Annotated in this window: 47 protein-coding genes (2 of these 47 running past the window's edge); 24 read left to right on the top strand and 23 right to left on the bottom strand. The window is 71.3% G+C overall.

Annotated elements, in window-relative coordinates:
* From AB0H43_RS28055 to AB0H43_RS28025, 7 genes are all read left to right on the top strand, one after another.
* On the top strand, positions 1 to 577 hold the 3' portion of the coding sequence (locus AB0H43_RS28055; protein WP_360004090.1) for a LysR family transcriptional regulator. It extends 338 nt beyond the left edge of the window; only the last 577 of its 915 coding nucleotides appear in the window; the start codon falls outside the window, past its left edge; the stop codon is at positions 575 to 577.
* 95 nt (positions 578 to 672) lie between these two features.
* A complete protein-coding gene (locus tag AB0H43_RS28050) occupies positions 673 to 1,113 on the top strand; it encodes a CBS domain-containing protein (RefSeq protein ID WP_360004088.1) in 441 nt (146 codons plus the stop codon).
* Positions 1,110 to 2,396, top strand: coding sequence for an ArsB/NhaD family transporter (locus tag AB0H43_RS28045; RefSeq protein WP_360004087.1), 1,287 nt, complete (start codon positions 1,110 to 1,112; stop codon positions 2,394 to 2,396). The genes AB0H43_RS28050 and AB0H43_RS28045 overlap by 4 nt, the downstream gene beginning before the upstream one ends.
* 81 nt (positions 2,397 to 2,477) lie before the next feature.
* Positions 2,478 to 3,452 carry a calcium/sodium antiporter gene (locus AB0H43_RS28040; protein WP_360004085.1) on the top strand — a complete coding sequence of 325 codons (975 nt, stop codon included), beginning with the start codon at positions 2,478 to 2,480 and terminating at the stop codon, positions 3,450 to 3,452.
* Positions 3,453 to 3,557: 105 nt separating this feature from the next.
* Positions 3,558 to 4,496 (top strand): ABC transporter ATP-binding protein, encoded by a 939-nt coding sequence (locus tag AB0H43_RS28035; protein ID WP_360004083.1) that lies wholly within the window; start codon positions 3,558 to 3,560, stop codon positions 4,494 to 4,496.
* Positions 4,474 to 5,262, top strand: coding sequence for an ABC transporter permease subunit (locus AB0H43_RS28030; protein WP_360004081.1), 789 nt, complete (start codon positions 4,474 to 4,476; stop codon positions 5,260 to 5,262). The genes AB0H43_RS28035 and AB0H43_RS28030 overlap by 23 nt, the downstream gene beginning before the upstream one ends.
* Complete coding sequence (locus AB0H43_RS28025) at positions 5,249 to 6,304, top strand: helix-turn-helix domain-containing protein (protein ID WP_360004079.1); 1,056 nt, start codon at positions 5,249 to 5,251, stop codon at positions 6,302 to 6,304. Before AB0H43_RS28030 ends, AB0H43_RS28025 begins: the two co-directional genes overlap by 14 nt.
* Before the next feature lie 19 nt (positions 6,305 to 6,323).
* Here AB0H43_RS28025 and narI read toward each other — a convergent pair whose 3' ends face one another.
* From narI to AB0H43_RS27990, 7 genes are all read right to left on the bottom strand, one after another.
* Positions 6,324 to 7,073, bottom strand: a complete 750-nt coding sequence (gene narI, locus AB0H43_RS28020; RefSeq protein ID WP_360004078.1) for a respiratory nitrate reductase subunit gamma — start codon at positions 7,071 to 7,073, stop codon at positions 6,324 to 6,326.
* Entirely contained in the window at positions 7,070 to 7,684 is a 615-nt protein-coding gene (narJ, locus tag AB0H43_RS28015; RefSeq protein ID WP_360004076.1) for a nitrate reductase molybdenum cofactor assembly chaperone, read from the bottom strand. Before narJ ends, narI begins: the two co-directional genes overlap by 4 nt.
* Entirely contained in the window at positions 7,681 to 9,387 is a 1,707-nt protein-coding gene (gene narH, locus AB0H43_RS28010) for a nitrate reductase subunit beta (protein WP_360004074.1), read from the bottom strand. The genes narJ and narH overlap by 4 nt, the downstream gene beginning before the upstream one ends.
* Positions 9,387 to 13,073 (bottom strand): nitrate reductase subunit alpha, encoded by a 3,687-nt coding sequence (locus tag AB0H43_RS28005; RefSeq protein ID WP_360004073.1) that lies wholly within the window; start codon positions 13,071 to 13,073, stop codon positions 9,387 to 9,389. The genes narH and AB0H43_RS28005 overlap by 1 nt, the downstream gene beginning before the upstream one ends.
* 90 nt (positions 13,074 to 13,163) lie before the next feature.
* Entirely contained in the window at positions 13,164 to 14,462 is a 1,299-nt protein-coding gene (locus AB0H43_RS28000) for an MFS transporter (protein WP_360004071.1), read from the bottom strand.
* A 117-nt stretch (positions 14,463 to 14,579) separates the two neighbouring features.
* On the bottom strand, positions 14,580 to 15,173 hold the full coding sequence (locus AB0H43_RS27995; protein ID WP_360004070.1) for a hypothetical protein: 594 nt from the start codon (positions 15,171 to 15,173) through the stop codon (positions 14,580 to 14,582).
* Between the two features lie 155 nt (positions 15,174 to 15,328).
* Positions 15,329 to 15,634, bottom strand: coding sequence for a hypothetical protein (locus AB0H43_RS27990; protein ID WP_360004068.1), 306 nt, complete (start codon positions 15,632 to 15,634; stop codon positions 15,329 to 15,331).
* Between the two features lie 327 nt (positions 15,635 to 15,961).
* Between AB0H43_RS27990 and mraY the strand changes: the two genes are divergently transcribed.
* Positions 15,962 to 17,059, top strand: coding sequence for a phospho-N-acetylmuramoyl-pentapeptide-transferase (mraY, locus tag AB0H43_RS27985; protein WP_360004066.1), 1,098 nt, complete (start codon positions 15,962 to 15,964; stop codon positions 17,057 to 17,059).
* Positions 17,060 to 17,106: 47 nt separating this feature from the next.
* Entirely contained in the window at positions 17,107 to 17,283 is a 177-nt protein-coding gene (locus AB0H43_RS27980; protein WP_360004064.1) for a hypothetical protein, read from the top strand.
* 28 nt (positions 17,284 to 17,311) lie between these two features.
* Here the strand turns inward: AB0H43_RS27980 and AB0H43_RS27975 are convergent, their stop codons facing one another.
* A complete protein-coding gene (locus AB0H43_RS27975) occupies positions 17,312 to 17,578 on the bottom strand; it encodes a helix-turn-helix transcriptional regulator (protein WP_360004062.1) in 267 nt (88 codons plus the stop codon).
* A gap of 86 nt (positions 17,579 to 17,664) precedes the next feature.
* Here AB0H43_RS27975 and map point away from each other — a divergent pair, with 86 nt between their 5' ends.
* Both map and AB0H43_RS27965 read left to right on the top strand, forming a co-directional pair.
* Positions 17,665 to 18,462, top strand: coding sequence for a type I methionyl aminopeptidase (gene map, locus AB0H43_RS27970; RefSeq protein ID WP_360004060.1), 798 nt, complete (start codon positions 17,665 to 17,667; stop codon positions 18,460 to 18,462).
* 68 nt (positions 18,463 to 18,530) lie between these two features.
* A complete protein-coding gene (locus AB0H43_RS27965; RefSeq protein ID WP_360004058.1) occupies positions 18,531 to 19,340 on the top strand; it encodes a CPBP family intramembrane glutamic endopeptidase in 810 nt (269 codons plus the stop codon).
* A gap of 57 nt (positions 19,341 to 19,397) precedes the next feature.
* Here AB0H43_RS27965 and AB0H43_RS27960 read toward each other — a convergent pair whose 3' ends face one another.
* Together AB0H43_RS27960 and AB0H43_RS27955 are read right to left on the bottom strand one after the other, a co-directional pair.
* Positions 19,398 to 20,738: a sigma-70 family RNA polymerase sigma factor gene (locus tag AB0H43_RS27960; RefSeq protein WP_360004056.1), complete on the bottom strand. Its 1,341-nt coding sequence runs from the start codon at positions 20,736 to 20,738 to the stop codon at positions 19,398 to 19,400.
* Positions 20,739 to 20,767: 29 nt separating this feature from the next.
* A complete protein-coding gene (locus tag AB0H43_RS27955) occupies positions 20,768 to 20,893 on the bottom strand; it encodes a hypothetical protein (RefSeq protein ID WP_360004054.1) in 126 nt (41 codons plus the stop codon).
* Positions 20,894 to 21,021: 128 nt separating this feature from the next.
* Here AB0H43_RS27955 and AB0H43_RS27950 point away from each other — a divergent pair, with 128 nt between their 5' ends.
* Positions 21,022 to 21,285 carry a helix-turn-helix transcriptional regulator gene (locus AB0H43_RS27950; RefSeq protein WP_360004053.1) on the top strand — a complete coding sequence of 88 codons (264 nt, stop codon included), beginning with the start codon at positions 21,022 to 21,024 and terminating at the stop codon, positions 21,283 to 21,285.
* Between the two features lie 165 nt (positions 21,286 to 21,450).
* Entirely contained in the window at positions 21,451 to 23,916 is a 2,466-nt protein-coding gene (locus AB0H43_RS27945) for a glycoside hydrolase family 3 N-terminal domain-containing protein (RefSeq protein ID WP_360004051.1), read from the top strand.
* 53 nt (positions 23,917 to 23,969) lie between these two features.
* On the opposite strand, the gene AB0H43_RS27940 is transcribed toward AB0H43_RS27945, so the two are convergent.
* Positions 23,970 to 27,029, bottom strand: coding sequence for a glycoside hydrolase family 38 C-terminal domain-containing protein (locus tag AB0H43_RS27940; RefSeq protein WP_360004049.1), 3,060 nt, complete (start codon positions 27,027 to 27,029; stop codon positions 23,970 to 23,972).
* 148 nt (positions 27,030 to 27,177) lie between these two features.
* Here AB0H43_RS27940 and AB0H43_RS27935 point away from each other — a divergent pair, with 148 nt between their 5' ends.
* Positions 27,178 to 27,870: a ThuA domain-containing protein gene (locus AB0H43_RS27935; protein ID WP_360004047.1), complete on the top strand. Its 693-nt coding sequence runs from the start codon at positions 27,178 to 27,180 to the stop codon at positions 27,868 to 27,870.
* Positions 27,871 to 28,124: 254 nt separating this feature from the next.
* Here AB0H43_RS27935 and AB0H43_RS27930 read toward each other — a convergent pair whose 3' ends face one another.
* From AB0H43_RS27930 to eccCa, 5 genes are all read right to left on the bottom strand, one after another.
* Positions 28,125 to 29,201, bottom strand: a complete 1,077-nt coding sequence (locus tag AB0H43_RS27930) for a hypothetical protein (protein ID WP_360004045.1) — start codon at positions 29,199 to 29,201, stop codon at positions 28,125 to 28,127.
* Between the two features lie 10 nt (positions 29,202 to 29,211).
* Entirely contained in the window at positions 29,212 to 29,685 is a 474-nt protein-coding gene (locus AB0H43_RS27925; RefSeq protein WP_360004043.1) for a hypothetical protein, read from the bottom strand.
* Positions 29,685 to 31,034: a hypothetical protein gene (locus AB0H43_RS27920; RefSeq protein WP_360004041.1), complete on the bottom strand. Its 1,350-nt coding sequence runs from the start codon at positions 31,032 to 31,034 to the stop codon at positions 29,685 to 29,687. Before AB0H43_RS27920 ends, AB0H43_RS27925 begins: the two co-directional genes overlap by 1 nt.
* The gene (locus AB0H43_RS27915; protein ID WP_360004039.1) at positions 31,031 to 31,414 is read right to left on the bottom strand and encodes a hypothetical protein; all 384 of its coding nucleotides are present in this window, start codon (positions 31,412 to 31,414) and stop codon (positions 31,031 to 31,033) included. The genes AB0H43_RS27920 and AB0H43_RS27915 overlap by 4 nt, the downstream gene beginning before the upstream one ends.
* A gap of 80 nt (positions 31,415 to 31,494) precedes the next feature.
* On the bottom strand, positions 31,495 to 35,451 hold the full coding sequence (gene eccCa / locus AB0H43_RS27910; protein WP_360004037.1) for a type VII secretion protein EccCa: 3,957 nt from the start codon (positions 35,449 to 35,451) through the stop codon (positions 31,495 to 31,497).
* 125 nt (positions 35,452 to 35,576) lie between these two features.
* Here eccCa and AB0H43_RS27905 point away from each other — a divergent pair, with 125 nt between their 5' ends.
* Positions 35,577 to 35,918: a hypothetical protein gene (locus tag AB0H43_RS27905; protein ID WP_360004036.1), complete on the top strand. Its 342-nt coding sequence runs from the start codon at positions 35,577 to 35,579 to the stop codon at positions 35,916 to 35,918.
* A gap of 13 nt (positions 35,919 to 35,931) precedes the next feature.
* Positions 35,932 to 36,228: a hypothetical protein gene (locus AB0H43_RS27900; RefSeq protein WP_360004034.1), complete on the top strand. Its 297-nt coding sequence runs from the start codon at positions 35,932 to 35,934 to the stop codon at positions 36,226 to 36,228.
* A 66-nt stretch (positions 36,229 to 36,294) separates the two neighbouring features.
* Here the strand turns inward: AB0H43_RS27900 and mycP are convergent, their stop codons facing one another.
* The gene (gene mycP / locus AB0H43_RS27895) at positions 36,295 to 37,530 is read right to left on the bottom strand and encodes a type VII secretion-associated serine protease mycosin (RefSeq protein WP_360004032.1); all 1,236 of its coding nucleotides are present in this window, start codon (positions 37,528 to 37,530) and stop codon (positions 36,295 to 36,297) included.
* Positions 37,531 to 37,598: 68 nt separating this feature from the next.
* On the opposite strand from mycP, the gene AB0H43_RS27890 reads away from it, so the two are divergent.
* The 4 genes from AB0H43_RS27890 to AB0H43_RS27875 are packed head-to-tail and all read left to right on the top strand — an operon-like array spanning position 37,599 to position 45,617.
* A complete protein-coding gene (locus tag AB0H43_RS27890; RefSeq protein WP_360004030.1) occupies positions 37,599 to 38,042 on the top strand; it encodes a YbaB/EbfC family nucleoid-associated protein in 444 nt (147 codons plus the stop codon).
* Entirely contained in the window at positions 38,039 to 38,365 is a 327-nt protein-coding gene (locus AB0H43_RS27885; RefSeq protein WP_360004028.1) for a hypothetical protein, read from the top strand. The genes AB0H43_RS27890 and AB0H43_RS27885 overlap by 4 nt, the downstream gene beginning before the upstream one ends.
* 2 nt (positions 38,366 to 38,367) lie before the next feature.
* Positions 38,368 to 45,180 (top strand): hypothetical protein, encoded by a 6,813-nt coding sequence (locus AB0H43_RS27880; protein WP_360004026.1) that lies wholly within the window; start codon positions 38,368 to 38,370, stop codon positions 45,178 to 45,180.
* Positions 45,177 to 45,617: a hypothetical protein gene (locus AB0H43_RS27875; RefSeq protein ID WP_360004024.1), complete on the top strand. Its 441-nt coding sequence runs from the start codon at positions 45,177 to 45,179 to the stop codon at positions 45,615 to 45,617. The genes AB0H43_RS27880 and AB0H43_RS27875 overlap by 4 nt, the downstream gene beginning before the upstream one ends.
* Here AB0H43_RS27875 and AB0H43_RS27870 read toward each other — a convergent pair.
* On the bottom strand, positions 45,604 to 46,854 hold the full coding sequence (locus AB0H43_RS27870; RefSeq protein ID WP_360004022.1) for a HAMP domain-containing sensor histidine kinase: 1,251 nt from the start codon (positions 46,852 to 46,854) through the stop codon (positions 45,604 to 45,606). The genes AB0H43_RS27875 and AB0H43_RS27870 overlap by 14 nt on opposite strands.
* A complete protein-coding gene (locus AB0H43_RS27865) occupies positions 46,851 to 47,510 on the bottom strand; it encodes a response regulator transcription factor (protein ID WP_360004020.1) in 660 nt (219 codons plus the stop codon). Before AB0H43_RS27865 ends, AB0H43_RS27870 begins: the two co-directional genes overlap by 4 nt.
* 76 nt (positions 47,511 to 47,586) lie before the next feature.
* Between AB0H43_RS27865 and AB0H43_RS27860 the strand changes: the two genes are divergently transcribed.
* Genes AB0H43_RS27860 through AB0H43_RS27850 form a run of 3 tightly spaced genes read left to right on the top strand, consistent with a single transcriptional unit; the run spans position 47,587 to position 50,485 of the window.
* Positions 47,587 to 48,192, top strand: coding sequence for a helix-turn-helix transcriptional regulator (locus tag AB0H43_RS27860; RefSeq protein ID WP_360004018.1), 606 nt, complete (start codon positions 47,587 to 47,589; stop codon positions 48,190 to 48,192).
* A complete protein-coding gene (locus tag AB0H43_RS27855; protein ID WP_360004016.1) occupies positions 48,192 to 49,820 on the top strand; it encodes a right-handed parallel beta-helix repeat-containing protein in 1,629 nt (542 codons plus the stop codon). Before AB0H43_RS27860 ends, AB0H43_RS27855 begins: the two co-directional genes overlap by 1 nt.
* Before the next feature lie 5 nt (positions 49,821 to 49,825).
* Entirely contained in the window at positions 49,826 to 50,485 is a 660-nt protein-coding gene (locus AB0H43_RS27850) for a response regulator transcription factor (RefSeq protein WP_360004014.1), read from the top strand.
* 8 nt (positions 50,486 to 50,493) lie between these two features.
* Here AB0H43_RS27850 and eccB read toward each other — a convergent pair whose 3' ends face one another.
* On the bottom strand, positions 50,494 to 51,915 hold the full coding sequence (eccB, locus tag AB0H43_RS27845) for a type VII secretion protein EccB (protein WP_360004012.1): 1,422 nt from the start codon (positions 51,913 to 51,915) through the stop codon (positions 50,494 to 50,496).
* A complete protein-coding gene (gene eccD, locus AB0H43_RS27840) occupies positions 51,915 to 53,285 on the bottom strand; it encodes a type VII secretion integral membrane protein EccD (protein WP_360004010.1) in 1,371 nt (456 codons plus the stop codon). Before eccD ends, eccB begins: the two co-directional genes overlap by 1 nt.
* A 97-nt stretch (positions 53,286 to 53,382) precedes the next feature.
* Here eccD and AB0H43_RS27835 point away from each other — a divergent pair, with 97 nt between their 5' ends.
* Positions 53,383 to 54,801 carry a serine/threonine-protein kinase gene (locus tag AB0H43_RS27835; protein ID WP_360004008.1) on the top strand — a complete coding sequence of 473 codons (1,419 nt, stop codon included), beginning with the start codon at positions 53,383 to 53,385 and terminating at the stop codon, positions 54,799 to 54,801.
* A gap of 12 nt (positions 54,802 to 54,813) precedes the next feature.
* On the opposite strand, the gene AB0H43_RS27830 is transcribed toward AB0H43_RS27835, so the two are convergent.
* Both AB0H43_RS27830 and AB0H43_RS27825 read right to left on the bottom strand, forming a co-directional pair.
* Positions 54,814 to 56,868 carry a transglutaminaseTgpA domain-containing protein gene (locus AB0H43_RS27830; protein WP_360004006.1) on the bottom strand — a complete coding sequence of 685 codons (2,055 nt, stop codon included), beginning with the start codon at positions 56,866 to 56,868 and terminating at the stop codon, positions 54,814 to 54,816.
* A protein-coding gene (locus AB0H43_RS27825; RefSeq protein ID WP_360004005.1) for a DUF58 domain-containing protein crosses the window boundary here: on the bottom strand, positions 56,865 to 57,671 show its 3' portion. 273 nt of this gene lie beyond the right edge of the window; the window shows 807 of its 1,080 coding nt (coding positions 274-1,080); its start codon lies off the right edge, out of view — the gene reads right to left on this strand; the stop codon is at positions 56,865 to 56,867. Before AB0H43_RS27825 ends, AB0H43_RS27830 begins: the two co-directional genes overlap by 4 nt.

The following is a 57,671-nucleotide window of genomic DNA, read 5'->3' as shown; positions in this document are numbered from 1 at the left end:
GCCGGCCTGGCTGCTCAGCCTGCGGCGTACGCATCCGGGGCTCGACATCTCGGCCGCCGTGGCCAACAGCAACGGCGTGATCGAGGCGGTCCGCTCCGGCTCGGTCGACCTCGGGTTCGTGGAGTCACCGGACGTCCCGGCGGATCTGAGTTCCCGGGTCGTCGGCGACGACCGGCTCTCCCTCGTCGTCGCGGCCGGATATCCGCTGGCCGCCCACGCGTGGCGCGCCCTGCGCCCGACCGATCTCGCAGACCAGCCGTTGCTGTTGCGCGAGCCGGGTTCCGGCACCCGCGACACGTTCCTGCGGGCGCTGGAACACGCCCTCGGCTTCGCCCCGAGGCTGCCGCACGTGATCAGCCTCGGCTCGACGACCACCATCCTCGCCACCGTCCGCGCGGGCGGCGGCATCGGCGTGATCAGTTCCCGGGCGGCCGCGGCGGCAGTCGCCTCCGGCGAACTCGTCGAGCTGACCGTGGAGGGGATGCCGCTCGTCCGGCCGCTGAACGCGCTGTGGCTCGGGCGTACGCCGACCCCGCTGGCCGCCGAACTCCTGGCGATCGCCGCCGCCACCGGGTGACCGCCACCCGCCGCGGTGACGGGAACCGTTAGGATGATCGTGGAGCGCCGGGAAGTCTGGTCGGCACAGTGTTCGCCGACCCGTGGAGGCATCCGATGCGCGCCGCCGACCTTGTTGAGCCCTATGCGACGGTCACCCTCGCCACCCCTGCCATCGAGGCGGCCCGGATCCTGGCCGACGCCGATCTGCCGGGCCTGATCGTCGTCGACGACCGGGGCAGACCGTTCGCCGTCCTGCCCGGTACGCAGGTGCTGCGGCTGGCCGTGCCGACCTACTGCCAGGACGATCCCGCCCTGACCCACCTGATCGACGAGGCCGCCGCCGACGTGTTCATCCGCGAACTCGGCGACCGCACCGTACGCGAACTGCTGCCGCCCCAACCCCACGAACTTCCCGTCGTGCCACCCGAGGCGACCGCGCTGGAAATAGCGGCCTTGATGGCGCGTACGCGCAGCCCGTTGGTGGCCGTCGTCGACGGTGGCCTGCTCGGCGCGGTCACGCTGCACGCGCTGCTGGACCGGGTACTGCCCGCATGAGCGTTCAGGCCTGGCTGGCGGTGGCCGTCTTCGCCGCGGCGTACGTCCTGATCGCCACCGAATGGGTCCACCGGGTCGCCGCCGCGCTCGGCGGGGCGATCGCGATGCTGCTCATCGGGGCGACCGACGCCCACGAGGCGTTCTTCTCCCCGGACTCGGGCATCGACTGGAACGTCATCTTCCTGCTGATCGGCATGATGCTGATCGTGGCGGTGCTACGCCGCACCGGCCTGTTCGAGTATCTGGCGATCTGGGCCGTCAAACGCGCCCGTGGCCGTCCGTACCCGGTGATGGTGATCCTCGTGCTGATCACCGGCGTCGCGTCGGCCGGGCTGGACAACGTCACGACCGTGCTGCTGGTCGCGCCGGTGACGCTGTTCGTCTGCGACCGGCTCGGCCTGCCCGCGGCGCCGTTCCTGATCGCCGAGGTCATGGCGTCCAACATCGGCGGCACCGCCACGCTGATCGGCGACCCGCCGAACATCATCATCGCCAGCCGGTCCGGGCTGACCTTCACGGAGTTCCTGTCGGTGCTGGCCCCGATCGTGGTGGTCCTGCTCGTGGTGTTCCTGGCCTTGTGCCGGTGGCTGTTCCGGGACGCCTTCCGAGCCGACAGCAGCCGGGTCGCCTCGGTCATGGCGATGCGGGAACGCGAGGCGATCCGCGACCCCCGCCTGCTGACGGTCAGCCTCGCCGTCCTCGCCGTCGTGCTCGCCGCCTTCCTGCTGCACTCCGTGCTGCATCTCGAACCGTCCGTCGTCGCGATCGTCGGCGGGCTGATCCTGCTGGCCGCGTCCCGCCTGGACCCCGACGAGGTCGCCCGCGACGTCGAATGGCACACGCTGATCTTCTTCGCCGGACTGTTCGTCATGGTCGGCGCGCTGGTGAACACCGGCGTCATCGACACCGTCTCCCAGGCGGCCACCGACGCGGTCGAAGGCCGTCTGTGGGGCGCGACGATGCTCCTGCTGTGGGCATCGGCCGCGCTGTCGGCGGTCATCGACAACATCCCCTATGTGGCGACGATGAGCCCGATCGTCGCCGACCTCGTGCACGCCGACGGCACGCCCCGCGGCAACGTCCTGTGGTGGGCGCTCGCCCTGGGCGCGGACCTCGGCGGCAACGCCACCGCGATCGGCGCCTCCGCCAACGTCGTCATGCTCGGCATCGCCGAACGCTCCGGCAAGCCGATCTCGTTCTGGCAGTTCACCAAGTACGGGCTGATCGTCACCGTGATCACGGTGGCGGTGTGCGTGCCCTACCTGTACCTGCGCTTCTTCTGAGACTCACCTGCGCTTTCTGCTGAGACCACCAGGCCGGGCCGCCCCTCGACGGCGGTCCGGCTCCCCTCCTGGAGGCCCGAGATGCTTCTGCAGATTCTGCTCGCCCTGGCCGGCCTCGGCCTGCTGACCGTAGCCGCCGACCACCTCGTGCTCGGCTCGTCCCGCCTGGCCGAACGGCTGCACGTCAGTCCGGTCGTGGTCGGCGTCGTCGTCATCGGGTTGGGGACCAGCGCACCGGAGTTCCTGGTCTCGGCGCTGGCCGCCGGTCGCGGTGACACCGGCATCGCCGTCGGGAACATCGTCGGGTCGAACATCCTCAACCTGACGCTCATCCTCGGCATCGCCGCCCTGGTCACCCCGTTCGCGGTCGACTCAGCCGTCACCCGGCGGGAGGTTCCCCTCGCCGTCGGAGCAGTCGTGGCGTTCGGTGTCCTGGCGTACCTGGGAGTGACCCCGGCGACCGGCCTGGTTCTGGCGGCGGCGATGGCTGCCGCGCTGTACCTGCTGCTGCGCTGGTCTCGCGCGGCCGACAACGAGCAACTGGTGACCGAGGTGCAGGACTTCACCGCCGAGGGCGGCGCCGTCGTCACCCCGGCCGCCCGGCGGACCAGACCGTGGGTGGAGCCGATCCGAACCGTGCTCGGCCTGGCCGGCGTCCTGGGTGGTGCGCAGTTGCTGGTCGCGAACGCGTCCACGATCGCCGAGGACCTCGGCGTCCCCCAGGTCGTCATCGGCTTCACCCTGGTGGCACTGGGCACTTCGTTGCCGGAACTGGTGACGACGGTCCAGGCTCAGCGGCGCGGCGAGACCGACCTGGTCGTCGGCAATCTGTTCGGCAGCAACCTGTTCAACAGTCTCGCCGGCGGCGCTCTGGTCGGGTTCGCGACCGGCAGCGCGCATCCTGCCCAGGCGACGGCCGGTCTGCTGGCCGTCATGGTCGGCACGACCCTCCTGGCCTGGGCGCTGCTGGCTCGAAGGCTCCGGCTGACCAGGGTCGAGGGCGCTGTGCTCCTGGCCGCGTACGCCCTGACCCTGCCGCTTCTGCTCACCGCGTGACACCGGCGGATCGACGGTGTTGCCGACGTCCGGCAACGAACGGGACGGCAGATCGGCCGGAGACGTACCTGGAGCCCGGATCGGAGGACCAGCACGATGTGGAGCATGACAAGCGACATCGCCGTCGTCACTGAGAAGCTCACCAAGTTCTACGGTGACCGCCGCGGCATCGAGAACCTCGACCTCGAGGTACGCGCCGGGGAGGTGCTGGGCTTTCTCGGGCCGAACGGCGCCGGGAAGACCACGACCATCCGGTTGCTGCTCGATTTCCTGCGGCCCACCCGCGGACGCGCCACCGTCCTCGGCCTCGATCCGCGTACGGACAAGGCCGCCCTGCACCGGCAGATCGGTTATCTACCGGGCGAACTGGCGTTCCCCGGCCGAGACCGAGCATCCGATCTACTGCGCTTCTTCGCCGCCGCCCGTGGGGGCGTGGCCTGGTCGAGGGTCACCGAGCTGGCCGACCGGCTGGAGCTGGACCTGACGCGGCCGATCCGCGCCATGTCGAAGGGCAACAAGCAGAAGGTCGGCCTGGTGCAGGCGTTCATGCACGACCCGGCGCTGCTGATCCTCGACGAGCCGACGAGCGGCCTCGACCCGCTCATGCAACAGGAGTTCCTGGCCATGGTCCGGGACGCCCGCACCGCCGGGCAGACGGTGTTCATGTCCTCGCATGTCCTGGCCGAGGTGCAACAGACCGCCGACCGGGTCGCGATCGTCCGCGAGGGCCGCCTGGCGGCGGTCGAACGGGTGGAGTCACTGGGCAAACGGGCGGTCCGCACCGTGGAGATCCACTTCGGCGATCCGGTCTCCGTGGAGGAGTTCCGCGCGCTGCCCGGTGTGACCGACCTCGTGGTCTCCGGCCCGGTGCTGCGATGCACGGTCGACGGCCGGTTGGATCCACTCGTCAAGGCCGCCGCCCGGCATGAGGTGATCGACCTGCTCTCGGCCGAACCGGATCTCGAAGAGACCTTCCTGTCCTTCTACTACCACTCCGAGTCCCACGAAGAAGGAGCCGACGATGCTGCCCGCCCTCGTGCGTAAGACCTGGCGCGACGACCGGCGGGCGCTGATCGGCTGGTCCGTCGGCGTCGCCGCGTTCACCTCGATCTACACGTCGTTCTACAGCCAGTTCCAGGACGCCGCCAAGCTCAAGCAGGACGCGCTGCCCGAAGGCATGCTCGACTTCCTGGGGATCGCCGACATGCTCTCGCCCGCCGGGTACCTGCAGGCGACCGTGTTCAGCCTGATCGGGCCACTTCTGATCCTCATGTGCGCCGTCACCCTGACCGCGCGGACGATCGCCCGGCCCGAAGAGGACGGCGGCATGGAGCTCCTGCTGGTCAATCCATTGTCCCGCAACGCGTTCGCCCTCCAGCGGCTCACTGCCACCGGGGCGGCCGTCACCCTCGTGGCCGCGATTCCGTGGATACTGCTGAGCCTCATCGTCCCCAGCATCGGAATGGACATCTCGCTGTCCAACGTCGCCGCCGCGTGCGTCGGCCTGATCGCGCTCGTGTGGTGCTTCACGGGGATCGCCTTCCTCGTCGGAGCGGCCAGCGGACGGCGTACGACGGTCCTGGCGGTGACCGGCGCCATCGCCGTCGCCACCTACATGGCCAACGCGATCGGCGGCATGTTCGCCGGCGTCAGCTGGTTGACCTGGCTGTCGCCGTTCCACTACTTCATCGGCACCGACCCGTTGCACACCGGCTGGCACCCCGTCGAACTGCTCGTCCTCCTCGTCACCGGAGTCGCCACCGCCGCGGCCGGAGTCATCCTGTTCGATCAGCGCGATGTCGGCGTCTGAGCAGGACCGGCTCGCCGAGGAGTGCGCCAGAATTCTGCGTACGGAGCCCGGCGGCGCGCGATCACGCGCTGCCGGGCAGCTCGGCGCCCATGCCGCTGACTCCGGAGTCGCCCTGCGCGATCTGGCCGGAGCCATGCTGACCGCCTGCTCGATGGTCTGGACGGAAGCCGAGCCGACCGCCGGCACCGCCGCCGCGACGTACGCACGCGCCGCCGAGCTGTTGACCGTTCTGCGGACGGCGCTGGACGCCGCGATCGCCGGACACGACCGCAGCGCTCACGCGGAACTGGTCCGGAACGACGCCGACCGGGCCGCTTTCGTCAACGATTTGCTCACCGGACGCGCCGACCCCGGAGTTCTGGCCCAGCGGGCGAATCGGTACGGCATCCGGCTGGCAGCCTCGCACACCGTTCTCGTCGTCCGCTCGGCCGGTCTCACCGCCGACGTCGCCCATCGGGTGGACGGCGCGCTGGCGGCCAGGTACGGCGACGGCAACACCCTGACGACGTTGCGCCACCCGGACCTCGTGTGCATCAGCGCCGGTGGACTTCGTGGCGTGCCGGCGGAGCTGGCTCATCTGCTGGTCCGGCTGCTGGGGGCCGGCGGTTGGCAGATCGGCGTCGGGCGTACGCACACCGGCGTCCAGGGCCTGGCCACCTCGCTCGACGAGGCCCGCAACGCCCTCGACCTGGCCGCCAAGCTCGGCTTCACCGCACCGGTGCTGAACGCCGCGGACCTGTTGGTGTTCCCGGTCCTGCTCCGTGACCGCGAGGCGATCACCGACCTTGTCACCACGGTCCTCGGTCCCCTGCTGGATGCACGGGGCGGCCCCCAACCGTATGTGGACACTCTGGCGGTGCTCTTCGACAACCAGGGCAATTACACCGCCACCGCCCGGCACCTCCATCTGTCCGTTCGAGCCGTGACCTATCGCCTCGACCGCCTTCAGGCCTTGACCGGATATCACCCGGGCGAACCCACCCAGCGCTTCACGCTCCAGGCTGCCGTCCTCGGCGCTCGTCTGCTCGGCTGGCCCGGCTGACCGGTGACTCCCGGGCGGATCACCGGCGTTTGCCGGGCGCCTGCGGCGGGCCTTCCCAGCCCGGCCGGGCCGCCCGCAGCCCGCGTGATCCCTGGGCGAGGTCACGACTGCGATAGACGACGTAGGGCCTGGTCAGGTATCCGACGGGGGCGCTGAAGGCGTGCACGAGCCGGGTGAAGGGCCAGAACGCGAACAGCGCGAACGCGGCGATCACGTGGGTCTGGAAGGTGGCCGGGACGTTCGTCATCAGCGCCGGATCCGGCTGCAGCACGAACAGCGATCGGAACCAGGGCGAGACGGTCTCGCGGTAGTCGTAGCCGCCCCCCGCGAGGTTCGCCTTCACGGTGGCCCACAGCCCGAGCACGATCACCGAGGCGAGCACCAGATACATCGCCTTGTCGTTCTTGGTGGTGGCGGCGAAGACCGGCCCGGTCAGGCGGCGGCGCAGGATCAGGATGGCCATGCCGATGAGCGTGCAGAAGCCGGCCACCGTGCCGAGGAAGACCGCGGCCAGGTGGTACATGTGCTCGCTGATGCCGGCCGCCTCGGTCCACGACTTGGGGATCAACAGGCCGCCGATGTGTCCCAGCAGGACGAGCAGGATGCCGAAGTGGAACAGCGGGCTGCCCCATCGCAGCACGGTGGTCTCGTAGAGCTGGGACGACCGGGTGGTCCAGCCGAATTTGTCGTAGCGATAGCGCCAGACGAGCCCGCCGACGAGGATCGCGACGGCGACGTACGGGTAGACCACCCACAGCAGTGTGTTCACCGGCGTCCTCCGGTCGTGTCGACGAGTCCGAACGGTTCCAGGCCGACCTGTTCGGCGGGCGGGCCGGAGCGGGCGAGCGTGGCGGCTGCCACGAGGTCGGCGGGCCGGGCGGGCGGCAACATCGCCCGGACGGCCTCGACCGCGCCCTGGTACGCCGAGCCCGCCAACGCCTTGCTCAGCAGATCCAGGCCGACCCGATGGTCGTGCAGCAGCCGCCAGCCGCCGGGATCGATCGCGGAGAGGTCGAGGACCGCGGGCAGGTAGTCGGGCAGTTCCCCGTCGACGACTTCCAGCCCGGCCTCCTTGAACCGAGCGGCGAAGCCGACGAGCGCCTCGCCGCGGCGGCGGGTGTCCCCGGCGGTGTAGTACGTCAGGTGCAGGCAGCACCGGCGGCGGAAGTCGAAGAGTTCCACGTACTCCGCGGCGAGGGTCACCGGGTCGGAGCCGAGCCGGTGCTCGACGACCGGTCGCAGCGAATCGCCCACCGCGATCGGCAGTCCGGCCAGGGCGGAATGGATCAGCGGGGTGGCGGCGACCACTTCCGCGTCGGGGTAGCGCAGCAGCAGCGAGGCCGCGCGGGCGGCGACCGGCCGCCAGTCCGATGTGGTCACTTCTCCTGCTCCTCGTCGTCGGAGGCGGTGGGACGGGGCGGGAACAATCCCTGTGGACGGCCTTTGCCGTCCCAGTTGAGCAGGTTGACCCGCGATCCCTTGTCCTCCGGTGCGGCGACAGTGTCGGTGGTCTGCCGTTCCCGCAGCATGTGGAAGGTCTCGACGGTCACCGGGTCGGGGCCGCCGGAGGACTCGCCGAACGGGCCCTGCCGCCCGGCTGCCCCGGTGGGGACCACGACGCCCATTCCCGGCCCCCCGAGGCCTTCGAGGCTGCACTCGGTGCCGAGAGCCTCGAGCCGGTGGGCGTCTTCGGCGTGCGCGGCGGGAATCACGTACCGGTCCTCGTACTTGGCGATCGCCAGCAGCCGATACATCGCGTCGATCTGCTCACCGGTCATGCCGACGGCCTCGGCGATCGACTCGTCCCGTTCCTCGCCGAGGTTGATCCGCCGCTGGTACGCACGCATCGCCGCCAGCCGCCGCAGCACGGCGTCGACCGGGGCCGGATCGCCCGCGGTGAACAGCCCGGCCAGATAGTCGACGGGTATGCGCAGCGCGTCGACGGCGCCGAACAGGTTTCCGGCGTCCTCACCGTCGTGGCCGGTCTCGCGCAGCACGTCCACGACCGGCGACAGGGGCGGGATGTACCAGACCATGGGCATCGTCCGGTACTCCGGATGCAAGGGCAGTGCCACCCGGTAGGTCATGATGAGGTCCCAGATCGGCGACCGGCGGGCCGCGTCGATCCAGTCGTCGGGGATCCCCGCCTGGGCGGCGGCTGCGGCGACCTGCGGGTCGTTCGGGTCGAGGAAGACCGACCGCTGCGCCTCGTAGAGGTCTTTCTCGTCCTCGACCGCGGCGGCCTTCGCGACGGCGTCCGCGTCGTACAGCATGAGGCCGAGATAGCGCAGCCGCCCGACACAGGTCTCCGAGCAGATGGTCGGCTGACCGATCTCGATGCGCGGGAAGCAGAACGTGCACTTCTCGGCCTTGCCGGTCCGATGGTTGAAGTACACCTTCTTGTACGGGCAGCCGGTGACGCACATCCGCCAGCCCCGGCAGCGGTCCTGGTCCACGAGGACGATGCCGTCCTCGGCCCGCTTGTAGATCGCCCCGGACGGGCAGGAGGCGGCGCACGACGGGTTCAGGCAGTGCTCGCAGATGCGGGGCAGGAAGAACAGGAACGCCTTCTCATACTCCTGGCGTACCCGGTCGGAGACCTGGGCCAGAACCGGGTCGCCGGCGGCGATCGCGTTGCCGCCCGCGAGCGAGTCGTCCCAGTTCGCCGACCAGGTGACCTTCGTGTCCTGCCCGGTGAGCAGCGACTTCGGCCGGGCGACCGGGGTGTCGTCGCCGGCCGGGGCGGTCAGCAGGTGCTGATAGTCGTAGGTCCACGGCTCGTAGTAGTCGCCGATCGCGGGCAGCTTCGGGTTGGCGAAGATGCTGAGCAGCTTCTTGATCCGGCCGCCCGCGCGCGGCTTGAGCCGGCCGGACCGCGTACGGGTCCAGCCGCCCTGCCACCGCTGCTGGTCCTCGTAGGTTCGCGGATAGCCCTGGCCGGGGCGCGACTCGACGTTGTTGAACCACACGTACTCGACGCCGGACCGGTTGGTCCAGGCCTGCTTGCAGGTGACCGAACAGGTGTGACAGCCGATGCACTTGTCGAGGTTCATCACCATCGCCATCTGTGCCATGACACGCACTAGTACTGCACCTCCTGCGAGCGGCGGCGGATGATCGTGACCTCGTCCCGCTGGTTGCCGGTGGGACCGAGATAGTTGAAGGCGAACGACAGCTGCGCGTACCCGCCGACGATGTGACTGGGTTTGACCAGCAGGCGGGTCAGCGAGTTGTGGATGCCGCCGCGTCGGCCCGAGGTCTCGGCCTTCGGCACGTCGATCACGCGTTCCTGGGCGTGATACATGTAGACCGTGCCTTCGGGCATCTTGTGGGTGACGACCGCCCGGCAGACCACCACGCCGTTGCGGTTGACCGCCTCGATCCAGTCGTTGTCCGCGACGCCGATCTTGGCCGCGTCGGCCTCGCTCATCCACAGGGTCGGCCCGCCGCGCGACAGCGTCAGCATGATCAGGTTGTCCTGATACTCGGAGTGGATCGACCACTTCGAGTGCGGCGTCAGGTAGCGAACCGTCAGCTCCAGCTCACCGGTGCGGCCCAGCCGCGGCTCGCCGAACAACTTGTGCATGTCCAGCGGCGGCCGGAAGATCGGCAACTGTTCGCCGAGTTCGGCGATCCAGTCGTGGTCGAGGAAGAAGTGCTGCCGTCCGGTCAGGGTGTGCCACGGCTTGAGCCGCTCCACATTGATCGTGAAGGGCGAGTAGCGCCGGCCGCCGTGTTCGCTGCCCGACCACTCCGGGCTGGTGATCACGGGCACCGGCCGCGCCTGCGTGTCGGCGAACCGAATCTGCTTGCCTTCGTGCTCGGCGGCCAGGTCCGCGAGCCGCTGCCCGGTCCGCCGTTCCAGGAAACGGAATCCCTCGGTCGCCACGCGGCCGTTCGTGGTGCCCGACAGCATGAGGATCGCCTCACAGGCCCGGATGTCCGTGTCCAGGCGCGGCCGTCCGTCGGCGACGCCTCCGCGCACCTCGCCGTTGATCTTCTTCAGGTACGCGATCTCGGGGCTGACGTCGACGGTGACGGCCTTCGTGGTGGTCCCGAGCCGGTCGAGCAACGGGCCGACGGAGGCCATCTTCTCGGCGATCGCGCCGTAGTCGCGTTCCACCACGACGAACTTCGGCATGGTCTTGCCGGGGATGGCCGCCACCTCGCCGGTCTTCCAGTCGCGTACGACGCCGTGCGGGGTGGCCAGCGCGTCCGGGGTGTCGTGCAGCAGCGGCGCCGCCACCAGGTCCTGGCGTACGCCCAGATGCTCCGCGGCCAGGTCGGAGAACGCCCGCGCGATGCCGTGGAAGGCCGCGAAGTCCGTACGCGTCTGCCACGGTGGACTGATCGCGGGTGTGAACGCGTGCACGTAGGGATGCATGTCGGTGCTGTTGAGGTCGTGCTTCTCGTACCAGGTCGCGGCGGGGAGCACGATGTCGGAGAACAACGTCGTCGACGTCATCCGGAAGTCCAGGCTCAGCAGCAGGTCGAGCTTGCCCTCCGGAGCCTCGTCCCGCCAGCGCACCTCCTGCGGCCGCCGGTCCGGCGGTGTTTCCTCGGCTCGCAACGAGGCGTCCGTACCGAGCAGGTGCCGCAGGAAGTACTCGTTGCCCTTGGCCGACGAGCCGAGCAGATTGGCCCGCCAGACGGTCAGGACGCGCGGCCAGTTCTGCGGCGCATCCGGGTCGGCGCCGGCGAACCCGAGCCGGCCGCCGGTCAGCGCCTCGGCCACGTACGCGCCCGGGTTGTCCGGGTCGGCGGCCAGCGCCTCGTCGGCCACGTCCAGCGGATTACGGTCGAACGTCGGCATCGACGGCATCCAGCCGAGCCGGGCGGACTGAGCCAGCAGGTCGGCGGTGTGCTTGCCGGCGAACCGGCCGCTGCCCAGGGGCGAGGCGAGCACGCCCGCGTCGTACTGGTCGTAGCGCCACTGATCGGTGTGCAGATACCAGAACGCCGTCCCGATCATCTGGCGCGGCGGACGAGACCAGTCCAGCCCGAACGCCAGATGCGACCAGCCCGTCACCGGGCGGCACTTCTCCTGGCCGACGTAGTGCGCCCAGCCGCCGCCGTTCACCCCTTGGCAGCCGGTCAGCGTGGTGAGGGCGAGCATCGCCCGGTACGTGGTGTCGGAGTGGAACCAGTGGTTGGTGCCGGCTCCCATGAGGATCATCGAGCGGCCGCCGGAACGTTCGGCGTTGTCGGCGAACTCCCGGGCGATCCGCGCCACCGCCTTGCCCGGTACGCCGGTGATCGGCTCCTGCCACGCGGGAGTGTAGGGCTCGGCGGCGTCGTCGTACCCCGTCGGCCAGCGACCGGGCAGCCCCGGGCGGGCCACCCCGTACTGGGCGAGCATCAGGTCGAACACGGTGGTCACCAGCTGCCCGCCCACCGTCGCGGTCGGTACGCCTCGCCGCAGCACCTCTGGCAGATCGTTGTCGAACCGGGGCAGCAGAACCTCGACGGCGTCGCCGCCGGCGCAGCTCAACCGGGGGACGATCGAGCCCAGGTCGAGATTCCAGCGACCGGCCCCGGCTTCGGCGTACCGGTCGCCGAGCGACCCGTTCGGCACGGCCACGGCGTCGGCGGTCTCGTCCCACACCACCGGCCGGAAGGCCGCCTCGCCGCCCGCCTCCCCGGCGGCGGTGAGATCGGTGGCGAGGTCGGCGGCGGTGAGGAACTTGCCCGGCCGATACCCTCCGCCTTCGACGGGATCCAAGGTGATCAGGTACGGCAGGTCGGTGAAGCGGCGTACATAGTCGACGAACGGTTCCACCGTCCGGTCGACGAAGAACTCCTTCAAGACCACGTGGCCCATCGCCATGGCCAGCGCGCCGTCGGTGCCGGGCTGGGCGGGCAGCCAGTCGTCGGCGAACTTCACGTTGTCGGCGTAGTCCGGCGACACCACGACGACCTTCTGCCCCCGGTAGCGGGCCTCGGCCATCCAATGGGCGTCCGGCGTACGCGTCACCGGGACGTTCGAACCCCACATGATCAGGTAGGACGCGTCCCACCAGTCGCCGGACTCGGGAACGTCGGTCTGGTCGCCGAACACCTGCGGCGAGGCCACCGGCAGGTCGGCGTACCAGTCGTAGAACGACAACATGGACCCGCCGATGAGCGACAGGAACCGCGCGCCGACCGCGTGGGAGACCATCGACATGGCCGGGATGGGCGAGAAACCGGCGACCCGGTCCGGACCGTACTGCTTGATGGCGTGCACGTGCGCGGCCGCGACGATCTCCTGGGCCTCGTCCCAGGTGATCCGGACGAGGCCGCCCTTGCCGCGGGCCCGCTGGTAGCGGCGGCGGCGCTCCGGGTCGTCCTGAATGTCGGCCCAGGCCGCGACCGGATCACCGAGCCGGCCCTTGGCCTCCCGGTACATCTCGATCAGCACGCCCCGGGCGTAGGGAAACCGGACTCGCGTGGGCGAGTAGGTGTACCAGGAGAACGCCGCACCACGCGGACACCCGCGCGGCTCGTACTCCGGCCGGTCGGGGCCGGCCGTCGGATAGTCGGTCTGCTGCTGCTCCCAGGTGATGATGCCGTCCTTGACGTACACCTTCCACGAGCACGAGCCGGTGCAGTTGACCCCATGCGTCGACCGGACGACCTTGTCGTAGGACCAGCGGTCCCGATAGAAGGCGTCTGCCTCGCGGCCGCCGATCTGGTACAGCGCCCGGCCGTCGGGAGAAACCTCCGCGCGCCGGACGAGTCCGCCTACCGCAAGCAATGCCCGGTTTGCGTTCTCGGCTGCGTTCGCCATCCGACTATCCGTCCTACTCGTCTGCTTTTGATCCACACTGACCTGATCGTGATCGGCTCGCAAGCGGCACACCGCGAGCCGCTGCTCATTTCAGCGGGGATCCTCGGTGAGGTCACGGGCCAAAGGTCCCGTCCCGTGGGGCTGACCGGCATGCGGACGGAGCGTTGCCTGGGTGCGGCTCGTCGCCGGGTCGTCCTCGCGGCGCGCACGGGCCACGACGGTGACGGTGAGCAGCAAGGTGGCGAGGGCGACGACGGCCAGGGCGGCCAGGCCGAGCGCATACGACTGGTAGTGCCCGTAGACGGCCCCCATGACCAGCGGCGGAACGAATCCGCCGAGCCCGCCGGCGGCACCGACCACGCCCGTGACCGAGCCGACCATCGCGGCCGGGGCTCGCTGCGCGACCAGCGCGAACGTCGCGCCGCTACCGGCGCCGAGCGCGGCCGCCATGGACAGGAACGCGATCGTCCCCAGCGGGACGAGGCCCGGCGTGAACGCCTGCACGGCGGCGCCGAGAGCCACCACAGTGAGGGCGACGGCCAGGACGCGGCTCGGTGCGACTCGGTCCGACAGCCAGCCGCCGACCGGCCGCATGACCACCGCCAGGAGGACGAACCCCGCCATCCGGTTGGCCGCGTCGGCCTGCGTGAGTCCGTACGCGGTCTTGAGGTACGCGGGCAGGTAGACCGAGAACGCGACGTACCCGCCGAAGACCACGGCGTACAGCACGGCAGCCTGCCAGGTGACGGGCAGCCGAACGGTGGCGGCCAGCCGCTGCGTCAGGCGCTGGCTTGGCGGGACCCGCCCGGGAGCGTCGCGCAGCACCAGCGCGGCGGCGATCGCGTACGCGATCAGGACGACGGCGGTGACGACGAAGGGGGTGGCCGCAGTACCGGCGTCCACAAGCTGCACTGTGGTCAGCGCACTGATCGCAGTGCCGCCCATGCCCGCGCCGAAGACTCCGATCGCCAGACCACGCCGTTGGGGCGGGAACCAGGCGTTGACGAACGGGACCCCGACCGCGAAGGCGGTACCCCCGACGCCGAGGAAGAACCCGCCGACCAGCAACCCGGCCAGCGAGGTCTGGCCCGCCAGGCCCAGGTACGCCACGGGGACGACGGTGGCCAGGGAGACCAGCGGGAACATGATCCGTCCACCGAACCGATCGGTCAGGGCCCCGACCGGGATCCGGCCCACCGAGCCGACCACGACCGGGACCGCGACGAGCAACGCCTGCTGGAACGCGCTCAGCCCCAGCGCCTCCTTGAACTTCGGGGCCAACGGACTCAGCAGCGCCCACGCCCAGAAGTTCACCGCGAACCCGACGGTGGCCAGGGTCAGCATGAGGACCCGTTGCCGCCCGGAGGTCGTAGTAGTCGTGCCGCTCATGTCGTCTCCCTAGCGCTTCTCGGTCGCGGCCCCGGCGCCGGCCGGGTGGTCGTGTGGCAGCGTGAAGGCTGGGCGGGCCCTTCGGTCGAGCCTGCCCAGCCTGTCGGCATAGCGGATTCAGATGAGCCAGCGGTGGCGCTGCACGAACGGCAGCCGGGCCCACCAGCGACCCAGGCCCCAGGTCTGGCCCGCGTAGGTCAGCGCCAACACCACGGTGGTGATCCCGTAGATGACGTGGTAGTCGGTGATCGGGTTGGTCGACCCGCTGGGCGTGCCGTCGGCGGCGGTGCGGTCGAGCGGGAACTCGGCCAGCCACATCATCGACATCATCGCCACGGCCGCGCCGGCCGCGATGCGCATGCCGATGCCGAGGATCAGGGCCGTGCCGACGCCGGCCAGGCCGGCCATGAACAGCCAGTCCGCCCACCAGGTGCCCGCGATGTTGTGGAAGAACGTCTGCAGGAAGGACGGTCCGAGGTCGACGTTGGCGAGGAAGCCCTTGGTCGGCGATCCGCCGTTGATCCAGGCCCGGGCGTCCGGGGTGGCGTAGCCGAGGCCGAACGTCTTGTCCAGGAACGCCCACAGGAAGACGGTGCCGGTGGCGATCCGCAAGACAGCGAGCGCCCGCGCGGCGGTGTGAGTGAGCATCGATCCAGGTGCCTCCGCGCGTTCGCGGTGCAGAACCGGAGCCTTGTGCGGTGTGGCGGTCATGACGTCTCTCCCGTCAGCCTTGCCCTTTCGTTGTCGACCTCACTTTCCCGCGTTCCGGTGTGGTGCACCTGAGGCGAACCGCCCGACCTGGCCGGGACCAAAGACTCCTCACCTGAGGGCCCTCTGCCGATCCGCCGCGAACGATTGCCGTGCTCTCAAGGACCCAGACAGGCTTTCGCCTCTTTCACCCCGGTCATCGTCGGCCCGAACGACGTGTCGACGGTGGACGCGTTCGGCCAGGTGGTGGCCCGCAGCGCGGCCTCGTCCAGCGACATGAGCAGTTCGCGGTCCGCCGACAGGGAATCGGATACCCACACCCCCGTCTCAGGGCCGAGGTTTTCCGCCCGGAACCGGATCGCGATGAAGTAGACCTTGTCCGTGCCCGGCGACTTCCAGGCGGAGGCCTCTTCCGGCCGCAGCGTGCCCCAACCCGGCAGACCACCCGCCATGATCGCGCGCACGAGATCTGCCGCCGGTTCAACACAGTCGAGTGCGGTCTTCGATGGTGACGGCGCGACCGCATCAGCCACAGGGCCGACCGGCGCATCCGGAGGATCTGCACTGGTGCAGGCCGTCAGGCCCAGGAGTGGTACGCCGCTCGCCGCGAGGATCGCCCGTCGAATTCTCACTCGCGCACGGTAGACGGCGGCCGAGCCGGCCGCTGCCCCGTCGCCCCGTCGCCGGGAAGGCTGTGGTCGCGGCAACCCTGGCCGCACGTCCGTGCGTCTACCCGTATGCTGGCCGCTCACGATCTTGTCGCCGACGCCCCCACCAGGAGGTACGCACCGGTGGTCTCCTCCGTCGCCGCAGCCGCCGTGGCATTCGTCTTCGCGCTGGTATGCACACCCCTGGCGGCCCGCATGCTGGCCCGGCTCCGGGCCGGACAGCCGATCCGGGATATCAATCCGGCCGCCCACCAGGTCAAACGGGGTACGCCGACGATGGGCGGGCTGGTCTTCGTCGTCGGCACCGTGCTCGCGTACATGGTCGGGCATCTGGTCATGAACGTGCTGCCGGAGGCGCAGATCGTCCCGCCGGGCCCCACCATGACCGGGTTCGTCCTGCTGGGCCTGATGGTGTTCTGCGGCGGCATCGGATTCGTCGACGACTTCCTGAAGGTCACGAAGAAGAACACCGCCGGGTTGAGTGGGCGCTGGAAGCTCGTCCTGCAGCTCGCGGTGGGCACCGGGTTCGGCATCGTCGCGCTCGGTTTTCCCAGCACCGCGGGGTTGTCGGTCGGGAGCACCCGGCTGTCGTTCGTCCGCGAGATCAGCTGGCTGGACGTCGGCAAGGTGGGCGCCGTCGTCGCCTTCATCGCGATCGTCATGGCGGCGACCAATGCCGTGAACCTCACCGACGGCCTGGACGGCTTGGCGACCGGCACGTCGATCGTCGTGCTGAGCGCGTACGGCTTGATCTCGTTCTGGCAGTATCAGCACTGGTGCGCGGACCCGGACGCGCGCGCGGCCTTCTGCTACCAGGCCCGCGACCCGCTGGAGACCGCGCTCGTCGCGGGCGCAGCGGCGGGCGCCCTGCTCGGCTTCCTGTGGTGGAACACCTCACCAGCGCGGATCATCATGGGCGACACCGGCTCCATGGCGCTGGGCGGGCTCATCGCGGGCGAGGCCGTCGCGACGCGGACCGTTCTCCTGCTGCCGATCCTGGCCGCCCTGTTCGTCGTCGTCACGATGTCCCGGATCATCCAGTACGTCTCCTACAAGACGACCAAGCGGCGGGTCTTCCGGATGTCCCCGCTGCATCACCATTTCGAGATGGTCGGCTGGCACGAGGTCACGATCGTGACCCGGTTCTGGATCATCGCGGGCGCTGGCGTGGTGGCCGGTCTCGGTCTGTTCTACGGAGACTTCCTCAGCCGGCTGCCGTAGCCCGTCGTCGGGCATCGCCGCAGCTCGGTGCCGGTAGAGTGCGCCACATGGACGATCTCGCGCTGGACCGGCTCATCGCGGACACCTTGGTCGAGGACTACGACTGGGACGAGGAACAGGCCGAGGAGGCGGTGGCCGCCTGGCGGGACAGCGGTGGCGAAGGCGGCTGGGACGCCGCCGCCATCGCGGAGACCATCCATCGGGCCACGGAGGAGGACGACTGACGGCGGCGTCCCCTGAGGACGGCTGCGGTCAGACGGCTTCCAACGACAGTTCGACGCCGCGCCAGCAGGCCGCCAGCTCCTCCACCGGCAGGCCGAGCGCCTCACCGAGGCAGATGATCGTGCCGAACCCGGGGGACGGCAGCCGCCCGGTCTCGATCTTGCGCAGCGTCTCCGGCGAGATGCCCGCCGCCTGCGCGACTTCGGTCAGGTCGCGCGCGCCTCGGGCCAGGCGCAGCCGGGCGCCGAGTCGCCGACCGGCTTCGATCTGCTCGGGCGTGAGCGGCTGACGGACCATGGTGCCAGGATAGGCTGGTATTACTATACCGACAAGTGCTAGCCTGCCGGTATAACTATACCGACTCCTGTGACGCGAGGGTTTTCGTGATTGAACTGAAGTCGCCGGCGGAGATCCAGCGCATGCACGTGACCGGCCGCTTCGTGGCCGAAGTGCTCGCCGAGGTCGGCCGGCTCGCCGACGTCGGCGTCAACCTGCTGGACCTCGAGCACCACGTCCGCGGCATGATCAAACGGCGCGGCGCGGAATCGTGCTACTGGGACTACGCGCCGTCCTTCGGCAAGGGCCCGTTCCGCAACGTCATCTGCCTCTCCGTCAATGACGCCGTCCTGCACGGCCTGCCGCACGACTACACGCTGCGCGACGGCGACATTCTCAGCGCGGACCTCGCGGTCAGCATCGACGGCTGGGTGGCCGACTCGGCGCGTACGGTGATCGTCGGGACACCGGCCGAAGAGGATCTGCGGATCATCCGCGCCACCGAGGAGGCGTTGGCGGCCGCGATCGAGAAGGCCCGGCCGGGGAACCGCCTCGGTGATCTGTCCGCGGCCATCGGAGCGGTCGCCCAGGACTACGGCTACCCGGTCAACACCGAGTTCGGCGGCCACGGCGTCGGCCGCACCATGCACGAGGAGCCGCACGTCTCGAACCAGGGCCGGGCCGGGCGCGGCCTCGTCCTGCGGCCCGGGCTGACCCTCGCCCTCGAACCCTGGTTCGCCCGCACGACCGATCGCATCGTCTACGACCCGGACGGCTGGACGATCCGGTCGGCCGACGGCTCCCGAACGGCCCACTCCGAGCACACGGTCGCCGTCACCGACGACGCCCCGCTGGTCCTCACCCGACTCCCGGACGGCCACGCCCAGCCGGTCGCGACGAGCTGACGCGTACGCGCCGGCGGTGTCAGCGGCGTAACAGGGCCACGACAGCACGTCCGTCGATTCTTTCCGGCATGGAGAACACGCTGACCCCCACGGCCGCGACGACAGCGGCCCGGCCGAACAAACTCGTCGAGCTGCTGCTGGCCGACCGCCACTCCGTGCCGTTGTCGATCGCGCTGCATCTGGTGCCGGGCGCCTTGATCGTCGCCGCGTACTTGTTCATCGCCGAACCGTTCGTGCAGGCGATCGGCTATCCGATCTTCCTGGCCTGGGCGGTCGCCCTGGTCATCGTGCTGGCGCCGGTGCTGTTCGGCCTGCTGTGGCTCGGCCGCCGTCGCAACGGCCGGTACTCGTTGCGTGGCGTGGTCGGCTACCGGGACAAGCCGATCCCCCGGGGAAAGGTCACCGCGATGATCGCCGGGCTGATCGTGTGGATGACGGTGGTGTCGCTCGCCCTCGTCCCGCTGGACAACTTCGTCTACGACACCTTCTTCACGTGGGTTCCCTTCGAGGGCGCGGGTGGCAGCGCCACCACCTACCTCGACGGATACTCGCACTCGCTCCTGGTGGTCACGATGCTGGTGTGCCTGCCGCTGACCGGGTTCACCCTCCCGCTGATCGAGGAGTTCTACTTCCGCGGCTTCCTGCTGCCCCGCATCGCCCACCTGCGCTGGGGAGCGCCCGTGCTCAACACGGTCCTGTTCTCGGTGTACCACTTCTGGGCGCCGTGGACCGTGCTGTCGAAGCTCGTCTTCCTGTTCCCGGGGATCTGGCTGGTCTGGCGCAAGCACGACATCCGGCTCTCGATCGGGATGCACCCCGGTTCGGCCCTGCTCATGGCGACGGTGGGCACCATCGCCATCGTCTTCAACCTCATCTGACCCGTCCGCCGAACGGGCGTCGTCCACGATGGACGGCGCCCGTCTCCTCTTCCCGGCTCAGGCGCGCGAGCCGAACAGCTGCGTCCAGTAGTACCGGTACGGCCCGCCTTTGGCCATGCCGATGCCCACGGCTTTGTGTGAACAGTTCAGGATGTTCGCCTTGTGCCCGGGCGAGTTCATGAACTGGTTCATCGTCGCCTTGGCGGTCGCGTTACCGGCGGCGATGTTCTCGGCGGAGGCGTACTGGTAACCGGCTGCGCGGGCCCGGTCCCACGGCGTACGCCCGTCGAGCGAGGTGTGCGAGAAGTACGCCTGGGCGGCCATGTCGGCGCTGTGCCCCTCGGCCGCCTTGGCGAGCTTGTCGTTGAACACGACCGCGCCGCAGCCCGCCTTGGCCCGCTCGGCGTTGATGAGGGCCAGCATCTGCTTCTCCGGGGACAGCTTCGCCGGGCTGCTCTTCGGTGACGCCGTCCGGCCGGCCGGGGCGGACGGCGAGGGCACCGCCGCCGGGGTTGCCGAGATCGAAGGCTGGGCCACCGCCGACGCGGTGGGCGTACCGGTCGGATCGGGCCGGCCGTCGGCCGCGTACGCGATGGTGCCGCCCGCGACGCTGGCCAGCACTACGGCGACGGCCGCCTTGACGGCCAGCCACCGCAGCGGGCTGCCCGCCACCTTCGCGGTCGGTTTGCCGAGCAGCACCGCCAGCGTTCCCGCGTACGCCGGAACGGCCACGCCGACGCGCTGACACTGCGGGCATCGGCGCACGTGGTGGTCGACGCTGGCCCGCTGCTTCGACGACAACGGCGGCTGCGCACCCCCGAGCAGGCGGCTCAGCGGCTGGCAGCGGTCGCTCTGGCGGACCACCATGGTCGTCTTGATGGCGTTGCCCAGCGCGGACCGCGCCCGATGGACGAGCACGGCGGCGTGCGCACCACGGACGCCGACCACCTCGCCGATCTCCTTGCTGGACAGGTCCCAGCGCAGGGCGAGTTCCAGGACCGCACGCTGGCGCGGTTCGAGTCCCATGGCCGCGTCCCAGACGAGCTGGCGCGTCTCGCGGCGTTCCGCCGCCGCCTCCGGGCTGGCCAGCGGATCCGAGTCGGCGACGTCGACGTCTTCGCCGAGCGGCAGGAACGCGCGGCGGCGGGCCGAGCGCAGAGCATGCCGGTACGCGATCGAGAACAGCCAGGTCCGCACGGCGGCCGGGTCACGCAGCGCGGGCAGGTCGCGCCAGGCGATGAGGAAGCATTCCTGGACGATGTCCTCGGCCTGGTGATGGTCGCCGACCTGCCGGACGACCAGGCCGAGCAGACCAGGCCAGTACCGGCGGTAGAGCTGTTCGAACGCGTCGCGGTCCCCGGCCGCGGCGGCCTGCGCCAAGGGGGCGTCGGACGTCATGTTCACTCCCGGGGGTCGAGGGCTTGACCCTAGTAGGTGCCTGCGGACCACGGCACCATTACGGTCAGCGCGGAGATTTCCGCGACGAGCCCGTGGATGCGATGCTGCTGGGTGGTCAGCGAGACGGCGGACTGGCGGCCGGATGAGCCGGGCACAAGCGTCAATATGCCTGACATTCGAGCGGTAGAGGATATCGTCACCTCATGACCGATTTGCCCAGCCAGACCGGTCCACGGGGTAGCTCACATCGAGATCAACGCCGCTGCGGAGGGGACGAGAAGACATGCCGTACGGGCAGGAACCGACCGACCACGCGGAGCGCAGTCAGCTGGCCGCCAAACTGCGGCAGAAGCGGGAAGACGCGCAGCTGACCGCCGAGGAGCTCGCCGGCCGGATCGGCATCACGGCCGACGACGTCGAGGCGATCGAGCGAGGCGACAAACCGGCGTCCCGGCAGGTCGTCTACGGCTGGCTGAACGCCTGCGGAATGCTCGGCCCCGAGCGTCGCGCCATCATGGACCTCGCGGACAAACCCGCCGCCCGCTGACGCCCGCCGCCCGGATCCCCGCCGACCGCCGACGAACCGCGGCGCGGGACAACTACCGGGCGCGGACAACCACCATCGGGATGGCCCAAGCCGGATATGGAAGCGCTCCCATATCCGGTTTATCCTCAGTTCACGTTCTCCTCATCGCCCTTCAAGGAGAGATCCGTGAACAACCGTCCCCCAGCACGCCTCCGCGCCCTCGTGTCCGCGCTGGCGATCGCCGCGGTCTGCGCCGTCTCCACCGGCGCCGCGTCCGGCATCGCCCGCGCGGCCGCGTACCCCTATCAGGACCCGTCGCTGCCGACCTCGGCTCGGGTCGCCGATCTGCTCGGCCGGATGAGCCTCGACGAGAAGATAGGCCAGATGACTCAGGCCGAGCGCGGCTCGGCCACCCCCAGCGATGTCACCACCTACCGGCTGGGCTCGATCCTGTCCGGCGGTGGCTCGACGCCGTCGTCCAACACCCCGTCCGCCTGGGCCGACATGGTCGACGGCTTCCAGAACGGTGCGCTCGCGACGCCGCTGCGCATCCCGATGATCTACGGCGCCGACGCCGTCCACGGGCACAACAACGTGGTCGGCGCGACGATCTTCCCGCACAACATCGGCCTCGGCGCCGCCCGTGATCCGCAGCTGGCCCAGGACATCGGCCGGGCCGTCGCCGAGGAGGTCACCGGCACCGGCGTCCAGTGGGACTTCGCGCCGTGCCTGTGCGTGGCCCGCAACGATCGCTGGGGGCGCACGTACGAGTCGTTCGGCGAGAAGCCGGAGCTCGCGTCGGCGATGACGACGATCGTCACCGGGTTGCAGGGCAGTACGCTCGGCGCGGCCCCAGCGTCCGTCCTCGCCACCGCCAAGCACTACGTCGGCGACGGGGGCACCGCCAACGGCACCGACCAGGGCAACACCCAGATCTCCGAGACGGAGTTGCGCGCGATCCACCTGCCGCCGTTCCAGGCCGCCGTGCAGAAGGGCGTCGGCTCGGTGATGATCTCCTTCAGCAGCTTCAACGGCGTCAAGATGCACGGCAACCAGTACCTGATCACCACCGTCCTCAAGGGCGAACTCGGGTTCACCGGCTTCGTCGTCTCCGACTGGAACGGCATCGACCAGATCGACGGCGCCACCGGGCTGTCGGCGACCGACGTGCGTACGGCGATCAACGCCGGCGTCGACATGGCGATGGAGCCGACCGCCTGGAAGACGTTCATCTCGCTGCTGCGTACCGAGGTGCAGGCCGGGCGGGTCACCCAGGCGCGGATCGACGACGCCGTCAGCCGCATCCTGACGAAGAAGTTCGAGCTGGGCCTGTTCGAGCGGCCGATGGCGGACCGCTCTTACACCGGCTCGGTCGGCAACACCGCCCATCGGGCGCTCGCCCGCCAGGCCGTCCGCGAATCGCAGGTCCTGCTCAAGAACACCGGCAACCTGCTGCCGCTCGCGAAGTCCGGCGGCAAGATCTTCGTCGCCGGTAAGAGCGCCGACAACATCGGGTACCAGAGCGGCGGCTGGACCATCACCTGGCAGGGCGGCAGCGGCGCGATCACCCCCGGAACGACCATCCTGCAGGGAATCCGCAGCACCGTCGGCTCCGGCGCGACGGTCACCTACAACGTCGGCGGCAGCGGCATCGACTCCTCGTACCGGGTCGCCATCGCGGTCGTCGGCGAGACCCCGTACGCCGAAGGCCAGGGCGACCGCCCGAGCGGGCTCGGCTTGGACAGCACCGATCTGGCCACCCTCAACACGCTCAAGGCCAGCGGCGTACCGGTCGTCGTCGTCCTCGTCTCGGGCCGCCCGCTCGACATCAGCGCACAACTGCCGGACTGGCGGGCGCTGGTGGCGGCCTGGCTGCCCGGCACCGAGGGGCAAGGCGTCGCCGACGTCCTGTTCGGCGACTACGCGCCCACCGGCAAACTGCCCGTGACCTGGCCCGCCGGCGCGAGTCAGGAGCCGATCAACGACGGTGACGGCCAGACCGGCCTGTTCCCCTACGGTTACGGGCTGACCTACTCGGCCGGGGACACCTCACCGCCGAGCACCCCCGGTACGCCGACCGCCTCCGCCGTCACCAGCAGCGGCGCGACCCTGACGTGGAGCGCCGCGACGGACAACGTGGGGGTGACCGGTTACGACGTCCTCAACGGCGGCTCGGTCGTCGCCTCCACCGCCACGACCTCGACTGTCCTGAGCGGACTGACGCCCGCCACCACCTACACCCTCACCGTCCGAGCCAGGGACGCCGCGGGCAACCTCTCCCCCGTTTCCGGACCGGTCACCTTCACCACCACCAACGGCGGCACCGGCGGCGGGACCTGCAAGGTGGTCTACACCGCGAACGACTGGGGCGGGGGCGGCTTCGGCGCCGGCGTCACGATCACGAACACCGGCAGCACCAGCATGACCAGCTGGACGCTGCGGTTCACCTTCCCCGGCGGCCAACGCGTCACCAACGGCTGGTCGGCGACCTGGACGCAGTCCGGCGCGGACGTGACCGCGACCAGCATGAGCTGGAACGGCAACCTCGCACCGGGCGGCTCCACGAGCATCGGCTTCAACGGAAGCTACACCGGCTCGAACCCGCCGCCGGCGGCGTTCACGCTCAACGGGGCGGCCTGCTCCACGAGCTGACCTGCGCCGCGCGCCCTGGGCCGGAGTCGTGCCCGGCCCGGGGCGTACCGCGATCAGGCCGACAGGCGGAGCGTGAGGATCTCGAACGGCCGCAGCGTCACGTCCACGCCGCCGTCGGCGACGACGAGGTCGGTCAGCCGCCGCTCCAACAGGTCCACCACGGTGGCCGCTCGCACCGGGAAGCCCACGGTCAGCCGGGCTGCCGCCTGATCGCCCCGCGCCTCGTAAAGACGCACGACCAGGTCGCCGCCGCGATCGTCGGCGAGCTTGACCGCCTCCACGACGACGCCGGGCTGCGACGACGCCACCAGCGGCGGGTTCGCCGGGTTCACGGCCGCCACCCGCAGCGGCAGATTCAGCCGGTACCCCTCGGCGATCGCGTCGCCGACGCTCGCTCCCGGCAGCAGCGCGTACGCGAACCGGTGCACATCCTGATCGGCATGCGGATCCGGGCTGTGCGGCGCGCGTACCAAGGTGAGCCGCACGGTGGTGGTCCCCGGGCCGCGTGTGACGTCGTGGCCGTAGGTGGCGTCGTTGAGGACGGCGACGCCGTAGGACGGCTCGCCGACGTGCATCCAGCGATGCGCCCAGATCTCGAACCGGGCGTCGTCCCAGCTCGTGTTGGTGTGGATCGGGCGGCGCAGGTGCCCGTACTGGATCTCGGCCGTCGCGTGGTCGGTGTGTACGCCCACGGGGAACGCGGCCTTGAGCACCTTCTCCGACTCGCGCCAGTCGACCGTGGTGTCGACGTCGAGCCGCGGCGACCCCGCCGCGAGCCGGTAGGTCTGGGTCATCCGCGACGCGCCGAACACCCGGACGACCTCCACCTCGGCGAGGAGCGGCCCGTCGGCGCGAACCGTCACCGACTCCGCCGTGGTCAGGTCGGTCACCGTGTTGCGGTAATGAGCGTCGATGTCCCACGCGTCCCAGTTCGTGGGGTGGTCCGGATGCACCTGCAGGAGATTGCCGCGCTGCCCGGCGGCCACGGCCTCGCGTCCGCTGTGGACGTCGACGGCCGACGTGATCAGCCCGTCGCCGTCGACGACGACGCGCAGTACGCCGTTGTCGAGGACGACCCCGGCATCGGTGGTCGCCACCGTGGCCGGCGGTCCCGCGTACTCGGCGATGGCGCCGATGCCGAGTGCCGGAGCGCTCGCCCACACGGCGTACCGGCCGCCGGGCAACGGCTGCCCGGCCCCGGAGGGCACGACGATCACCTCGTCGCGGGCGTGCGGGGCGGCGTTCAGGACCGCCGGAGCGGACGCCCCCAACTCAGTGGCCGCATCGGCGATCAGCTCCTCCAGCTCGGCCTGAATCCGCGCGTACGCCTCGCGCGCCTCCTGGTTGACCCACGCGATCGAGCTGCCGGGCAGGATGTCGTGGAACTGCAGGGTGAGCACCTGCTGCCACACCTTCTCCAGCCGCTCGTACGGGTAGGGCGCGTTCGCGTACCGGGCCGCGGTCGCCGCCCACAGTTCGGCTTCGCGCAGGAGATGTTCGCTACGCCGGTTGCCCGCCTTCGTCTTCGCCTGCGTGGTGTAGGTGGCGCGGTGCAGTTCGAGGTACAGCTCACCGACCCAGACCGGCGCGTCGGCGTACTCCTCCTGTGCGGCGGCGAAGAACTCCGCCGGGGAACGAATCGTCACCGCCGGGCTGCCGTCGAGATCCCGGAGGCGACGGGCCCGTTCGAGCATGTCGCGGTTGGGGCCGCCGCCGCCGTCGCCGTAGCCGAACGGAACGAGCGACATCGTCGCCGGTCCCGCGTCGGCGAACTGCGTCTCGGCCCGGTTCAGCTCCGCCGCCGTCAGTTCGGCGTTGTAGGTGTCGACCGGGGGCATGTGAGTGAACAGCCGTGTGCCGTCGATGCCCTCCCACCAGAACGTCGAGTGCGGGATGCGATTCACCGCGCTCCACGAGAGCTTCTGGGTCAGGAACCAGTCGTTGCCCGCCAGCCGCGCCAGTTGCGGCAGCGCCGGGCTGTAGCCGAACGAGTCCGGCAGCCACACCTCGCGGGTCTCGACGCCGAACGCCTCCAGGAAGAAGCGCTTGCCGTGGATCAGCTGCCGGGCCAGGGCTTCGCCGCCGGGCAGGTTCGTGTCGGACTCCACCCACATCCCGCCGACCGGCACGAACGTGCCGTCTGCGACGGCCTTGGCGATCCGCTGCCACAGCTGCGGGCGGCGCTCGCGGATCCAGGCGTACTGCTGGGCCTGCGACGCGGCGAACACCAGCTCCGGATACTCGGTCGCGAGCTGCGTCACCGTGGCGAACGTGCGCGTGGCTTTGCGAACGGTCTCCCGCAGCGGCCACAACCAGGCGGTGTCGATGTGGGCGTGGCCGACCGCGCTGACGCGGTGCGCGGAGGAGTGTGCGGGCCGCGCCAGCACCGGCGCCAGCACATCGCGGGCCGCCTGCGCGGTCGCGTTCACGGCGTGCAGGTCGAGCGCGTCCAGGGCGCGGCCGACGGCGTACCAGATCTCGGCTCGTCGCTGGCCCGGCGGCAGCTGGCCGCCGAGCTGGCTGAGCACCTCGAGGTCGTGCAGCAGGTGCCAGACGGCCTCGTCGCGCACCGCGACCTCTGCGCCCGCGAACCGGTACAGCGGCTCGGTCCCGGCGGTCGCGCGGTCACCTAGCGGGCTCGGCGGCCAGGCCCGGAAACCGGGCATCGGCATCGGGTTCGCCGCGGCCTCCACGAACAGGTCGATCGCCTCACCGCCGGCTGCGACGGCCGCCACCGGCACGTGGTGGTTGCGCGGCGCGATGCCTTTCACTGGTACGCCGAGAGCGTCGAACGCCAGGCCTTCGGCCTGGAATCCGGGCCAGGAGTCGGTGAACCCGAGGTCGACGAGGACGTCGACGTGGCGACCGGCCCAGTCGGCGGGGACGGCGCCGGTGAGATGCAACCACGTCGTCGACCACGGCGGTCCCCAGGGTGTGCCCGGCTCGAACGCCGTGTAGTCGGCGGCGAGCGCGTGATCGACAGCGACGGGTTCGCCCGGCGCGTGCCAGGCGGTGACGGTCAACGGATTCCGAAGTGGATAGAGCGCCGGGCGGATTCGCTGGGCCAGCACGCGATCGAGGCGGGCGGCGGTCTGACGTTCGCGGTCGTGCACGGCGGCTCTCCTCGCGGCAGCGGACTGGCCGGCGACTCGCCGCCGTCCGTCGATCGGCGCGCCGCTGACTCGTCGTCCCGGGTCAGCGTCACGGTCAGTAGCATTCGACACGGTAACGCGGCGAAGCCTAACGAAAGGACGGGACCACATGTGGCACCGCAAACGTGTTCTCGTCCTGGCCGGACGTGGCCGGTATGAGGATCCGTGGCACGACCACGCGGCCACCTCGCACGCCGTCGCCGTCGAGATGGCGACGCTCGGCGTCGAGGTCCAGATCCGCAGCACCTTCGCCGGCGTCTTCGCGCTGCTGGACGATGTCGACCTCCTGGTGGTCAACTGCGGCCGGGGCCGGCCGGATCCAGCCTTCGACGGCGACGACGAGCAGTGGCAGGCGGCCCACGCCGCCATCGTCCGGTACGCCCGCAGCGGCCGGGCGATTCTCGGACTGCATCAGGCGGCGAACACCTTCCCCGACCACCCGGGGTGGCGTGGCATCCTGGGCGGACGGTGGATTCCGGGGCATTCGACGCACCCGCCGCAGAGCGTCGCGACCTTCACCCCGGCCGCCGCGCACCCCGTCGTGGACGGGCTCGGCCCGGTGGTGGCCGACGACGAACAGTACTGCGCGCTGGATGTCGCCGAAACCTCGGAGATCCTGCTGACGACCCACCACGACGGCGTCGATCACCCGGTCGCCTGGCTCAGCGGCGACGCCCGGGCGATCTATGACGGGCTCGGCCACGGCGTCGAGTCGTACGCCTCCGCTTCGCGGCGGCGACTGCTGCGCCGCGAGGCGATGTGGTTGCTGGGCGCCCCGGACGACGAGGTACGCGCCGCCTGACCCGGTCGCGGTGAAGGTCGCCGGGGTCGGGTCGACCGTGCGGGCGAAGATCTTCTTCGACGAGGCGTGGCGCCCAGTCCACCGGGTTCGATCAGTCGGCGGTCGCGGGCGTGCGGCCGAGTTCGCCGGCAAGCTGCCGAAGCCAGGTGGTCTTCGTGCGAATGGTGACGCCGATGGACCGGAGCCGGCGCCCTCCAGCGCACCACCGAGGAGATCGAACATCGCCGACGTCGGCGGTGCCGCCGGAGGTTGAGTCAAGCGGAGGTTCGGGCCTTGGCGGCGGCGAAGGAGTGATCGCCGCTGCCGGATCGGCCGCGCAGTTCCGCCGGCACTCCCCCGGTCCCGTCCACCGGCTCCTCAGCACGCCGGGCGCGGCCGGTCGGCGACGACGCTGCGGCGGGGCGCAGGGTGCCGTCAGCGACCCGGCCCGTACCGGGCGGGACCATGGGCGGGGTCATTCCGGCCGCCGACGAGGAGGATCCGGCCGAGGTCGCCGCCGCCACGCTGAGTTCTGGGCCGGCACCGGCGGCTCGCCGCCCGGCCAGCGTCCGGAGCGCAGCCGGCAGGGTCGGCGTACCGACGGCGGCGCCGAGGGAGCCACCCGGCACGGAAACGGTGGGCGGCGACTCGACCCCGGGCAGCGAACCGCCGGGCAGGGTGGGGACGAGGTCTGCCCCGGACAGCGACAATCCGTCGCCCGACAGTCCGGCAAGGTCCGACAGGTCGGCGGACACGCCGGCTGCGGAGACCAGGCCCTGCAAGCTGGTGACCGCGCTCGTCACGGACTCGACCGCGGTGACGACGTCGTCGGTGGAGTTGCCCTCGCTCGCCGGTCCGATGCTGACGCTCGGCGTCCTGATCCCGGCGGCGGAGCAGACCTGGAGCATGGTCGTGTCGAACAGACCGCCCAGGGCGGTCATCTCAGCACCGGAAGCCTGCTGGAAACCCAGGGCGGCCCAGGCGGTCAACGGGTTCGACAACGCCGCCAGGTAGCTCTGGTACAGGCCGGACACGATCTGGAAGCTCGCGGGGACCGCGCCCGCGAGCGTACCGAGGCCGGAGACGACCTGGGACGCGTCGATCCGGTCGCCCCACATCTTCAATTCGGCGAGCGTGCGCTGAGTTTCGCGTTCCAGTTCCCGACCGGCCTCGTCCGGCCAGTGCGGCAGCAGGTCGGCGGCGCGTACGTGCAACTCCACCTCGGCGGCGGCGATCCATTCGCGTACCTGGGTCCACATCCGGGCCGCGTCGGTGAGGGCGCTGACGTTGGCGTTCTGCGCGGTCACCATGGCGAGGTGGGTCTCGATCGGCAAGAGGTTGTACGGGACCACGGTGCGCTCCTCAGACTGGCTGCTGGTCGGTGGACTGGGCGGCGGCCTTCTCCTCGGACTTGCCGGCGGAGTCGGCCCTGCCGGCTGAGTCGGATTGGTCTGCGGAGTCGGACTGGTCTGCGGAGTCGGATTGCGACGTCGAGGCCGAGCCGCCGAGCGACTGGACCATGCTCACGCCCGCCGTCGCGAGATCGGCCGTCGCGGCGACGAGCTTCGCCGCACTGGAGACCTCGGCGGCCGAGTAGGTCACCGCGATCGTGGTGACCTTCGCGCTATAGGTCAGCAGCTCGTCGGTCACCTGCGTCAGATAGGCGGCGGCCGCGACGGTGGCGGCTTTGTCCAGAAGGGACATCGCGATGCCCTCGACCAGCCCGGTCAGGTTCGGCGGTACGCTCGCCCGGCCCATCGAGTCCGGGATCGGCGGCACGGTGAGCTGCTGGGAGAAGGCGGCCATCGCGGTGGGGTCGCCGTGAACTTCGTACATCAGGTGCCTCTCCTCGGGGTCCGGCCTTCGGCCACGTCGTCGTGCTGATCGACCTGCCACATCTCCTCATCGAGGAGGCTGATCGTGTCGTTCTCGGCGTCCCAGCGCCGTTGGGCCGCCGGGGCGGCCTTGGTCGCGCCGTTGCGCCGGCCACGCAATGCCACACCGGGCACACCGGCCACGCCGGGCGCTGCGGCGGCTCTGCGGTCTCGGGGGCGGCCGGAGACGGGCTGCTCGCTCGTGCCCGGCTTGATCCCACCCGGTTGCTTCGCGGCGGCGGCCGCCGCGTGAGGCGGATACATCGGCGGATACCCGCCGGTCGCGGCGGTGGCAGTGGTCAGCGCGGTCGGCAGCGGTGTGACAGTGGGCCCGGTGCCGGTCGTGGGAACCGCCGCCCGCGCCACCGCGTCGGCCACGACGCCGCCGTCGACGGCCGATCCGGCGCCGGCCAGGCCCGGCAGCCCCGAGGCGACGCCGGGCACGGAGCCCGGGTTGATCACGTCGCCCAGGTCCGTCGGCAGCGGGCTGGTGACCGGATCGGGCGTGGCGCCGCTGCCGGTCAGGGCCTCGGCGAGGTCGCTCAGCGCGCTCACGACGTCGGACGCGTCCTTCGTCGGGTCGGTCGACTCAGTGGACGTCTCCTCCGGCGTCGTGGCCGGATTCGGCGTCTCCTGTAGGGACTCCGGGGCCGACTCGGGGTCGGGCGTACTGGTCGGGCCGGCGGCCGATCCGGCGTCAGGACTCGTGCCCCCGGCCGGACCGCCCGGCGTCTCCGACTCCCCCGCGCGAGGACCTGGCCACAGCAGGCCACCGACGGCCAGGGTCATCGCCTTCGCCGTGTCCGCGTACGCCTGCCCCAGCTCGTTCATGGCTCGAACCGAGTCCGCAGTCGCGGTGACCAGTTCCTCGGTCATTTGAGCAGAGCTCAGTTTGCTGACGTGGGGATCCGGTCTGCCAGGGGCGTTCAGGACATCCTCGTACCGGTAGCCGCGGAGCGCCCAGTCACGTCGTTGTTTGGCGAACTCGACCTTGCCGTACGTCGTGGTGATCAGATTCGGCAGGTCGGTGAGCCGCTGCACGACTCCCGAGTCCTTGATCTGCGTTATCCACGCCCCCAGCGCGTCCCGGGACTGGACCAGGCGACCGTCGACCTCGGTATGCGCGCCGTCGGTCCAGCCGTCAGCCACCACTGCGCGCCGGTTCTCGAGCTGGGCCTCGGCCAGACCGAGCCAGGTCGTGAACCCTTGCCACATGGCGAGCGCCTGCTGCAGCTGCTCGCGGTGACCCAGTTCCGCCTTGACCGCCGCCAGGTGCTGGTCGATCGTCCACGCCTTGTAGTCGAAGGTCATGGCGTGGCTCCCACGGGATCGTCGAACCGAGGCTCCCGGTCGGGCAGCCCGTCGGCCGGGGGACGGTTGACGATCGCGGTCAGTTCGTCCCGGCTCATTCCGGCAGCCGTGGCGTAGAGGTCCGCGCAGTCGGCGATCATCGCCTGGAAGCCGGCGAAGCCCTGGCGTACGTGGGTGATAAGTTCCTGCACCTTCTTCGTGCTGTCCACGTCGCAGCCGAACAGGCCGGTGCACCCGAACTCACCGGTGCACTCGGGCATGCCGCCCGCGCAGGCGTGCGCCGGTTGACGGACGAGGTCGTCGCCGTAGGACGGAGCGCCGAGCCGGCTGGCCGCCTCCCGCATCTTCTCCGGCTTTCCGTCGGTGAACTCCTTCGCCATGCTCCCTCCCTTGTGGACGTCATCGACAGCCAAGCAGCCCGGCCGGACCGGGCGCGGCAGGCGGCAGGTTCCGGCCACGGCTACTCCCCCGGTGGCAGCCAGCCGAGCTGGACGAGTCCCTTGTGGCCGCGCCGATCCACGAGCCAGCCTCGGCCGGGCGGGAGCACCCGGGCACGCATACCGCCGAGCAACGGACCCTCGTCCCGGTCGCCGGACATCATCAGACCGGGGGTGCCGACCTCCCGGAGCCTGGCCAGGAACGGCTCGAACAGGCCCCGCCCCGCTCCGCCCGTCCGCCGCGTCAGGACGACGTGCAGCCCGATGTCGGACGCTTGCGCGGCCAACGGCAGCAGCGACATCAGCGGATGGTTCTGATGGGTGGCCACCATGTCGTAGTCGTCGACGAGCACGAAGATCTCCGGTCCGCGCCACCAGTCGCGCGCCCGCAATTGCTCCGGCGTGACGTCCGCACCGGGCAGCCGCTTGGACAGCGCCCCGGCCACCTCCGCGAGCAGCCCCCGGCTCTGCTCGTCGTTGGTGCCGTAGCCGAGCAGGTGTTCCGGGCCGACTTCGCCGAGCAGGCTCCGGCGGTGGTCGATCAGCACGATGCGGGCCTGCTCCGGGTGGTAGGCCCGGGTGATGCGGCGGGCCAGCAGGCGCAGGAACGACGACTTGCCGCACTGGGTGTCGGCGAGGAGGAAGAAGTGCGGGTCGGCCGCGAAGTTCAGCCGCATCGGGGACAGATCCTTCTCATGGACGCCCACTGCGAGTCCCGCCTCCGCGCCGGCCAGGTCGTCGGTCTCGGGGAGGTCGGCGTACGGGTGGACGCCGGGCAGCAGCCGCACGGACGGGGCCGGCCGCCCAGGCCACGCCGCCGCGACCGCCTCCACCAGGCCGCGTACGCCGTCGGCCAGATCGTCGGCGCCGGTCCGGCCGTCGATCCGGGGCAGCGCGGCCAGGATCTGGTGACCGCTCATCGAGATCCCCCGGCCCGGCGCACCCGCCGGTACGCTCATCGCGGCCCGCCGATCGATGAACGAGTCGATCGGGTCACCGATCTTGAGCTCCACCTTGCTGGCGAACAGATCGCGGACGTTCATCCGCAGATCGAAGGAGCGCGCGCAGCTGGCCGCGAGGTGGATGCCGTAGGACAGCCCGCGGGCGGCGATGTCGGCGACCATCTCCTCCATGTCCTCGAAGTCGCCGCGCAGCGTCTGCCAGCCGTCGATCACGAGGAACACGTCGCCGTAGTGGCTGTCGGCGAACCTTCCCTCGGCCCGGAGCCGGCGGTAGGTCGCCATGCCGTCGATGCCGTGCTCGGCGAACAGCGCTTCCCGCTGCGCCAGCAGAGTCGCGACCTCGGCGACGGTACGCCGGACCGCGCCGGTGTCGAGCCGGCCGAAGACGCCGCCCACGTGCGGCAGGCCGGCGATCGAGCCGAGCGTGCCGCCGCCGAAGTCGAGGACGTAGAACTGCACCTCACGGGGAGTATGCGTGAGCGCGAGGCTGGTGATCAGCGTCCGCAGCACCGTGCTCTTGCCGGTCTGCGGCCCGCCGATGACCAGCGTGTGCCCGGCAGCGCCGGACAGATCCAGCTCCAGTGGATCGCGGCGCTGCTCGAAGGGGCGGTCAACGAGGCCGAGCACCGGACGCAGCGGCTTGGCGCCGGGGACCGTCAAGCCGCGTACCGGGTCGACGGCCAAGCCGGGCAGCAGCTGGTCCAGGCTCGGCGGGTCGGACAACGGCGGCAGCCACACCTGATGCGCCGGCGTGCCACGGCCGGCCAGCCGGTCGACGAGCACGTCCAGCAGCGTCTCGCCGACCGCGGTGTCTTCGTCGAGCGGCTCGGGAGCCTCGTCGACGTCGAGGTCGGCGGCGACGTAGGAGGTCGTGTACTCGCGCAGCGCCAGGCGTTCGGTCGCCGTGGCCGGAATTGGCTGTCCGGTGGGACGCTGTCGCACCCCGGACACGTACGCCGACCGGAAACGCACCATCTGCTCCGTGCCGACCTTGAGGAACCCGTGACCGGGCGCCCGCGGCAGCTGGAAGGCGTCGGTGACGCCGAGCACGGCCCGGCTCTCCATCTCGGAGAAGGTACGCAGCCCGATCCGGTACGACAGGTGCGTCTCCAGGCCCCGGAGCCGTCCCTCGTCGAGCCGCTGCGAGGCGAGGAGCAGATGAACTCCCAGCGACCGGCCGACCCGTCCGATCTGGACGAACATGTCGATGAAGTCGGGCTTGGCCGACAGGAGTTCGGAGAACTCGTCGCAGATCACCAGCAGCGTAGGTACTTCGGGCAGCGGCGCGCCCGCGGCTCGCGCCTTCTCGTAGTCCCGCAGCGAGGAGAAGTGCCCGGCGGCCCGCAGCAGCTCCTGCCGCCGGATCAGCTCACCGTTGATCGCGTCGGTCATCCGGTCGACCAGGTGCAGTTCGTCGGCCAGGTTGGTGATCACGGCGCTGGTGTGCGGCAACGAGTCCAGCCGGGTGAAGGTCGCGCCGCCCTTGAAGTCGATCAGCGCGAAGTTCAACGCGTTCGGCGGATGGGTGACCGCCAGGGCCAGCACCAGCGTACGCAGCAACTCCGACTTGCCCGAGCCGGTCGCCCCGATCAGCAGACCGTGCGGACCCATCCCCTCCTGGGCCGATTCCTTCAGGTCGATCTCGATCGGCGCGCCGTCGGCCTGGATTCCGAACCGCACTCGCAGCCGATCCCGGTGGGGTCGTGGCACCCAGGTGCCGTCCGGGTCGAGCAGGTACGGGTCGTCGAGTTCCAGCAGCTCGGCCAGGCCCAGCTCAGTGGTCATCGGCGCGTCGCCGTGCAGACCAGCGCTCAGCCGCAGCGGCGCCAGTTGCCGGGCCAGTCCTTCCGCGGCGACCAGGCCGAGCGAATCCGCCTGCCCCAGGTGCGTACTGCCGTCGAGGGTCTCGCTGACGAGATCTCCGGTGGCGTCGACGTCCAGCACGACCGCGGTGCGGTCCAGCACCCGCGGCGGCGGCGAGCTGAGGTCGACGACCGTGACGCCTTCGACGCCGCCGCCGGTCATCAGATGGCTGGATCCCACGACCGCCCCGCCGTCGAGGACCACGACCAGCAGCGGGCCGGGCGTCCGCGTGTCCACCTCCGGGTCGAACCGCGGCCGCTTGGTCAGCTCCTCCTCCAGCATCGACTCCAGCGCCGGGATCGTCGGCGCCACCAGCCGGAGCGGGCCGAGCGCGTCGGTACGCTCCGGGTGCAGCGCGTGCGGCAGCCACTTGGTCCACTCCCAGTCGGCGCGCTGGACGTCACCAGCGCAGACCGCCACCCGCAGATCGTCCGGCGGGTGCAGGGTGACGAGCTGCGCCAGCATCGCTCGCACCATGCCCAACGCGGTCTCCCGATCGCCGCGCAGGTAGATGCGGCTGAACCCGTTCGTCGCGATCGCCAGGGGCAACCGCTCGATGGCGGCGTACGTGGTGATGAATCGGCGCAGCGCGAGCGCCGACAGCGGCTCCAACTCCTCGAGGGCCTTGGTCTCCGGGGCGACGATCGTCAACGCCGGACTCTGCGCTCCCCGCCCGATCCGGGCGGTGCCGAAGTCGGGATCGTCCTTGCGGCGCTCCCAAAGCCGGTAGCTCGCCGCTAGCGCCCACAACGTGGCCGGATCCGGATGCAGATACTCCATCACGTCGCGCTGACGGCGTACCGCACGCCGCAGCCGCAGCCGGTGCTGGGCGAGGTGCCGCAGGTATTTGCGCCGGGCCTGCCCCATCTCCCGTTTGCTCGGGCCGCCGCCCTGCAGCAGGCCGGTGATCAGCATGACGAGCATGCCGACCCCCATCAGGCCGTAGATCACGAAGCGGACCGAACCGCCCAGGGTGCCGGAGTACATGAGCATCATCGCGACGGTCATCGCGACCATCGGCAGCACCGTCAGCAGCTGCGTCCACTGCATCGCCGCCGGGGGTGGGATCTCCGGCGGCGCCTGCAGGATCAGCTCCCCGGCCGGCATCTCCGGAGCCGGTCTACGAGCCGGTCTCTTCACCACGACGGTCGCCACGAACGCGATCGTGCGCCGGGGCCGGCACCGGATGGGGCAGGTGGCAGGAACGTGCCGCCTCGGTTCGGGCGACGGCGCGGCTACCTAGCGTTGCCCGCAGAGGAACCCGAGTAATGGGAGGACGTGTGACGGGCGGAAACGGTTACTGGATCGACATGACCTACGCGGACAACGCGTACGCCATCAAGGTCCACGAGGACAGAAGCGACGAACAGGACCGGGCCACCCGGGCCAACGACGCGCGCAGCAGCACCACGATCGCCCAGCGGATGGGCGGCACGGTGCAGAACCGGGCCTTCGACGCCGGCCGGGCCAGCGTCGAGGACTTCACCCGGGTCCACCGGAACGGTCAGGAGACCAACGAGAACAACCGGCTGGCGATGACCACCGTCCAGGGCGGCGACCTGGAGACCGTCCAGGTGCAGGCCTCCATCGACTACGGCGTCGCCGGCGCCATCAACCGTTGAAGGGCAGCTTGAGATGAACGATTCCGACCGCTACTTCGTCGGCATTCCCGACATGTACGCCGAGAGCAGCGAGTTCTTCCAGCACGCGACCTTCATCCGCGAGACGGCGGAGGAGAAGTTCCAGGTGGTGGCCCGGCTGGCCTCGGGCGATCAGCTGTCCGAGCAGCAGCTCGTCGAGGCGCAGTACGAGATGAAGATGGCCGACGACCACTCCGGCGGCCTGGAGCAGCACGGCCGCGTCTTCGGCAGCGTGGGCGACATCGCCGAGCAGACGTTGAGCACCGCGCTGCGGATCGTCACCCGGCACTGAGCCGCACGCGGCCCAGCCCACACGAAAGGCCCCTCCCGTCCGGAGGGGCCTTCCTCACGTCCGGTCTCAGACCAGGAAAGTCTGCTCCGGCGGCTCGGCCACCTCCCGCTCGATCGGCGGCGGGTCTGCCCACCCGGCCCGCCAGCGTCGGCGGCGCCCTCTCGGCTGGACCAACGCGATCACCAGGGCGAGAGCCACCCCACCGGCCGCCGCTCCGGTCAGCCACTGCGCGGTCGTGGCCACCTCTCGTCGCCGGGCCGCCGCAGCGAGCTGAGCCGCGTCCGGCGGGCTGGGCACGAGCGCCGGAAGCTCCGCCTCGCCCCGGAGATCGAGGCCGTCGGTCACCGCCCGGTATGGGTTGATCAATCCAGCGCCGTAGGCCGTGCTGCGCGATCCGCCCCGCGCCGGGCTCGCGGTCGCGATCAGCCGCTGGGCGACCTGCGCGGCCGTCAAGGTCGGCCAGGCCGACCGGACCAGCGCCGCCGTGCCCGCGACGAAAGGCGTCGCGAAGCTCGTGCCGTCCACATAGGCATGACCGTCCACTCTGGTCGGCGCCAGCACCTTCACGCCCGGTGCCACGATGTCGACGTACCGTCCGGTCCGCGAACCCGACATCAACGCGCCGTCGATGTCCACGGCGCCCACGCCCAGCACCCCGTCGTACGCCGCGGGGAAGGAGGGCAGCTCACTGCCGCCGCTCGGCTGCCCGTTGCCGGCCGCCGCCACCACCAGCACGTCGGCCGCCACGGCGTACGCCACGGCCGCCCGAACCGCTGCGAAGTCGTCGTAGCCCGCCAGCGACAGGTTGATCACCTTCGCGCCGGCGGTCACGGCGTACCGGATGCCGTCGGCCAGAATCCGGGGATCGATCCGCAGGGTCTCCCCACGGTCGTCGACATCCCGGTCGCTGATCCGGACCGGAAGGATCGCCGCGTCCGGTGCGACTCCATGGAACCCGACACCGGGGAGTCGGCCGCCGGCGATGATGCCGGCCACCGCAGTGCCGTGCGATACGCAGTCGAAGGTCGCAGCCCGCTTCCGCGTCGTGAAGAAGTCCCGGCCGGCCCGCACCCGCCCGCGTAATTGTGGATGGTCCGAATCCACCCCGGAGTCGACGACCGCGACGAGGACGCCCGCTCCCCTGCTGTAGGGCCACACCCGCTGCGGATCGAGTACCTTCTGCGCCCACGGCAGCTCCCGGACCTGCGGCCGCCCCGGATCGGGATCGTGGCAGGTGCCAGCCGGTGGGACCGCTCGGGCGGCCGCGACGCCGATCCCCTGGACAGCCACCACAGCCAGCACGGTCAGCACCGTTGCGACAAGCCGACGAGCCTTCACCACTCTCCTTTCGCCATCGTGATCGTGTGGTCGTGATCGTGCCGTCGGTCGAGGCACCGGCGAACCGGACGGCAGTAACCGGCCACCAGCCGATCCAGGTCCTGCCGACGTCCGACACTGGGCCGATGTTCACCGAGTACGAGCAGTTGGCGGAGGAGATCCGGGCAGTGCAGCGGGGCATGGCCGAGATCCGCGCCACCTTCGACTCCGACGACGGGCTGGTCAGCGCGACCGTCGGCGGGGCCGGGGAACTGATCGAGCTGTGGCTGGACCCTCGGATATTCCGCGACCCCGACTCGGTCGCGCTCGCGCGGAAGGTCACCGACACCGTCCACCGCGCCGCCGAACTCGCTCACCGTCAAGGCCTGGAGCTGGCGGCCGGTTATCTGCCCGCCGGGATCGAGGCCGCCGACCTGCGGTTCGACCCCCTGCTCACCGCACTCGACCGCCAGACCGGCGGAGGCGTACGGCGATGACCATCGACCGCGACGGCGACGGATTCGTCGACATGTACCCGGAGGAGACCACGACGCAGTTCGCGAGGGTCCACACGGCTGGCGCGGACTTCGGCCGGGCCTGGGCCACAGCGCTCGACCGGATCAGCAACCCGGGGAAGGTGGGCAACGGCAGCATGGGCCAGGCGTTCCTGGCCGGCTACGCCGAGGACAAGGAAACCCTGGTGACCGCGGCCGGTCAGGTGCGCGGGATCTACCAGACGCTGGCGAACAACGGCTACCAGGCTGTGCAGCTGTACCAGGGGGCGGCGATCGAATCCACCAAGCAGTTCCCGCCCGCGTAGCCATGAGCGACGTCCTCGAACCCGTCGGCGACCTGTGGGACGCGGTCCTGCGGTGGGGCGGCAAAGCCAAGGACGCCATCTGGCCGCCGGACAGCGAATCCGACGTCCTCGCGCTCGCCCTGGCCTGGGAGGCGGCGGCGGACGCCTTGCAACTGGCCATCGACGTCTCCGAGGCGGCCGCCAACCGGCTCCTGGAGACCTGGCTCGACTCGGCCGGCTACCAGATGTACTACAGCCTGCACAGCCTGAACCTGGGTGCCCGCGATGCCGCCGGCCTCACCCAACTCGTGAGCGCCATGCGTCAGATCGCGACCAAGTGCCGCAACTACGCCCAGGACATCGCCGACACCAAGAACCAGATCCGGGCCGAGATCGCCCTCAACGCCGCCCTGTTCGCGCTGGCCTGTCTCGGCGGGCCGGCTGGCATGGCACTGTTCGCCTCGCGTATGGCCAGTCAGATCGCGGCGCGGGTGGCGCTGATGGCGCTGCGTGTCGCCACCGCGGCCGGACGGATGGGCAAGATCTCGAAGTTCACGCTCGGCATCGCGAAGGAGGGCCTCGAAGAGATCGGCATCGACTTGACCGGCCAGAAACTGAGCCAATGGCAGGGATACCGCCAGAACGTCGACCTCAAGCAGACGGCCACCGCCGGGCTGGCGGGCGCGATCGGCGGTCCGTTGAGTGAAGGGCTGGCCAAGACTCCCGGCCTGAAGCAGCTCGCCCATCAGCCCGGCCATGCGGCCACAGCGGCCAACGCCTTCGTCACCAACGGATTGTCCTCGCCCGTCGCCGGGCACATCTCGCAGAGCGCCATGTCCGGCGACTGGGCGGCGATCGGGGACGCCGGAGCCTACGTGAGATCCGTCCGCGACAACGGATTCGCGGCGGGGACGATGGCGGTCAGCCGGTCCAGCACGGAGCTGGCCGGACGGCAGGTCCATGCGGCGGTCACCGGCGGGCCGAGCACCTGGGACCAGGTGGCGGCCCAGCTCGGGCACGACGGCTCTGGGCCGCCCGGCGGAACGCCGCCCTCGCCGCTCGCCCCGGAATCAGCCGGATCCGGAGCGGGGACCGGAGCCGGTGCCGTCGGCGGGTCGGGGGCCGGTAGCGGAGCCGGAAGCGCGGGCGGGTCCGATGCCGCGGGCGGGGCGGCGACCGGCGGAGGCACCGGAACGGGGACCGGTGGCGCGGGCGCGGGATCGGGCGGCTCAGCCAGCTCGAGCGGTGGCTCAGCCGGCTCATCCGGTTCGGGCGGATCGAGCGGTAGCTCAGCCGGATCGAGCGGCAGCTCAACCGGCTCATCGGGTTCGGGCGGATCGAGCGGTGGCTCGGGCGGCTCAAGCGGTGGCTCGGGTGGCTCTGGCGGCTCATCCGGCCAGGCGGCCGGCCCGGGACACCACGGTGACGGGTCCGGTGTGGACGCGCCCGACCCGACGGCCGAGAGCGCCTCCACCCCGGAGGGGTCCACAGCCGCGAACGTGGACAGTGACCAGTCCACTGCAGACATTCCCGGCCAGGATCCGGCGACGCCGGTCGCCGAGGACGTCGCCGAAGCGACGAGCAACCCAGACCTTGGGGCAGGCGACGTCGCCGCGCAGCAGCCCGGTCAGGCGACCGGCGCTTCGCCCGTCGAACCCGGTGGCTCCGATTCTGCCGAGACAACCAGCCCGAGCCCGGCCGCGACCGCACCGATCATGGCTGCGCCCCCGGCCGCGACCGCGCCAATCCTGGCCGCGACGCCGCCGCCGACGTCGACGTCGTCCCGCCACACGACCGTCCAGGCCACACCGGCCGCCGGTTCGGCCCAGACCGCGAGGAGCGAGCCCGCTCGAAACGAAGCCGCCAAGGCCGAACCCGCCAAGGCCGAGCCGGCCGAGGGCGAACCAGCCAATGGCGAGCCGGCCGAGGGCGAACCGGCCGAAGGCGAACCGGCTGAAGGCGAACCGACTGAAGGCGAACCGACTGAAGGCGAACCGACTGAAGGCGGGCCCGCCGAGGGCAACGAAGGCGAAGGCAATAAAGGCGAGGGCAATAAAGGCGACCGCAACGAGGGCGAGGGCACGACCGCGGAGGGCCCCGGCTCGGATCGGGAGCAGGCGGCCGATCCGACCGGCACGTCGGCACAGCCTACGGCCACTCCCGACTCTCCGACCACTCCGGATGCCGCTCCCACTCCCGAATCGGAGCGACGGCAGCTCCTTGCCGCGGGCAGCCCGTCCGGACCGCACTCCGCCCCGGCAGCCGATCCGCCGGGACCGGGCCGCGAACAGCTGGCAAATGAGCCGCCCACAAGCGACCAACCCGCAAGTGAGCGACCCGCAAGTGAGCGACCCGCAAGTGAGCGACCCGCAAGCGAGCCGTCCGCAAGTGAGCCACCGGCAAGCGAGCCGCCTGCGCCAACGGACGATCTCGTTGACGTCGTCGCTGATCTGCTCACGTCCGGCTTCCAGCTCAGCGGCCCGGTCACGGTCACCGCCGGTCCGGACGGTCTTGACGTCGCGTTCAGTGAGGGCACCCAGCGGCGAGTGCTGGTCGAGCGGGCGACGCTCCCCGCCGACACGCCCGTACGCCTGCACTACGACCCCGGGACCGACACGTTCCGGCTGAGCGTCGGCACCGACGTCGACGTCACCGATGCGGGCGTACGCATAGCGCTGGCGCAGGCGTTGGGCCGGGTCGAACTGGGGCCGTCCGAGTTCCACGCCGACGACCGCAGTCCCGAGGAGATGTTCCTCGACGTGCTTCAGGCGTACAGCTATATGGGCATCTCGGACGTGGGCCACGCGCTGGCGACGAACCGGCCGCCCGGGCAGACTGGTCACGACGCGGACGTGGCCGCCGCGGTACGCCTGATCCAGCAGGCGCGGGCGGACGAGCAGCGCGTCATGCGGGTGCTGGTGGCGGCCTTGACGGTCGATCCGAGCCTGGCCGATGTCATCGTGCGGCTGACCGCGATCGACGCCACCGTGAGCGGCCATCCGGCGCGCCGGCTGGCGCGCCTGGCTGGGGAACTCGACGCGCCGGCCGGTGACAACGCGCCGGAAGCGCGGCAGCGCGCCGAGGTGGGCCGGATCGTGGCGGCGACTCTGGACACCGTCCGGCAGCAGCTCGAACAACGGATGTCCGGGCCGGTCGACGTGGCCGATCTGTCGACGATCGCCGACGCGGCGGTGAGCCACGCGCTGACCGTCCTCGGCACCGCGCAGGCGAACGGCGACCCGCTCCAGGCGATCGGACCCGACGGCACTTTCACCGCAGAGGTCACAGCGGCGGCCCAAGTCATCGCCACCGAGCTGCAGTCCGACGTGGATGGTCGGCAGATCGCGTCGCGCGAGGGGGCGACGGAGCCGGGGCGAGTACGGTTGCGGCCGCTCGCCGGTGGACCCGCGCAGCTGGACGCCGCACTGCAGGCGGCGCTGCGCTCGGCCGCCACGGCGCTGGGGTTCGACGCGTCCGGTGCCGAGGTGGCGATGCTGGCCCGCTGGGGCGAGGCGTTGCACGGCCTCAGCGGCGACGGCGGGCCGATGTCGGCGGCCGCCCTGGTGGACTCCGCCCGCGACGTGATCCGGCGGACGATCGCGAATCCCGACCGGGTGTCTCTTCGCGACACACACCGGGGCGACGCGTACGTGGTCTTCCAGCGCGTCATGCCGGACGGGCGGGTCGTCGCGGTCACCGTCCACGTGCACCGGTTCCTGGCCGACCGGGAGGCGACCGTCGCGCACGTGGAGGTCCGGTCGAGTATGCGGACCGATGCCGGGCGGGCGATGGCGGGATCCATGCCCTATCGGGCGCGGGTGACCACGCGGCGCGGGCCGGCGCGCAACGACGTCCTCAACGACCTCACCATGGGCACGCCCTACACCGCCACCCGCGCGGTTCGCGCTGCGGTCGGGCAGGCCGCCGCCGCGTTGGGGCTGACCTCGACGGAGGACGGTCACCGCAACACCTATGACGTCGGGTGGTCGGGTGGCGCGGGACCAGGGCGCGTCAGGTTTCGGATCGCCGACGTCGGCGGCGGGTCCGCCGTCGAGGTACGCCCGCCGCGGCCGGGTGCTCGGGAGCAGATCTGGGAGGTACGCATCGCGCCACAACGCCTCAACCACGTCGGGCTGTCGCTCGACGTCGCCGAGGCGCTCGGGCTCGCGTACGCCATTCACGCCGAGCACGTCGAGGGCCGCGTTCGACCGCGTTCGGCCGAGGTGACGCCGCAGGCCGCGCGGCTGGCCGCGATCGCGGCGGTGATGAGCGTTCCGCAGCCGGCCTCGGCGAATCCGGCGTCCCGGCGGTTGTCGGCCGAAGCGCAGTCGCTCATCGAGGACCTCGGTCTGCGGCTCGACCAGCCCGAGTTCGCTCAGCGCCGGGCCGATCTGGCTTCCATCGTCACGACCTTGTTCGGCGCGGACGCGGCGACGGCGGTCGACGACTTGCTCGCCGACCAGGGTGTGACGGCGGCCGACCTCGGCAACCCCGACGCCCAGAAGTACGCCGAGGCGGCCCGGGACCGTGCCGCCGCCCGGGAACGCGCCCAGACGGTGACCGACATCCTCCTCGACCGGGAGGTGAGTCCAGCGGGGACGCAGACTCCGGCGATCGCCGAGCTGCGCTCGACCGGTCCGGCGCTCGCAGAGACCGACCTGGCCGAGCAGCTGGCGACCGTGCTGCCGGAGGTGGTCCAGAGTCGCGGCCTCACCCTCGTCGCGGTACGCCGGGTCGGCGCGGACACCGTGGCCACCGTCAACCACCCCGGTCTGGCGGCCCCGGTGACAGTACGCATCCGGACCGGCCCGCTGCCGACCGGCGCGTCGGCGCATACGACGATCAGCCTCGACGGCGACCGCGTAGTGACGATCACGCTCGCGGACGGGCAGCCGGCGGACCTCGCTTCGCTGCACCTGGTCGGGGCGCTCACCCAGGCGCTGGAGAGCGTCGGGCGTACGGACAACGGCAGGCCGGCGCGGCCGGCGGACGCGTTCGGGCACCACCAGCTCAGTCGTCGCCAGCGCCACGACATCGCCGGGCCGAGTCCCGCCGACGTCGCGCTCGCGGCTCAGATTCAGTGGCAGGCGGAACGGATGAGCATCGACCGCCGCGCCGTCACAGTGGTCAACCTGATCGTTCTGCTGCACCAGGCCGGCGTACGCGACGGCCAGTTGCACTCCACGTTGCGCCGCCGGCTGCTGGACCGGCTGCTGCCCGCTCCGCTCGCACGACGGGTGAAGGCGCTGCTGGAGATGGAGACCGTGCTGGACCCGGCGATCCGGGCCACTCTGCTGGAGATGACGACCGCACCTTCGCGAACGGTTTCACGGGGACGACGGCGGTTCACGGCGTACCTGCCGGTGGCTCTGGAGGCGACCGGCTCGCTGAGCACGCCACCCCATCAGCCGCTGCAACCGTATGTGCGCCGCATGGCCGGCCGCCGGGCGGACCAGCTCGAACGCCGGATCGCCGCACGCCGGTTCCAGATCAGCCGGCTCGGCTCGGACTGGGTCGCCGCCCGGCGTACGCCGGCCGCCGCCGCCCTGGCCCGCGGCGTCCTGTGGCCGGTGAAGTTCGCCCGAGCGCGGCCGTTGGCGCTGCTCACCGGCAAGCTGCGCTACCAACGCCCATGGCGGGTCAGCGCGTTCAGCAGCCGGACGGGCTTCTCCCGGCTGTTGCTGCCGGACGGCTCGCACACCTGGGTCGCCTACACGAAAACCGCGGCGACCCGGATGGTCAACCGCCTCGGGGGCACCCGGTTCTCCACGTTCACCCCGTGGAACGACAACGCGGGACCGGACCACGGGCACCACAACCAATTCGGCCCCACCGGCACACCGCCGGGGTACCTGTTCCCCCTCACCGGCAACCACGTGATCGATCTTGTCGCCGCCGTCGTCGGGCATCTCCCCGTCACGGTGAGCACCCGGGACGGCAGCGGCATCGGCACGCCCTTCCCGTTCGGCAACAAGGAGAAGGAGATCCGGCCGACGACCGTCCGGGCGGCCGGCCGCTTCGGCGACGGCACCTATGTGGCGGTGGCCCGCGCAGAGCCGTCGGCGGAGCTGACGAACGACCACACGTTCACGGCGTACGTGTTCATCGGCACCTTCATCGACGTCCGGATCGCCGGGGTGAAGAGCTTCTACCTCTGGGTCGGCGGCCAGGGCCTGTCCGTCACCGGCAGTCAGGACTACGACGACCTGGTCCGCAACCTCGCCGGCATCACGGCGGAGCACCGCCGGCTGGTCTCGGAGGGACACCGGCTGCGGGCCTGGTGGCACCGCCGCAAGGCGGTCGGCAGATACCTCGGCTCCTTCAAGGCCGGCGGTGAGGTCCAGCCGATGGTCTTCGAGGCGGGCTACTCGCACCGGTACACGCCCTACCTGGACACCGTGGACCGGCTGGGCTGGGACGTCAGCCACGCCCACGACGACCGGAGCACTCCGGAACACGAGCACGCGGACAACTTCCACGACCCGTTCACGCAGGCCAACGACTCCGCGGGAATACAGGTCAACCCCAACGTCTCGGTGCTCGTCGGAGCGTTCGACCCCATCAACGCGTACCGGTCCGGTCGCGGCCGGGTCCGCGCCTGGTTCCGGCGGCCGGATGTCGCCGAGGCGCTCGGCCTCATCGACGCCGCCGCGGTGCTCGCCCCTGGTACGCCGACCGGGGCCGACCCGGCAGCGGGCAGCGTGATCGACTCCATCATCAATCCGCCGTCGCCGCCTCGCTCCCGCTCGCCGTACAACTTCGACGGTCCCGAGGACGAGGACGACGACGAGAAGCCTGGCCCGATTCTCCCTCCGACATGGAGACTCGGACCGTGAAGTCGCGAATCCTCCGGTGGCCGAAGTGGATGTACGCGGCCGTCGGCGTACTCGTCGTCGCCGCCGTCACAGGGTTGTCCTGGTGGAGCGAGCCGGAGCTGATTCCGCTCGGCCCACCGGCGGGTGCGGTGACGATCGCCGGTCAGCTGGCGCTCGATCCCGCCGCACCGGTCGCAGGCGCCACAGTGACGGCGCGCGCCACCCTCAGCGCCGAGCGGGACGTCGTGCTGGCCGCGTTGATCGTGAAGGTACGCGACGAGGCCGGCGCGTACTACGACTTTCCCGCCCTGGTGAACGCCGAGTTGAGCACGGCTCCCCGGGTCTTCGAGACGCGCCGTGACCTTCCTGCGCCCGGGACCTACACGTATTACCTCGCCTACCAGTTGGACGGGGCTTGGGTCAGTCTGCCGCCCTGGCAGCGGGTCACGGTGCGCTGACCGGCAGGCGCAGCTCGAAGATCGCGCCGCCCTCGTCGGCGTTGTAGACGGTGAGGGTGCCGCCGTGGGCCTGGGCGACCCAGCGGACGATCGACAGGCCGAGGCCGGAGGAGCCGCCGGTGCTGGAGAACCGGTCGAACGCCTCGTCGGCCAGTGCCGCGTCGATGCCGGGACCGTGGTCGGCCACGGTGACGGTGCCGCCCGCCACCGTGATGTGCACGATCGCGGCGGCGCCCGGTCGGCGTCCGTACCGGATGGCGTTGTCGAGCAGGTTGCCGATGGCTCGCTGGACCAGGATCGGGTCGGCGTACACCTTGGTCGGCGCGGCGGTGACGGTGATCTGCGCTCCCTCCGCAGCGGTGTCCTCGGCGACGGTGGACACGAGCTGGTCGAGCCACATCGGCTGGATGGCCAGCTTCTCGACCCCGGCGGCGAGCCGAGCCCGGACGAGCAGGCCGTCGATGATTCGGCCCATCCGGCCCGCCAGCCGGACGGTGCGGGACAGCAGGTCGGCCTGCCGCTCGGGGTTGTCGAGGGCCGTCTCGGCCAGGGCGCGGAGGGCGGCGACCGGCGTACGCAGATCGTGCGCCGTCTCCGCGAGCAGGACTTCCTGCTGATGAAGGGCCGCCGCCACGGGCCGGATCGCCCGGCCGGACAGGGCGTGCGCGGCCGCGCCGAGTCCGGCGAAGAGCACGAGGCAGCCGCCGATGACCAGCGCCGTCAGTTTGTTGTGCCGTTGCCGCTCGGCGTCGGTGCCGGCCACGGCGACGATGGCGCCGACGTATTCGTGTTTGCGGTCGAGCAGCGGCTCGACGCGTACGCGTACCAGGTCGCCCTGGCTGTCGCGTTGGTAGCCGACGACCGCCCCGCCGCGCCGGACCGCGGTGGCGGCCAGTCCGCTGAGCACCGCCCCGTCCATCGGTACGCACACCTGCCGGGACATGTGCGCCTGGAAGGTCAGCGTCCCGCCCGGCATGATGGCGAACTGCGGGCAGCGATCGTCGAGTTCGTCGGTGTTGACGAGGCTGAAGTCGATCGCCTCGTCGAGGATGATGAGCCGGCTGACCGACGAGGTCACCCGGTGGAGTTCGGCGTCGAGGCGGGCCTCGCCCTGCCGGCCGTCGCTGCGCACGATCCACCAGGCCAGGCCGACGATGGCCAGCATGTTGGCTGTCGTGACCAGCGCGGTGAGCACCCAGCGCAGCCGGCGCAGCCGCTCGGTGGCCGAGGACGTCATTCGGCGCCCAGCAGGTAGCCCCGGCCGCGGACGGTGTGGATCAGCTGCGGCTCGTGCAGTTTGCGGCGCAGCCGCTTGACGACGACGTCGACCACATTGGACATCGGATCGGTGCCGGAGTCCCAGCAGTGCTCGATCACCTCGGCCCGCTCGACCACCTGGTCGGCCCTGGTCAGGAGGTACTCCAGCACGGCGTACTCCTTGTCCGAGCAGGTGACCAGGACGCCGGCGCGGCGGACCTCCCGGCGTGCGCAGTCTAGCTCCAGGTCGGCGTGGCGTAACACCGACGGCCGCCCCGTGCGGCGGCACAGATTGGCCACCCGGGCGCCGAGTTCGGCGACGGAGAACGGCTTGACGAGGTAGTCGTCGCCGCCGTGCTCGAAACCGGCGACCCGGTCGGCGAGCGCGTCCCGCGCGGTGAGAAACAGGACGGGCACCGCCCAACCCTGCCGTCGGCGCGTATGCACGTAGCCGATCGAGTCGCCGTCCGGCAGCATCCGGTCGAACACGACGCAGTCGAACTCCGTGCTGTGCAAGGCATCGTCGGCCGACGCGATGTCCTGGGCCTCGTCGACCCGATGGCCGTCGGCGGTCAGTTTCGCGACCACGGCCACCCGCAGGTCCTCATCGTCCTCGACGACCAGCACTCGTGTCATCAAAACCTCATGTACGCCGGTGGATCGTGTCCGTACTGCAGGCTAGCCGAACCATCCGATGAGGAGGACGTCCGCCGTGAACACCCCAGAGCCCGCCGGGATCGAGGCGATCCTGGCTTCGGCGGTCACCGAGGTACTCGTCATGAGCGCGGGCGCCGCGCCGATCGGCCAGTTCCGTGCCGTCGACCGCGAGAACCTGGCGCGCGGCGTACGCTACCGCGTCTTGTTCCCGGATTCGGTGCGGCTGTCCACGAAGGTCGGCCGGATGGCGCTGGCCGGGGCCTGTGTGCGTACCGATGTCGAGATCCCGGTGGAGGCCGTCGTGATCGACGGGACGACGGCGCTGTTGCCCGGCCAGCCGACCGGCGTGGCCGCGTTCCGGCTGCCGGGGGTGGTGACCGCGACCCTGGAGCTGTTCGGGCGGCTCTGGTCCACCGCGGTGCCGTTGACGCCGGTGGACGAGGTGCCGGCGGACGGCCCGTTGACCTGGCGCGAGCGGGATCTGATGACCTTGCTCTACACCGGGCACACCGACGAGTCGGCGGCGATGAAGCTGGGCATCTCGGTGCGCACGGTCCGGCGGATGGTCGCCGACATCATGAACCGGCTCGGCGCCCGCAGCCGGTTCCAGGCCGGAGCCAAGGCGGCCGGGCAGGGCTGGCTGATGGCGAGGGCGGGCTGATGTCCGGGCGGACCCTGCTGGTCTCGCGGCAGCCCGGGGCCTACCCGACGATCGGGCACGCCCTGTCGGAGGCCCCGCCGGGCGCGGTGCTCTCCATCGCGGAAGGCACCTACCTGGAGACGCTGGACCTGGTCGACATCACCGTGACACTGGCCGCCGTGGCCGGGGCGAAGGTCGTGCTCGACGGCACGGGCACGGACCGGCCGGCGGTGCGGGCCAAGAACGGTGCGGTGAGCCTGCACGGCATCGAGGTACGCGCGGGGATCGCGGTGGACGGCGCGGCGTTGACGTTGCGGCAGTGCACGGTGACCGGCGACCGGCGGCCCGCGATCAGCATCCGGGGTTCGGCCGGTTTCACGGTGACCGACTGTGCCGTCAGCCAGGCCGAACAGGGCATCGTGATCGACGGCGCTCCCGGTCGGCTGGAAGGAACCACGGTCTCCGACGTGACCGGCGACGGCATCATCGTGGGCATGGGCGCGGACCCGGCGATCCGCAACTGTGTCGTCACTGGCAGTGGTCTGCGCGGAATCTACGTCTACCAGTACGGCCGCCCGGTCATCGAGGGCTGCGAGGTGTCGCGGACGGGTGCCGAGGGGATCTCGGTGGCCCAGCACAGCAGTCCGGTGATCCGCGGCTGTTCGGTGACCGACGCCCGTGGGGTCGGGATCGCGTTCGCGGCCGACTGTGCGGGCACCGTCGAAGCGTGCCGCGTGGAGAACACCGCGCAGCCCGGCGTCGCCATCGCCGAGGGCGCCACGACGACGGTGGTCGCGGCCGCCACCTCGGGTAGTGGCCCGACCGGCCACGGACTCGACTCGCTGCTCGCCGAGCTGGACGGCATGACCGGGCTGGCCGGGGTGAAAGCCGAGGTCCGGGCCCTGGTCGACGAGCTGCAGGTGAACGAGTGGCGACGCCGGGCCGGTCTGCCGGTCGGCGCGGCGAGCCACCACCTGATCTTCGCCGGAGCGCCGGGCACCGGGAAGACCACGGTGGCCCGGACCTACGGCCGCCTGCTGAAGGCGCTCGGTGTGCTGCCGCACGGCAGATTCCGGGAAGTCTCCCGCCGGGATCTGGTCGGTCAGTACATCGGGCACACCGCCGAGAAGACCTCGCTGGTCTTCGAGGAGGCCGTCGGCGGCGTGCTGTTCATCGACGAGGCGTACACGTTGTCCCGGGCCGGGGGCTCCGGCGGCGACTTCGGCCAGGAGGCGATCGACACCCTCGTCAAGCTGATGGAGGATCACCGCGACGAGGTCGCCGTGATCGTCGCCGGCTATACCGACGAGATGGCCGACTTCCTGTCCGCGAACCCGGGGCTCGCCTCCCGGTTCGGCAAGACCGTCGAGTTCGGCAACTACACCCCCGCCGAGCTGCTCGACATCATCGGCCGGATGGTGGCGGCGGGCGAGTACGAGCTGGATCCGGCCGCCGCGCCGGTGCTCCTGCGCTACTTCGCCCGCGTCGCCGACGGCCCGAACTTCGGCAACGCTCGCGACGCCCGCCGGCTCTTCGAAGGCGTACGCAAGGCGCAGTCGCAGCGGCTTCGGCAGTCCGGCCGGTTGCCGACGGTGGACCAGTTGCGGGCGATGCTCGTCGACGATGTGCTGGTGGCCACGGCAGACTAGGCGGCGTGCGGGTTTTGATCACGGAGGACGACGGCAATCTCCGGCTCGCCCTCGAGGTCGCGTTGCGGGGTGCCGGATTCGCGGTGGACACCGCCGCCGACCTGCCCGCCGCCGACGAGGCGTTGTTCGTGAACATCTACGACTGTGCGGTGTTCGACCGGATGCTGCCGGGCGGGGACGCCCTGCGCTACGTCCATCGCCGACGCGGCGACGGATGGCAGCTACCGGTGTTGTTCCTGACCGCCCGGGACAGCGAGGCCGATCGGGTGGACGGGCTGCGGCTGGGCGGCGACGACTATCTGGTGAAGCCGTTCGCCATGGCGGAGCTGCTCGCCCGCGTACGCAGCCTGTGCCGGCGCAGCACAGCGGGCCGCCCGGTGGCGCTGCGATGCGGCGACGTGGAACTGGACGGCAGCCGGCACCGGGTGACCCGGGACGGCGTACTCCTGACGTTGACCCGCAAGGAGTTCCTGATCCTGGAACGGCTGATGACCGAGGCGGGAACCGCGGTGTCCCGGCCGGAACTCGTCGCGTACGCGTGGGACGAGATGGCCGATCCGGCGTCCAATGTGCTCGATGTGACCATCGCCCAGCTACGGCAGAAGCTGCGGGAGCCCGCGGTGATCCACACGGTGCGCGGGTTCGGCTATCGAATCGCGTCCTGACACCGGTCTCAGCCGCCCAGCGACTGTTGCCGGGCCGCCTCCGGGTCGAGCCCCGGGCCGTCGGGCAGCCTGGCCACCAGGCCCGCCGGGAGCTTGACCGCCCGGTCGGCCGGGTAGCCGAGCATGCCGAGCACCTCGGGGCGGGCCACCGGATATCGCCGCCCGACGTCGGTCACCACGGTGAGTGTTCCGGCCGGGGCTTCCGGCGACGGCATCGACTCCACGACGGCCGCCCAGCCCGGTGGCACGTAGACCCGGTCCGCCAATGGTGTTCCGGTGTTGGTTCGCCGGATGGTGACCGACATCGGGTCGGCCGGTGGCAGCGCCGGATCGATCGTCAGCCGAGGGATCGCCTCACCGGGCGCGAATGTGGTGCAGACGGTCGCCTCCCGACCCCGCAGCGGTGCCATCTCCGGGCGCGCCGGGGGTGCCGGGTCGGCGACCGGGTTCGGCTGGCGGGCGGCGGCCGCCAGCGACGGGGCCAGGGCGAGCGCGTACGGTTCGGCGCCCGGGTAGGCGGCCAGCGTCGGCGGGTACGCCCGCTGGATGTCGTACTGAAGCTCGGTGATGGGGCGCAGCGAATCCCGTTCGGCCAGGTAATACTGCCGTCCTCCGGTGGCCTGCACCATCAGGAGCGCCCCGATCCTCAGGTCGGTCCGTCCGGCGACGGCGGTGGACGGCTTACCGGCGTCGGGCACGGGGATCGGCTCGATCGGGGCGCCCAACGGCAGCACGTCGAGCCAGGCCTGGCCGACGCGTACCCAGGGCAGCGTGGTCAGGGCCAGCCCGGCGCCGACGGTGGCGTAGTCGTTGACGGGGTGCCGGTGACCGCGCCAGATCAGGAACCGCTCGCCGGAGGAGGCGAGCTGCGCCGCCAGCGCCTGATCGCCCAGCGTCCGGCCACCGGTGGGGTTCGTGCCGACGAGGAGCACGGACTCGTCGACCCGGCCGCCGGTCACGTCGGTCGTGGGCGCTGAGCACAACGACCAGGCTCCGGTGAGCAGCCGGTCCGGGCCGGGCAACGCGTCGGGCGCGTCGGGGATGCCGAGCCGGGGACCACGCGGTACGCCGACCAGGGAGTCGCGGGACACGCGCACGGTCTTGGCGTGCGTACCGACGAGCAGCAGCGCGGAGGCGTAGTTGGTGACCGGGTGCAGCCTGCCCTGCGTCCACACGTATCGGGTGCCGGTCTCCTTCTCGACGATGACCGTGTTGTCCTGCCGCCACGCGGTCGCACCGCCGGGCACGATCATGCCGTAGACGCCGACGCAGGCCAGGGCGACGATCGCCAGTGCGACACCGGCGTACGCGGCGGCGGCCGAGCGGCGGAACGGAAGCTGCTCGGGATCGGTCTCCCGGAGCACCAGCGCGGAGGTGGCCCGCTGAAGGAGGAACTGGTACGCCTGCAGCTGGTCGCGTTTGGACGCCATCAGCCCCCCAGCCCGCGCACGTACTCGTACAGGCCGAGCACCGAGCAGGTGACCGGCACGATCGCGGCCATCACGAGGATCTCGGCGTACTCGGCGAACCGGCTCAAGTAGGGGCTGTGTTTGCGGGCCACGCCGAGGGCGATCACGGTCGCGCCGAGACCGAGGACGACCGGCCCGGCGATGACCAGCGAAGACGCGCGGTCGGCCAGCAAGGTCTCGGCGACCAGGAAGCCGAGGCCGAGGACGGCGGCGACGAGCAGCGGGATCCGCTGATGGAGGATCGGATGGAGCCGGGCGCGCAACAGCAGCCCGACGCCGATGATGCCCGCCAGCACCGCCGCGGCCGTGCTTCCGCTGCGTACCAACAGGATCTGGCAGGCCGTCAGCACCACACCCGAGCCGGCGAGCATCCCGGTCAGCAGCGCGTCCGCCCGGACGACCGCGGCGTGGACGAGTTCCAGAGACGGCTGCGGGTCGTCACGGATCAGGTCGGCGGCCGACCGGGGCAGCGCCGGCATGGGCACCCGGCCGATGCGCAGCGACAACGGCGCGTACGCCGTCGACAGGGCGAGCACCGCCGCGGCCAGCACGGCCGCCGCCTCCGGCGCGGTCAGCGTCTCGGTGGTGGCCAGCCCGGCCCCGGCGGCGGTGAGCAGCCCGGTCACGGCCGCCCCGAGGAACAGCTGCGCGGCGGCGGTCACTCCGAGGTAGCCGACCAGCGCCGCGAGGAGCAACGCCGAGCCCGCTACCAGGAGGTGCCCGGCAGACAGCTCGGTCACCGGCGTCGACCCGGCCAGCGCCAGACCGCCACCGGCGAAGGCGTACGGCAAGGCTGCCGCCGCCAGCACCGCGCCCACGCCGGCGTCGCCGATCGCGCGAGCCAGCAGCATGCCCGCCGCCGACAGTCCGACGGCGACACCGAGCGCCCAGAGCGCGGGCGTGGTCCACGGCGGTCCGGCGCGTACCACGGCGATCAACCCGGTCAGCAGGACCAACGCTCCGACGGCCAGCGCGGCGTGCCGGGTGTGCCGGGGACCCCAGGCGCGGCCGGTGCCCTGCGAGCCCGTGGCGATGGCGTCGACCAGGTCGTCGTATTCCAGCTCGGGCCACTCGGTCCGACCGGGGGTCAGGTGCAGGATCTCGCCGTCGCGGACCCGGTGCGCCGCCAGGGTCCGGTCGAGCTCACAGATGGTGCCGTCGGCCCGGCGCAGCAGCCAGCCGCCGGGGACGCCGTCGTCGGCCAGCCCTTCACCGGCCCGGGCCAGCAGACCGGGCAGGATCTCACTGATCGCGGCCTGCTCCGGCAACGCCATGTCCAGGCGACGACGCGGCGCGGCGATGGTGACTTTGACCAGGCCGGTTGTCTGCATGCGACACAGCTTCGGCGCTGCCGGCCGGGGTCCGGTCGACCTGGCAGCAAGCTGCCGCCCGACGCTGGCCGCCGGACCGCGGGCCTACGGTCGGCGGGTGTCAGTGCCAACGGTGGAGTATGGACTCATGGACATCGGCTCCGTCATCGCTCCACGCGTGCTGGCCACCGGTCCGGTCGCCACCGTCTACGCGGGTCAGCTGGCGGGCGTGGAGGTCGCGGTCAAGGTGTACGCCGACCGGTTCGACCGTGACACGGCGGCCCGATTCGACCGGGAGCGGCGGGCGCTGGACAGTCTGCGCTGCCCGGCGATCCTCGGTGTCGACGAGGTCGTCGAGACGGCCGACGGCCGGTCCGGCGTACGCATGGAGCTGTGCTCGGGTTCGCTGGCGGACCGGCTCGGCGCACTGGGTCCGTCCGATGTGCTCGACGCCGGAGCCGCGATCGCCGACGCACTCGTCGCCGCGCATCGGGTGGGGATCGTGCACGGCGCGATCACTCCGCACAACGTGCTCTATCGGCGCTCCGGCGCGATCGTCGTCGGCGACTTCGGACCGGCGCTGCGCGAGAGATTCCCGCGCGATCCGGCGTACGCCGTCGAATACGCAGCTCCCGAGACCCTCCGAGAGAACCTGCGTACGCCCGCCGCCGACCTGTACGGCCTGGGTGCCGTCCTGTACGCGATGCTCACCGGCGCGCCGCCGTTTCCCCGGCGTACCGGGCAGGCGACGAGCGAGCGGATTCTGCAGGTGCTGCGGGAACCGCCCACGCCGATCCGGGACGCATCCCGAGAACTGTCCGAAGTGGTCATGCGGCTGCTCGCCAAGGACCCGGCGGACCGCCCGGCGGACGCGGCCGAGGTCGCCGCGGTTCTGCACGGACTCCAGGTCCGGCCGGCGGCCGCCGCCGACGACTTCGACTTCGACGACTTCGCCGGAAGCATCCCCGTCCCCGCTGCGCCGCCGAGCACGCCGATGGCGCTGAGCACGACAGTGGCACCGAGCACGGCGGTGGCACCGAGCACCTTAGGGGCACCGCCACCGGCCGGGCGTACGCTCATTCTCACCACGGGCGAGCCGCCCACACCGGGGCGGCGGTTCAAGGCACAGCACGGTTTCCTCATCGGACTCGGCGCGGTCGCGATCGGCCTCGTCACCATCGCGCCCATGGTGCTCGACGATCGGCCCGCACCGTCGCAGGCCAATCCGTCATCGGCCGTCGCAGGCGGATCCCCGCAGGTCTCCCCCGCCGGGTCCCCGCGCGTTGTGCTGGCCCCGCCGACCGATCTGGGCCGTCAGGTGCGGCTGACCTGGAGCGCCGACGGCGACCTGGACTTCGCCGTGGTGGTCGCGGGCGAGCAGATCGACACGATGGTCCTGGTCGCCCATCGAGACCGTACGCTGACGGTGCCGGTCGACCCCGACCGCAAATACTGCTTCCAAGTACGCGGCACCGACGGCCGGCAGATCTGGACCAGCGATCCGCTGCCGATCCGCGGCGCACGCTGCAAGCTCTGAAACCCGCCGCGCTTAGGCTCCCCGGCGCAGCAAGGCACGCGGATCGAGGGCCGCCCGCAGTCGTGCCCGCAGACCATGTCGGGCCAGCCCCCGGCGGACGAGGTCGACGGCCGCCCAAGCCTCCTCCGCTTCGGCACGCGGATTCGGCGACCAGAGTGCTCGATCCACGATCAGGCCAATCTGCCGAACGGGCTGTGCCACGTCCACATCGGATATTCCGGCGGCCAGGTCCCGCGGCGTCATCCCGACGCTGTAGGGCAGGTGGTGCTCGGCCAGCCGGTCGCGGACTTCCGCCCAGGCGGCGAGCACTCCAGCCGCACCTGTCCGGCGCCGACGCCGACGGGTGCGTACCGCCTTCGCTGTGCGTACCAGCAGAATCCACCCGAGGAGCAGGCCAGGCGGCACCGACGTGAGCACCAGCCAGCTCGGCCCCTGATCTTGCTGCCCGACCGGCGCGGCGGCCTGGGTCTCCGGGGCCGGACGAAGGTCGTGTTCCGGTGGCAGCTGCTCGCGGGCTCTGGCCGCGGCTGCCGCGAGCCCCCCGCTCGCCCCCGCGCCGGTGGCGCGCCCGGTCGGGTCCAGCGGGACCCAGCCCACGCCCTCGACCGCGACCTCGGGCCAGGCGAGCACGTCTCCGTTGTGGACGACGTGTACGCCGCCTCCGGTGTCGACGCCGCCCCGGTAGCCGACGACGAGCCGGGCCGGGATCCCGGTCAGCCGTGCCAGCACCACGTACGCCGCCGCGAACTGTTCGCTCGTGCCGCGTTCGCTGTCGAGCAGGAACTCCCGCAGTTGGGGCCAGCCGTGCCCGGTCGGCAGATCGGCGCCCTCCGCGCGCTGGTAGTGCGTGCTCAGGTAACGCTCCAACTGCAACGCGCCCTGCAGGGTCGGTCCCAGACCGCGGGTCGCCGCCCTGGCCAGCTCGTCGATGCCGGCGGGGACGACGCCGAGCCCACCCAGCCCACCCGGCGCGCGGGTGTCGAGCGTTCCCTCGCCCAGCGTCGCCGGCTCCGACCACGTCAGCCGATACTCCGCCGGCCCGGATCGCGCCAGCAGAAGCGTGCCCGTGGTCTGGTCGACGAGCGGCGCGAGCCCGTCGACCGCCAGCGGGACCGACTGGCTCGGCAGCCACGGCCCGGACAGGTCACTTGCTCGCACGTCCGCGGTTCGGGTGAGGCTGCCGGCGGGCGCCGTCATCGGTGCACCCAGCCGGAGCAGCCGCGTGGTGGCGTACCAGTTCGCGCCGTCGAACCCGTCCAGGACGACGAGCCGCCACCGGTCGACCGGCTCGTCGGCCCGGTAGCGGAACACCTCCCGATCGGGCTCGGTGAGCCGCTGAGCGATCTCCCGCAACGGGTTGACGACGCGGGTCGGCGGTGGCGCGACGGCATGCGCCGCTTTGATCCGGTACGCCGCCCGCCCGGCCGGATCGAGGACGCCGAGTCCCACCGCCCCGATCAGCATGGCGACGACGGGCGCGCCGATCAGCAGCGGCCGGGGCCGCCCAGTCCAGAACACCAGGGCCGCCGGGGCGGCGTAGCAGGCGACGGCGGCAGCCGCCGAGCCACCCTCCAGCGCCTGGTACGCCTGCGCGAGCACCACGACGGCCAAGCCCGGCAGGAGTGCGGCGGCGCGGCCGATCCGGAGGAGGATCTCGATCCCCAGCAACGCCGCGGCGAGGACGGCCAGTGGCACGAACATCAGCAGCTCGGGATCCGGCCGAGCCGGCCAGGTGGACTCCAGGGTGAGCCGCCAGCTGTCCGCCACACCATGCCACAGGGCTTGCGGTGGCGTCCTGGACGGCGACAGCGTGACCCACACCGCCAGTCCACCCGTCAGCAGGACGAGCACCGGCCGGGCCACCGCCAGTCTCGGCCACCGCCAGGCCAGCTCGACGCAGCCGTAGCAGGCCAGCACCACCGCGACGACGGGGAGGATCAGCGTCCCGAGCCCGAACACCGGAGCGAACAGGAGGCCGCCGGTCACTGTGGACCCGAGCAGCCCCACCACCGCCAGCCGACCCGGCGGCCCGGTGTCCTCCCGAGCGGCGAAGGACGTACCGGTCATCCGGGCCACGCGTTCCACTGAGCCACGGCCCCGGTCGCGTCGGCCGCGGCGATCACACCGGCCTGCGACTGCTCCCCGCCCAGACGCACGACGAGGTCCGGCCGCCAGCGGCAGACGACCTCGTCCGGGCCGGAGATCACGACCAGCTCACCGGCCGGGCGCGTAATGCCGAGCCGTTCGGGCACGAGGGGCGCCGCGTCGGGCGCGTCCTGGCCGGCCAGGCACAACGGATCCAGGAGCAGCCGGGCACGATGAAGTCCACCGTCCACTGCGGAGTCCACCCCGGACGAGGTGATCAGGCGGCACGGCTGCCCGGCGGCGACCGTCGCGTACGCCAAGGAGGCGGCGACCTCCACCGCCTCCTCGAACAGCTCGGCGCTCATCGCACCCGCCCGGGTGTCGAGCAGCACCGTCAACCGGGTCTCGACCGGATCGGCGTACTCCCGGACCATCAACTGGCCGGTCCGCGCGCTCGCCTTCCAGTGCAGGTGCCGCACCTCGTCGCCGATCACGTACTCGCGGACCGCCCGCAGGTCCACCGATCCGCGTACCGGGCGGTCGGCGGCCGGCCCGTCGTGGTGCTGCCGTGGCGTGCCGGCCCGCGGCGACCGGACTCCATGCCGACGCGGATCGACCCACAGTTCAGCCCCGCCGCTCGTGGTGTGGGCGGTCCAGACCAGGCCGAATGGGTCGGTCCAGGTGAAGGTGACCGGTCCGACGACGTGCCGCCCCCGGACCGCGGTCGGCAGCTCATAGTGGTACGCCGCCCGCGCCCCCGGGGCGAGCGGCCGGACTTCGACGCG

It is taken from the genome of Hamadaea sp. NPDC050747, from assembly GCF_040654195.1.
GTDB lineage: Bacteria > Actinomycetota > Actinomycetes > Mycobacteriales > Micromonosporaceae > Hamadaea.
The sequence above is the reverse complement of the archived record's forward strand: the minus strand, read 5'-3'. Positions and strand labels throughout refer to the sequence as shown.

Bases quoted from the DNA above. Each gene is read 5' to 3' on its own strand.
- AB0H43_RS27870 (WP_360004022.1), bottom strand. From the start codon at position 46,854: ATGACGTCCTCGGCCACCGAGCGGCTGCGCCGGCTGCGCTGGGTGCTC.
- AB0H43_RS28030 (WP_360004081.1), top strand. From the start codon at position 4,474: ATGCTGCCCGCCCTCGTGCGTAAGACCTGGCGCGACGACCGGCGGGCG.
- AB0H43_RS27925 (WP_360004043.1), bottom strand. From the start codon at position 29,685: ATGTACGAAGTTCACGGCGACCCCACCGCGATGGCCGCCTTCTCCCAG.
- AB0H43_RS27950 (WP_360004053.1), top strand. From the start codon at position 21,022: ATGCCGTACGGGCAGGAACCGACCGACCACGCGGAGCGCAGTCAGCTG.
- AB0H43_RS28040 (WP_360004085.1), top strand. From the start codon at position 2,478: ATGCTTCTGCAGATTCTGCTCGCCCTGGCCGGCCTCGGCCTGCTGACC.
- AB0H43_RS27915 (WP_360004039.1), bottom strand. From the start codon at position 31,414: ATGGCGAAGGAGTTCACCGACGGAAAGCCGGAGAAGATGCGGGAGGCG.
- AB0H43_RS27965 (WP_360004058.1), top strand. From the start codon at position 18,531: ATGGAGAACACGCTGACCCCCACGGCCGCGACGACAGCGGCCCGGCCG.
- AB0H43_RS27830 (WP_360004006.1), bottom strand. From the start codon at position 56,868: ATGACCGGTACGTCCTTCGCCGCTCGGGAGGACACCGGGCCGCCGGGT.
- AB0H43_RS27865 (WP_360004020.1), bottom strand. From the start codon at position 47,510: ATGACACGAGTGCTGGTCGTCGAGGACGATGAGGACCTGCGGGTGGCC.
- AB0H43_RS27960 (WP_360004056.1), bottom strand. From the start codon at position 20,738: ATGACGTCCGACGCCCCCTTGGCGCAGGCCGCCGCGGCCGGGGACCGC.
- AB0H43_RS28000 (WP_360004071.1), bottom strand. From the start codon at position 14,462: ATGAGCGGCACGACTACTACGACCTCCGGGCGGCAACGGGTCCTCATG.
- eccB (WP_360004012.1), bottom strand. From the start codon at position 51,915: ATGGCGTCCAAACGCGACCAGCTGCAGGCGTACCAGTTCCTCCTTCAG.
- AB0H43_RS28050 (WP_360004088.1), top strand. From the start codon at position 673: ATGCGCGCCGCCGACCTTGTTGAGCCCTATGCGACGGTCACCCTCGCC.
- AB0H43_RS27885 (WP_360004028.1), top strand. From the start codon at position 38,039: ATGACCATCGACCGCGACGGCGACGGATTCGTCGACATGTACCCGGAG.
- eccD (WP_360004010.1), bottom strand. From the start codon at position 53,285: ATGCAGACAACCGGCCTGGTCAAAGTCACCATCGCCGCGCCGCGTCGT.
- AB0H43_RS28035 (WP_360004083.1), top strand. From the start codon at position 3,558: ATGACAAGCGACATCGCCGTCGTCACTGAGAAGCTCACCAAGTTCTAC.
- AB0H43_RS27935 (WP_360004047.1), top strand. From the start codon at position 27,178: ATGTGGCACCGCAAACGTGTTCTCGTCCTGGCCGGACGTGGCCGGTAT.
- AB0H43_RS27920 (WP_360004041.1), bottom strand. From the start codon at position 31,034: ATGACCTTCGACTACAAGGCGTGGACGATCGACCAGCACCTGGCGGCG.
- AB0H43_RS28025 (WP_360004079.1), top strand. From the start codon at position 5,249: ATGTCGGCGTCTGAGCAGGACCGGCTCGCCGAGGAGTGCGCCAGAATT.
- AB0H43_RS27975 (WP_360004062.1), bottom strand. From the start codon at position 17,578: ATGGTCCGTCAGCCGCTCACGCCCGAGCAGATCGAAGCCGGTCGGCGA.
- AB0H43_RS28045 (WP_360004087.1), top strand. From the start codon at position 1,110: ATGAGCGTTCAGGCCTGGCTGGCGGTGGCCGTCTTCGCCGCGGCGTAC.
- AB0H43_RS27995 (WP_360004070.1), bottom strand. From the start codon at position 15,173: ATGACCGCCACACCGCACAAGGCTCCGGTTCTGCACCGCGAACGCGCG.
- AB0H43_RS27980 (WP_360004064.1), top strand. From the start codon at position 17,107: ATGGACGATCTCGCGCTGGACCGGCTCATCGCGGACACCTTGGTCGAG.
- AB0H43_RS27880 (WP_360004026.1), top strand. From the start codon at position 38,368: ATGAGCGACGTCCTCGAACCCGTCGGCGACCTGTGGGACGCGGTCCTG.
- AB0H43_RS27900 (WP_360004034.1), top strand. From the start codon at position 35,932: ATGAACGATTCCGACCGCTACTTCGTCGGCATTCCCGACATGTACGCC.
- AB0H43_RS27855 (WP_360004016.1), top strand. From the start codon at position 48,192: ATGTCCGGGCGGACCCTGCTGGTCTCGCGGCAGCCCGGGGCCTACCCG.
- AB0H43_RS28005 (WP_360004073.1), bottom strand. From the start codon at position 13,073: ATGGCGAACGCAGCCGAGAACGCAAACCGGGCATTGCTTGCGGTAGGC.